Source organism: Microbacterium sp. CFBP9023, from assembly GCF_034045055.1.
GTDB lineage: Bacteria > Actinomycetota > Actinomycetes > Actinomycetales > Microbacteriaceae > Microbacterium.
The window spans coordinates 1,643,644-1,700,878 of sequence record NZ_JAXCWI010000001.1 but is presented as its reverse complement, the minus strand read 5'-3'; the positions used below and the strand labels follow the sequence as shown (position 1 = coordinate 1,700,878).

Below are 57,235 nucleotides of genomic sequence, written 5' to 3'. Positions count from 1 at the left end.
GGGTGCACCTCTCCGTCGCCCAGTCTTGCTCAAGTCCAACGTCGAGTCACGGGGTGGTTGTTCCGCGACGCGCCGTCGGGCGCGTTGCGACCTGAGTTGTGAACGTCCGGTCAGGCACCCCGAGGCGCCACCCGAGGAGCGAGCACCGCCGCGGCGAGCGCGATGATCCCCGCGAAAGCGAACACCGCGACGAACGGGTCGCCCACCCCCGCGATGCCGGTGAACAGCACCCCGGCGATCGCGAGCGCGAGCGCGCTGCCGAACGAGTCGGCGACGGTCATCGCCGAGCTGTTGAAGCCCTGGTTCTCGGGTGCCGACATCTCGAGCGTCAGCGCGCTGGTCCGTGGGCTCATGAGCCCCATGCCCGCACCGGCGACGATCCAGGCGACGATGATCACGGCGACCGGCGCGGCGAGCACCGCGGCGACGAGCGCCAGCAGGACGCCTGCGACGACCAAGACCGTGCCGACCCGCACGGCCACCGCACTCGAGAGCCGGACGCCCAAGCGTCCCTGAAGGGTGGCGGCCGCCGACCACGCCAGCGCCCCGCCGGTGAGGGAGAGCCCCGCGATGGTCGGCGACACCGCGTAGCGGTCGGTCAGCAGGTAGGGGATGTAGACCTGAGCGCCGAAGAATCCGGCGGCGGCGAGCCCTCGCACGAGGAGCACGGAGGGAAGGCCGCGCCGGGCGCGGAGGGTTCCCGCGGGCAACAGCGCACGAACCGCGACGAGCGCCACGACGACCGCGACGGCCGCGAGAACAGGACCCGCTCCCGGCACATCGCCCACCAGATTCAGCGCGAGCACGGCGACCGCCGCGAGCACCGACCATCCGATCCGCCCGAAGGCCCATGGCGTCGTCGCATCGCCGTCGCCGTCGCCGTCGCCGGAGAGGCCCCGGAGCGCGGGGACGACCATGAGCAGCGCCGGCACCACGAGGAACACGACGCCGAGGAAGACCCAGTGCCAGCTCCACAGTTCGGTGACGGCACCCGCCACGGTCGGCCCGATGAGCGAGGGCACGACCCAGGCTGCGGCGAACCCCGCGAAGATCGCCGGATGCAGCTCGCGTGGATACACGCGGGCGACGACCACATAGAGCGCCACCATGAGGCCGCCGTTGCCGAGCCCCTGTGCGAAGCGTCCCGCGACGAGCACCTCCATGCTCGGCGCGAGTCCGGCGACGACCAGACCGAGGACGAACAGCGCCACCGACGCGTAGAGGGGGGCAACAGGTCCGCGGCGATCCGCCCAGTTGCCCGCGACCGCCATGCCGATCACACCGGTCGCGAGCGGACCCGCGAACGCGAGGGCGTAGAGGCGCTCGCCGGCGAGGTCGGCGCTCACCGCCGGCATGACCGTCGTGACGGCCAGGGACTCGAACGCTCCGAGGAACACGAGCGCGCACGCGCCGATCGTGATCCATGCGTAGGTGCCGCTCAGGATGCCGGTGCGGGCGTTGGCGGTCGGAACCGCACCCGTGTCGATAGTCATAGGCTCGACCGTAAAACCTCAACAATGGTTGAGGTCAAGCCGCGAACGGCGGGCGCGTCAGCGAACCGGCAGGATGTGCGTCGGCGCCGGGGCCTGCGCGAGGTGGCGGATGCCGAGCGGCGCGCCCGTGCGCTCGTCGAGGTCGATCAGCGCGACGGTGTCGGAGCGCTGCCCCGCGACCAGCAGCTTGCCCTCGTGCACGACGTGATGACGCGGCCAGTCCACGCCCGAGTCGGCGAGGGCGATCGACTCGAGAGCCTCGCCTCCCCCGCGCACACGGAGCGCGGCGATCGTGTTGCTGCCACGCAGGGCCGTGTAGAGGAACTGCGCGTCACGGCTGCGGGCGAGTTCGGCGGGGAAGTCCACGCCGATCTCGGCGATCGGGCTCGCGAGCACCGACGACACGACAGCCCACGTGCCGTCGCGCCCGGCGCCGAGAGTGAACACCTCGCACGAGTACTCGGTCACCACGTGCAGGTGGCCGCTGGGGTGCACGACCATATGCCGGGGGCCGGTGCCGACGGGCAGCACGACCTCGTGATCGAGCACCAGTCCTCCCCCGGTGGGTCGCCAGATCCGCACCAGGTCGAAGCCGAGATCGGTGGTCGCGATGCGTCCGTCGGCGAGGAAGGCTGCCGAGTGCGCGTGCGATGCGCGCTCCTCGCCCGACGCGGTGAGCTCGCTGGGATACGGATCGGATGCCGCGGCCGCGACTCCCGCCGGAGGCGCCGCCTCGAGCGGCTCGCCGAGGAGAGCGGCACGCAGCTCGGCTGCCTTGTTCACGGCATCCGGCACCAGGCGGCCCTGCGCGTCGATGCCGATGCGGACGACCCGGCCGTCGCCGTAGCAGCTCGCGACGAGGAACGATCCGCTCGACGAGACCGCCACGTGGCAGACGCCGTCGCCCGCGGCGACCGGCTCACCGAGCGGCTTCAGCGTCGAGTCGCCGCTGCGCGCGAACGCCTGCACTCCGGCATCCCCTTCGAGCGCCGCGTAGACGACGTCGAGCGACGGATGCTGCGCCAACCACGACGGGGAGGGGGTCTGCGTGACCGCTCCCCGATACTCGAGTGCGGTGGGCGCGCTCTCGTCGCCCGCGAGCAGGCCGATGCCGTCGGCCGAGCCGTCCATCGCGGGTCCGTACCCGCCGAGCCAGAACCGGGTCATGTCAGCCTCAGTCGAGCAGGTCGTGACGCACGATGACCTGGTCGCGCTCGGGGCCGACGCCGATGACGGAGATGCGCGTGTTGCTCATGCCCTCGAGCGCGATGACGTAGTCCTGCGCGTTCTTCGGCAGGTCGTCGAACGTGCGTGCCGTCGAGATGTCCTCGCTCCACCCCGGGAAGTACTCGAGGATCGGCGTCGCGTGGTGGAAGTCGGTCTGGTTGACCGGCACCTCGTCGAAGCGCCGACCGTCGACGTCGTATGCGACGCAGACGGGGATCTGCTCGAGTCCGGTGAGGATGTCGAGCTTGGTGAGGACGAGATCGGTGATGCCGTTCACACGCGTCGCGTAGCGGGTGATCGGGGCGTCGTACCAGCCGACCCGGCGCGGACGGCCCGTGGTGGTGCCGAACTCGAAGCCGCGTGACCGCAGCCACTCGCCCTGCTCGTCGAACAGCTCGGTGGGGAACGGACCGGAGCCGACACGGGTCGTGTAGGCCTTCACGATGCCGACGATGCGGTCGAGCGCTCCGGGGCCGACGCCCGATCCGGTGGACGCGCCGCCCGCCGTGGCCGACGACGACGTGACGAACGGGTAGGTGCCGTGGTCGACGTCGAGCATGGTGGCCTGACCGCCCTCGAACACGACCACCTCGTCGCGGCGCAGGGCCTCGTCGAGCAGGTATCCCGTGTCGGCGACCATCGGCCGCAGGCGCTCGGCGTACGAGAGCAGGTCGTCGACGACCTCGTCGGCGGTGATCGCGCGACGGTTGAAGATCTTCACCAGCAGGTGGTTCTTCTGGTCGAGGGCGCCTTCGACCTTCTGGCGCAGGATGTTCTCGTCGAAGAGGTCCTGCACGCGGATGCCGACGCGGTTGATCTTGTCGGCGTAGGCCGGGCCGATGCCACGGCCGGTCGTGCCGATCATGCGCTTGCCGAGGAAGCGCTCGGTGACCTTGTCGAGAGTGCGGTGGTACTGGGTGATGATGTGCGCGTTGGCGCTCACCTTCAGACGGGAGACGTCGATGCCGCGGCCGCCGAGCGCCTCGAGCTCGCTGAAGAGCACCTCGAGGTCGATCACAACGCCGTTGCCGATCACCGGCGTGACGCCCGGCGACAGGATGCCGGACGGCAGCAGGTGCAGTGCGTACTTCTCATTGCCGACCACGACGGTGTGGCCCGCGTTGTTGCCGCCGTTGAACTTGACGACCCAGTCGGTGCGCTCGCCGAGCAGGTCGGTGGCCTTGCCCTTGCCCTCATCGCCCCACTGGACGCCGACGATAACGATTCCTGGCATGGGTATCCCCCTTGCTTTCGCCGGGTTTGCACCGGCTGATGAGCTGGCCCTCTTCGGGCGGCTCCATCCTATCGAAGGTCGTTCGCCGACCTTCCGGGCTGTGGGCGGCGAACGCTCTCGAACGGACTGCAGCGACCCGTGGCGGAAAACGAGCGGATGCTGTCGCTCGGGCGCATCGCCGATGTCGGTGACCGGTGCCAGGATCGAAGGATGCCGAAGACCGGTCGCGTGCGCCGCGACGACAGCCTGAACCCCGCGAAGCCCCGCCCACAGGGTCCGCTCGTGCTTGTCGCCGCACTGGTGACGGTGGTGCTGTGGGCCTCGGCGTTCATCGGCATCCGCGGCGCCGGTCCGCACTTCGACCCGGGCGCGCTGGCGCTGCTGCGCATGGCTGTAGGAAGCGCCGTGCTCGCGATCATCGCGGTGCGCCACGGCATCCGTCTTCCCGACCGGAGGAACTGGTGGCTCGTCGCGGTCTGGGGCGTCGGGTGGTTCTGCGTCTACAACCTGGCCCTCAATGCCGCCGAGCGCACGCTCGATGCGGGCACGGCCGCGATGGTGGTCAACCTCGCGCCGCTCATGGTGGTGGTCTTCAGCGGGCTCTTCCTGCGTGAAGGCTTTCCGAAGCCGCTGATCATCGGCGCGCCGATCGCCTTCCTCGGTGTCGTCCTGATCGGCATGAACTCGTCGACGAGCGAGGGTCCCGACATCACCGGGCTGCTGCTCGCGCTGCTCGCGGCCGTGATGTACGCCGGATGCACTCTGCTGCAGAAGCATCTGCTCAGCGCGGGGTCCGACGCGACCACGCTGACGTTCCTCGGCGCGGTGGCCGGCACGGTCGCGCTGCTCCCGTGGGCAGGCAGCCTGGTCGGAGCACTGCAGACGGCCCCGCTCGGCTCGACGCTGTGGGTGGTGTATCTCGGCATCTTCCCGACGGCGGTCGCGTTCACCACCTGGGCGTACGTCCTGCAGCGCAGCACGGCCGGCCAGACGTCGGCGACGACCTATGTCGTGCCCGCGATCGCGATCCTCATGTCGTGGGCCATCCTCGGTGAGGTGCCGACCCCGCTCATGTTCGTCGGCGGTGCACTGTGCCTGCTCGGGGTGCTCGTGACACGGATGAAGTGGGGACGCCGCGCCGCGTGACGTGACGGCATCGAGGTCTAGCGTCAACCGGCATACTGACCGATAAAGTGTGCGCGGAGGCGAAATGACGACCTGGTGGCCCTACGCCCGACTCGCAGCAGCAGCGCTCGGACTCGCGGCGATCATCGCCCAGCTCGCACGCAGCGTCGAGAACGCTCTCGCGGCCACCACCGAGTGGGGCCAGCACCTGCCGACGGTCGCGGCGAACTTCCTCAGCTTCTTCACGATCCTGTCGAACCTGCTCGCGGCCATCGTGCTGATCGTCGCCGCGGTCTGGGCGCTGCGCCACCGTCACGACGACGAGCGGGAGCCCGGCTGGCTCGCTGTCCTCCTCGTCTGCGTCAGCACGTACATGATCGTCACGGGCATCGTGTACAACACCCTGCTCCGCGGCGTCGAACTGCCCCAGGGCGTCACGGTCCCCTGGTCGAACGAGGTGCTGCACGTCGTCTTCCCGCTGTTCCTGCTGGTCGACCTGCTGTTCGCTCCGCGGCGGCGCGCGCTGCGCTGGCGTGCCGTGGCGATAGCGACGATCTTCCCCATCGTGTGGGTCATCTACACGATGATCCGGGCGAATCTCATCGTCGCCCCCGCCACCGGCGAGGCCTGGTGGTATCCGTACCCGTTCCTCAACCCCCACATCGTGCCGGGCGGCTATCTCGGGGTCGCCGGCTACATCGTCGGCATCGCCATCGCCATCATCGGCGTGGCCTGCGTGGTCGTCTGGGTGGGCCGCAAGCGCGGCGCCCCTCAGGACGTCGCCGACACGACGCACGCCGAGGAGTCCCCGCGCGCCCGAGGATGATGCGGCGAGAAGCCTGCCCCGAGGCGGAGCGGCTCACGCTGCGGCTATCGGGTTCCGCCCTCGGGCCTGAACGTCGCGAGCACCGGATCGCTCACGTGCTGAGGAGTCGTGGCCAGGGCCTCGCGCGGATCGAGGAGGCGAGTCGGAACACGGTCACCGCGAAGCTCCTCCCGCGTCGATGGTTCGAGTACGTAGAGACGAAGGGCGAGCCAGAGCAGTGTCCCGTCCACCCCCAGCGCTGCCGGGTCGATGTCAATCACGCCGCGCCTGCGTGAGAAAGGATGACGCCACCGTTCCCGATAGCTCTGGGCGTCAGGACGAACACCCACCTTCAGAACCATCGAGTTGTTCATGCCGACGCCGAGGTCGATGCTCTGGATGTCGTCCCAGTGCACTTCGGCATCCAGGTGGAAGGTCGCGGATCCGAGTCCGCGGGGATGCAGGAACAGTCGCCGAGGCTGCCGCAGTGAGATCAGGTGACTGACGACAGGACCCAGCAGCAGCACGGCGACCAGTGCCCAGATGATGCGCCACACACCGCTGACGGTCGCCGCCACGACCGCGAAGGTCGACGCGGCGGCGAGCGCCGCGACCAGCGTCATCGCGGGCACGAGCTTCGATCCGGGGAGGAGGATCCCCCCGGGGACGCTCGCACTCGCCCGACTGATGTCCTCCGCGCTGACGCGCCGGCGAGAGAGCGTGGTGAGCCAGAGTGTCACCGCGATCACCCACCACAGCGAAGGGACAGCGATGAGCACGCCGATCATGGATCGCATGGACCCGGTGTCGTGCAGGTACGCCCAGGCGCAAGCAGAGGTAGCGACGGCCGCGAGGATCACGTTCAGCACGACGACGGCCACCCACAACGGTCGTCCGATCGAGTACTCGAGCGCACTGCGCGGCATCGTTCTGGGCTGCTTCATCGTTCCCGCATCATCCGAAGATCGAGTTCTCAGCTAAGCACGCGTCCGTCGCTCCGCCGATATACGCGTCGAGCCGGATCAGATCCCATGATGTCGAGTCACGGATGCCGTCCCCCTGCGTGCCCCGCCGCCGCGCCCTCCGCGCCGGGGCCGGAGCCGCGCCGGCCGATGCGGTTACGCTGGTCGACGGGGGGTCGTCGACGCGTCCCCCGTGGGAACGAGGAGACACACCGATGAACGAGCCCTACGCGCCCGGCCCCTCCGCAGGTTCGACGCCGCCGCCTCCGCCTGCGCCCTCCGCCCAGGCCGCCGCGCCGGCTCCTCCCGCTCCCGCGACCCGCGCCGAATCGTCGGCGCCCGCGGCCCCCGCGGCCTCCCCGTCGGCGAGCAGGAAGTCCGAAGCGCCGACGGACGCCGAGCTCCAGCGCGCGAGCGCCGTGCTGAAGACCGTGTCCGACGCATACTCGGCCAAGATGGTCGGCCAGGAGCGTCTGCGCATGAGCCTGCTGATCTCGCTGATCGCGGGCGGGCACATCCTGCTCGAGAGCGTTCCGGGTCTGGCGAAGACCACCGCGGCCAGCACCCTCGCCGACACCGTGAGGGCGCAGTTCAAGCGCATCCAGTGCACCCCCGACCTGCTGCCCAGCGACATCACGGGCAACCAGATCTACGACGCGGCGACCGGGTCGTTCCGCACCGTGCTCGGACCGGTGCACGCGAACTTCGTGCTGCTCGACGAGATCAACCGCTCGAGCGCCAAGACCCAGAGCGCCATGCTCGAGGCCATGCAGGAGCACCAGACCACGATCGGCGGCGAGGTCCACCACCTGCCCAAGCCGTTCCTGGTGATCGCGACGCAGAACCCGATCGAGCAGGAGGGCACCTACGAGCTGCCCGAGGCGCAGATGGACCGCTTCCTGCTCAAGGAGATCGTCGAGTACCCGAGTCCCGCCGAGGAGTTCGAGATCCTCGGCCGCATCGACTCGGGAGTGCTCGATCCCGACCGTCACGTCTCGAGCGCCATCAGCCTCGACGACGTGCACATGCTCCAGGACGTCGCGAGCCGCATCTACGTCGACCCCGCGATCCGCAACTACATCGTCTCGATCGCCTACGTCACGCGGAACCCCGCCCCGTACATCGGCGAGGAGCGCGCGCGCTTCATCAAGTACGGCGCGAGCCCGCGTGCGAGCATCGCGTTCCTCCAGGCGTCGCGGGCGCTGGCGCTGCTCAACGGCCGCGGCCACGTGATCCCCGAGGACATCCGCTCGCTGCGCCACCTCGTGCTGCGTCACCGCGTGCTGCTGACGTTCGAGGCCGACGCCGAGGGCATCCGCAGCGAGGAGATCATCGACCAGATCTTCGCGTCCGTCCCCACGCCCTGACCCGCCATGGCCAGCCTGATCGCCCAGGTGAAGAGCAAGCTCTTCATCCACTCGTCGCGCAAGTCGCTGCACGCGCTCGACGGCGCCTACGCGTCGCTGCTGCACGGCCGCAGCCTCGACTTCGAGGACCTGCGCAAGTACGAGTACGGCGATCAGGTGCGCGACATCGACTGGCGCGCGACGGCTCGACTGGGCACTCCTCTGGTCAAGCGGCACCGTGCGATGCGGATGCACACGGTCCTCTTCGTGGTCGACACCGGCCGCTCGATGGGCGCGCTCGCGCACGACGAGAAGTCGAAGAAGGACCTCGCGATCCTCGCCACCGGCGTGCTCGGCGTGCTGGCGCTGCGGCACGGCGACGACTTCTCACTGGTCTACGGCGACTCCGACCGCATCCGCCGCCGCGCGCCGGGCCGCAGCGAGGGCGCACTGGAACACGCGCTGCGCACGATCGACCGGTCGATCGACACGAGCAGGGCAGCCAGCGACCGCGACGCGCTGCTGTCATACGTCACGCGCACGATCTCTCGCCGCATGATCGTCGTCGTCATCACCGACGAGGCTCCGGTCACGACGGAGACCGAACGGATGCTGCGCCGACTGCGCGTGCAGCACGACGTCCTGTGGCTGACCGTGAGCGACGCCGATCCGGTGCTCGACCACGCGACGGCCACCATCCGCAGCGATGTCGACAGCATGTGGGAGGTGCCGGACTTCGTGCAGGGCGACCCCGACATCATCCGCGAGCTCGCCGCGCAGACCGAGGCCGACGCGGCACGACTCGCTGAGCTGCTCAAGCGCATGGAGATCAGCCACAGCGTGCTAGCGGGTCAGGACGACGCCGTCTCGCAGCTGCTCCAGCTGCTGAATCGGAGGTCGAATGCCCGACTCTGATGAGCTGTACCCGCCTTTCCAATACGGCTGGGGCTGGATCCTGGTCGCATTCGGCATCCTCCTGCTGCTGATCGCGGCAGCATGGGTGGTCGTGGCGCTCACCAGGCCGCGGCGTGACCTCACGCTGTCGCGCGACGCCCAGGGACCGACCCTGCTCACCACCGACGTGCTGTCGCAGCTGCGGGTCGAGTACTTCGACCGGATCCAGCGCATCGAAGACGACTACCGCGCCCGCACCCTGTCCGCCCGCAACGCGAACCTCGAGCTCAGCCGCGTCGTGCGCACCTTCGTGAACGAATACAGCGGACTCGAGGCCCCGGTGCTCGCGCTCGACGACCTCGTCTCTCGAGGGGTCCATCCCGCGCTCGTCGACGCCATGGGTCGCCACTACTACCCCAGCATCTTCCGGCCCGGTCCCGCGATCGACCCGATCGCCGGCGCCGAGGCGGCCCGAACGGTGGTGCGCACATGGCACTAGCGAACGGGTGGCTCATCCTCGTCGCCGTGGCCGTCGTCGTCATCGCGATAGCGCTCGGAATCGTCATCGGGCTGCGCAGCGGTGCGAAGACCGAGGCCCACGAGCGCGCCCGCGTCGCCCGAGCCGAGCGCCTGCGCGCGCTGCCGACTTTCCGCCAGGCGTTGAACCGCCGCGTGCTCGCACTGTCGAGCATCCTGCTCATCGGCGTGATCGCGACCCTCGCGGCCGGGGTCGTCTCCGCCCGGCCGATGGCGTCGCAGACCGTCCAGCCCGTCAACACGAGCCGCGACATCATGCTCTGCCTCGACGTCTCGGGGTCGATGAGCGAGGTCGACGTCGAGGTGCTCACGGTCTTCGAGGAACTGCTCGAGGACTTCGAGGGTGAACGCATCGGCCTCACGATCTTCAACAGCTCTCCCGTGCAGATCTTCCCCCTGACCGATGACTACGAGTTCATCCGCAGCCACCTGCAGAGCATCCGCGAGAGCTTCGAGTTCACCGAATCGGTCCCCGAGCACTGGGTCGGCACGCTCAACGGCAACGGCGCCTCGCTGATCGGCGACGGCCTCGCGGCATGCGCGATGGCGTTCGACCACCCCGACGACGAGCGGTCGCGCTCGATCATCTTCGCGACCGACAACGAGGTCAACGGCGCCTCGATCGTGACGCTCGACGAGGCCGCCGCGTATGCCGCATCGAACGGCGTGCGCGTCTTCGCACTCAACCCGGTGCAGGGCAAGGACGCCGACGTCAGCGCCGAGCTCACGAAGGCCGCCGAGGCCACGGGCGGACAGGCGTACGGCCTGCGGGACACCACCACCGTGAGCGACATCGTCACGCAGGTGCAGGAGCAGGAGGCGTCCGCGCTGAAGGGTCAGGCGCAGGTCGTCTGGACAGACGCGCCGAACCTCTGGATCGTCGTGCTGATGATCTCGATGCTCTCGTTCATCGTCGTGCTGTGGAGGGTGAGACTGTGATCTTCCAGCCCGTGCTGAACGTCTTCCTCCTCGCTCTGCTCTGCGCGCCGGTGGCCGCTCTCGCCGTGATGGCGCTGGTCAGGGCGACCGGCCGCGGACGGGCGCTCTGGGCCATGCGGCTCGTCATGCTGCTCGCCTGCTTCGTCATGCTCCTGCGCCCGGGGATCCCCGGCGGTGCCACCGAGACCCTCGCGACCGACACCGACATCGTGCTCGTCGTCGACACCACCGCGAGCATCGTCGCCGAGGACTGGGACGGCGACAAGCCTCGCCTCGACGGCGTCCGCGCCGACGTGCAGGCGATCGTCGACGAGTACCCCGGTGCGCGGTTCGCGCTGATCACGTTCGACGCCACGGCCGATCTCCGCATGCCGCTCACCACCGACACCACCGCGCTCGTCTCGTCTCTCGAGGTGCTGCGCCCCGAGGTGACGAGCCAGTCGCGCGGCAGCTCCATCGGCATCGCGAACCAGCTGCTCTCGGACACCCTGTCGAACGCGGCCGAGTCGTCGCCCGATCGCTCGCGCATGGTGTTCTACTTCGGAGACGGCGAGCAGACGGTCTCGTCGGCCCCCGAGCCGTTCGACGGGAGCGCCGAGCTCACCGACGCCGGCGCCGTGCTCGGGTACGGCACCGCGGAGGGCGGACCGATGAAGCTCACCACGGGCGGCGTGGACGGTTCGTCGAGCGAGTACATCGAGTACGAGGGGGCGAACGCACTGTCGGTGATCGACGAGGGGAACCTCGAGGCGATCGCCTCGGATCTCGCAGTCGAGTACCAGCACCGGACCGCGGATGCCGCACTCACCCTGCCCGAGGCGCCCTCGACCACCACCACCTACGCGGAGTCCGGAACCGTGGGCAACGTGACCGAGCTCTACTGGGTCGCCGCCCTCGTGATCGTGGCGCTGCTCGGCGTGGAGCTCACGAGGGCGAGCATGCTCGTGGCCCGACTGCGTCTGCTGCGAGCGCCGTCGACATCGCCGCGACGCCGGACGACCGACGGAGGTGCCGCATGACAGATCTGTCTGCACGCGCCGGCGGGACGCCGTCCGACAGCCCTGAGGACCTGAGGGCGTCGGCCGCCGCCGCGCTGCTGGCCTCGAATCGTCGCCGTCGCCGCATCCGACGGTGGATCGCGATCGGCACGCTTCCGCTGACGCTGGCCGCACTGCTGTTCGTCGGCAAGATCCTCAGCATGTACGCATTCGCGCACCAGTCGATCACCGCGTACGTGGCCGATGACTATGCCGGATCAGAGGCGTCGGCCCGCGGGCAGGAGTTCCTCAACTGGTTCGAGCCCTTCAAGGCGCCGTTCAACGTCGGCACCGCGCTGGCGGGCGCCGAGAAGCTGCCGGATGCTCGGGCGAAGCTCGAGGAATCACTCGACCTCGCGACCGGCCTCGAGGTGTGCACGGTGCGCATCAACCTCGCTCTCGTCCTCGAGCGCATGGGCGACGCCGCCCGCGCCGAGGGCGACGGCGCGGGGGCCGCGGAGTTCTACGGCGACGCGCTCACCATCACGACCGAGATGCCCGAGGAGTGCAACAGCGACGAGGCGCAGGAGCAGTCGTCCGATCCCGACCGCGACGTGCAGCAGAGCAGGGAAGACCTCGAGGACCGCCTCAAGCAGAAGCAGCAGAACGAGCAGCCGCCGCCGGAGGAGGAGCAGGAGCAGGAGCCGCAGCCCTCCGACGAGAAGCTCGAAGAGCTCGAGGACAAGCTCGAGCAGGGCACGCAGGAGCGCGATCAGCAGCAGGGCGACGACGGCGGAGGCTCGGGAACGGACAAGCCATGGTGATGGATCACGAGAAGCAGCGGGCCCGCTACGTCGCCGGCACGGAGGGTGCGCCGCCCGTGCCGCCGCCCGGTGGCTATCGCAACGCCCGCCGCCAGGCCGGGCCGGTCGTGCAGCATCCCGGCGCTCCGGCGATGTCGGGCACGGCGACCGCAGCCGAGGTCGCCTCCGCCGAGAAGAAGCCGGCGAACGCACTCGGCTGGATCGCACTCATCGCCGGCATCCTGTTCGCCCTGATCCTCCTCATCATGCTCGCGATCGGAGCGACCGACGCGGTCTACGGCGTGACGATGCTGACCCTGCAGCTCGTCGTCGTCGCCGTCATGATCGGCGCGCTGTTCACCGCCCGAGGACGCACGCTGGCCGCCGTCGCCCTCGCCGTCACGCTGATCTTCAACGTCGCCACCGTGGGCGGCATCGGTGCACTGCAGACGTCGGCCTCGGGCAGCTACGACGGCATGAAGACCGACGAGCAGAAGCACGAAGAGGCCTACCCGGGCATCAAGGGCACCGACCCGCAGGACGCTCTCACCCAGCAGTCGCTCGAAGAGGTGAAGGCCGAGGCGGACAGCCTGTTCGCCGACATCCGCGAGCGCATCACCGCCGAGTACGGATACGACTGGGTGCAGGTCGGCGACGAGGATCTGCGTCCGGAGCGCAACGGCTACGGCGGCGAATCGATGCTCATCGAGTACACCTCCGCCGGCTGGGCCACCACCGAGCCGATCCAGGACTACAGCCTCAAGCTCGAGGTCATGTCGACGATCGACTCGGTCGTCGCCGAGCACGGTCTGCCCACGCTGTACTCGTTCAACGGGGAGTACTCGGGGATCGACCCGTCGATGATCGCGAAGCTCTACGGCAGCGAAGACCCGCGCGAGCAGCACACGTGGGAGTACTACACCGAGAACTACCCCGATCCGATGAGGTTCTACGCGAACATCTTCGACCTCTCGAACGACCCGTCGGGCGACTTCCTGACGACGCGCGAGGCGCAGAACGCCCGCACCGGCGAGCCCCTCGAGGGGCTGCAGATGGTGGTCATCGCGAGCGCCGTGCTCAGCGATGCGGACCGAGCCGAGTTCGAGCAGAAGCTGCAGGAGTACCCCGGGTTCTGAGCCCTGCCGGCTCTACCACCCCGCTGACCGCGGTCGCGCTCGTCTTATCTCTCGCGACGCCCGGATCAGCTCGCGAGCGAGAGCCCCGCGGCGAGCGCGAAGCCCAGCACGGTCGCGAGTCCGGTCACCTGCTTGGCCTTCTGCTGCGCGTCGGGCACCATCGAGTCGACGAGCATCACGAGCAGCGCGCCTGCCGCGAAGCCGCTCGCGCCGGCCCGGAAGTCGTCGCCAGTGCTGCTCGCCACCGCGAATCCGGCGACGGTCGCCAGCGCGCAGATGACCGAGATGCCGGCCCACAGCAGCAGCACGCGCGACTTCGCCATGCCGCCCTTCAGCAGGTCGGCGGCCGAGCCGATCGACTCGGGCAGGTTCGAGACCACGATCGCCACGACGAGCGCGATGCTCACCGGTTCTCCGGAGGCCAGTCCGATTCCCAGCACGAGCTGCTCGGGGATGCCGTCGAGCAGTGCTCCGAGCGCGAGCGGGACGCCCGCTCCCCGTTCCTGGGACTTCGCGGCTCGCGCATCGAGGATCCGGTCGGCGATGAAGTACGCGAGCGCGCCAGCGACCACGCCGACGATGAGAGGGATGGGGCCTGCGAGGTCCAGCCCCTCCTCCCACAGCTCGAAGGCGATGGAGGCCATCAGGGCACCGGCTCCGAAGCCGAGCACGATGCCCAGCCAGCGCGGCGGCCAGGTGCGCAGCAGAGCGAGAACAGCGCCGACGATGAGGGGCGACGCCGCGACGACGCCCCACAGGATCGCTCCACCCATGCCGTCCTCCTTCACGGACACTCTGCCACCGTCGGGGCCGATCGTGCAGAAGCGGAGAGCTAGGCCCGCGCGCGTCGGGCCGCGTCGCCTCAGTCGACCGCGACGCGATGGATGCCGAGGTCGGTGCGCCCGGGAAGCAGGTCCGATCGCAGCGCCCGGGTGCCGTGGTAGTCGCCATCGCGCAGCCGACGGTACGGGCGGCTCGGAGATTCGAACGCCACTCCGGAGAGCCTCTCGATCAGCCGTGCGCTCTCGCGATCGACGCGCTCCGCGTCCAACCCGTCAGCGTCGTGGACGACGTGCAGGTCGAGCGGCTCGATGCCCGTGTACCAGAGGGTGCCGTGGGTCAGCGGGAACAGCAGCGAGTCCAGATCCCCGCTGATGCCCCGTTCTCCGATCGAGCGCTCGTCCTCCCCCGCCGTCACGATCACGAGGGCACGGCGCCCGGCGAGCGGGCCCTCTCCGTATCGCAGCGGCAGACCGGTCTCGGCATCCGACGGGCCGTAGGCGAAGCCGTTGGTGAGCACCCGGTCGAGCCAGCCTTTGAGGATCGCCGGCGGTCCGTACCACCACAGCGGGAACTGGAGCACGACGAGGTCGGCGGCCGCGAGCTTGCGCTGCTCCTCGGCGACGTCCGGCGGCAGCTGGCCCGCGGCGTACGCCTCGCCCATCAGGTCGACGACGCTGCCCTCACGCCCCCGGGGCTCGCCCAGATCCGGCGTTGCGAGAACCGGATCGAAGCCCTGAGAGTACAGGTCGGTGATCTCGACATCGTGGTCGCGCGCGAGGGCGTCGACCCCATCTCGGAACAGTCGCGCGTTGAACGAGCTCGATCGGGGGTGGGCATAGATCCAGTGGACGGTCGGGCGCGATGCTGACACGGGTGTCCTTCCTTCAGCGGGCATCGATGGCCCGGTTCTCGGCAGTGCTCACCGGCGAGCGTCTCCACAGCGGCAGGAGCGCGGCGGCGACGACCGCGACGGTCGCGACCAGCAGGGCGACGAGGAAGCCGCGAGAGCCGACAATCGACGCGATCGTGCCGAGCACCGCGATGCCGAGACCGCCGCCGAGGGCGAACCCGACCTCCTGGATCGCCCCCACCTGACCGGCGTCGTCCTCCGTCGTGACGTCGAAGAGCGTGGTGGCGGCGAGCGTCGCCGCGACCCCGAACCCCGCGCCGACGAGCACCAGAGGGATCACGACCAGCTCGACGCCCGTCGACAGCCACGCGAGTCCCGCCCCCTGCACCACCAGGGCGAGCACGGTGAGCGTCGGCGAAGTCAACCACCGCAGGAACAGGGGTGCGAGCACCCCGCCGAGGGCGATCGCCACCGCCTGCGGCAGGATCGCGATACCGGCTTCGGCCGCGCTGAATCCCCGCGCATCCTGCAGGTGGAGGCTCACCAGGAGCACGGATGCCGTCGACACCCCGCTGCTCGCCAGGATGCGCACGATCGCAGGGCTGAAGCCGGGCACGCCGAACAGCCGCATGTCGATGAGAGGTTCGGCGAGGGCACGCTGGCGGCGGATGAAGAAGACGAGCGTCACGACGGCCACGACACCTGCGATGCCGGCGGCGACGGGAGCGGCGAGCACCTCGTGCAGGGCGAAGACGAGAGACCCGAGAGCGACGATCGACGTCACGATGCTGAGGATGTCCCACGACGGGCGACGGGAGCTGCGCGAATCCGGCACGAGCCAGATCGCGAGCACCCCGGCGACGACGGCGAGCGGCACGCTTCCGAGCAGCAGCCAGCGCCACCCCGGCCCCTCGGTCACCAGCCCGCCGAGCACGGGTCCGAGCGCGCTGCCGGCACCGAACGTCGCGGTCCACAGCCCGTAGGCGAGCACGCGCTGCCGTGCGTGATAGTGCGCCCCGATCGTCGCGACGACGCCCGCCACGACGAACGCCTCGGCGACGCCGAGGAGCGCCCGGACGACGATGAGCAGCATCCCGTCCTGAGCGAATCCGCCGACGAGGTTGAGCACCGCGAAGCCGGCGAGACCCGCGAGCACGATCCGCTTGCGACCGAACGCGTCTCCGATCCTGGCGGCGATGATCAGGGTCGCCGCCAGCGACAGCGCGTACACGTCGACGAGCCACAGCGCGCCGCTGTCGGACAGGACGAGATCGCCGCGGATCGCGGGCAGCGCGGTCGACATGCTGCTGATCGCGAGAGCCCCGATCAGGATGCCGAGAAGCAGCGGGATCATGGCGAGCCACGGATGCAGGGTCGTGCGCGGTCGAGCGGATGCCGTGGGAATCGGGAAGGTCACCGCATCAGTCTCCCGGTCTGAGTACACTTCAGACAAGTACTGTCATTCCGGGTAGATAGTGACCGAATGGATACCATGACGACCAGGAGGCGGAGCCGATGAGGGAGAAGACCGAGCGGATCGTCCGGGAGTGGGGCGACGCGTGCGACGCGGAGATCTCGATCGCCGTCCTCGGCGGGGCCTGGAAGCCCAGCATCCTCAGCCTCCTCGATGAGCATGAGGTGCTGCGTTTCGGCGAGCTCAGCCGGCTTCTCGACGAGCCCACAGCCCGCGTGCTCACCCGTCAGCTGCGCGAGCTGGAGGATGACGGCCTGATCCTCCGCACGGTCTACCGGCAGGTGCCTCCCAAGGTCGAATACCGCCTCAGCGACCTCGGGCGCGGATCGATGCCGCTCGTCGAGGCGCTCACGAGCTGGGGTGCCGGCTACGCCGCGCATCAGCGACGCGAGCTGGCGCGGCTCGACTCCGAGCCCGAGGCACTCGACGCCGGCGTCGCCCGCTGACGGCCGACGCCGTCCGAAACAGCCGACACGCCGCCGATAGACTGGGAAGCATGTCCAAGGTCCTCCAGTCACTTCCCGTCGGCGAGCGCGTCGGCATCGCCTTCTCCGGAGGACTCGACACCTCCGTCGCCGTCGCGTGGATGCGCGACAAGGGCGCCGTCCCCTACACGTACACCGGTGATCTCGGTCAGTACGACGAAGACGACATCGAGTCGATCCCCGGCCGTGCCCTCGAGTACGGCGCCGAGGCCTCGCGCCTGGTCGACTGCAAGACCGCGCTGGTCGAAGAGGGCCTGGTGGCGCTCGCCTGCGGCGCCTTCCACATCCGCTCCGGCGGCCGCACCTACTTCAACACCACTCCCCTCGGCCGCGCCGTCACCGGCACGCTGCTGGTGCGCGCCATGAAGGAGGACGGCGTCGACATCTGGGGCGACGGCTCGACCTACAAGGGCAACGACATCGAGCGGTTCTACCGCTACGGCCTGCTCGCCAACCCGCGTCTGCGCGTGTACAAGCCGTGGCTGGATGCCGACTTCGTCACCGAGCTCGGCGGCCGCAAGGAGATGAGCGAGTGGCTCGTCGCCCACGACTTCCCCTACCGCGATTCGGTCGAGAAGGCGTACTCGACCGACGCCAACATCTGGGGCGCCACGCATGAGGCGAAGACGCTCGAGCACCTCGACGTCTCGCTCGAGACCGTCGACCCCATCATGGGCGTGAAGTTCTGGGACCCCTCGGTCGCGATCGAGACCGAGGACGTCTCCGTCACGTTCGAGGCCGGCCGCCCCGTCGCACTCAACGGCGTCGAGTACACCGACCCGGTGGCCCTGGTGCAGGAGGCCAACACGATCGGCGGACGCCACGGCCTCGGCATGAGCGACCAGATCGAGAACCGCATCATCGAGGCGAAGTCGCGCGGCATCTACGAGGCCCCGGCCATGGCGCTGCTCTTCATCGCCTACGAGCGCCTCGTCAACGGCATCCTGAACGAGGACACCCTCGCGACCTACCACGAGCAGGGTCGCCGCCTCGGCCGACTGATGTACGAGGGCCGCTGGCTCGAGCCGCAGTCGCTCATGCTGCGCGAGTCCATCCAGCGCTGGGTCGGCCTCACGATCTCGGGCACCGTGACGATCCGCCTGCGCCGCGGTGACGACTGGACGATCCTCGACACCACCTCGCCGAACCTGTCGTACGGCCCCGAGAAGCTCTCGATGGAGCGCGTCGGCGACGCCGCCTTCGGCCCGGTCGACCGCATCGGCCAGCTCACCATGCGCAACCTCGACATCGCCGACTCGCGCGCACGCCTCGAGCAGTACGCGGGCCTCGGCCTCGTGGGCGGCGCGACCGGCGAGCTCGTCGGTCGCGTCACCGCCGGCGAGTCCGGCGAGATCACGGGTTCCGTCGAAGAGGTCGACGAGAACTTCGCCGACGCGGTCGACACCGCATCCGAGGGCGCTGCCTTCGACTCCGGCACCGACTGACGTCAAGGGTTCTGCAGAAGGGGGCGGATGCTGCGGCATCCGCCCCCTTTTCTGTCTGTGCCCGCCGCTCGCCGTTCACGATTCAGCATGAGCGCCGGGATTCGGGTCCGCATGGTGCTGATTGCGGCTTTAAGCGCCCATCCGTGCTGAGTTGTGAACGGCCCACCGTTCAGACCCTGAGAGTCCCCCGAGTTATCTTGCACACGGCTGTGCACAATACGTAGAATAGGGGCATGACAACCCGTGCTCCCCGTCGCGACTCCGTCGAGAACCGCGCCGGAATCCTCGACGCGGCCCGCGCCACCCTCGCCACCGACCCCCGGGCGTCGATCGACGTCATCGCGCGCAGCGCCGGCCTCTCCCGCCGCACGCTCTACGGCCACTTCGACGACCGAGAGGCTCTGATCCGCGAGCTGATCTCGGTCGGAGCGCAGCGCTTCAACGCGATCGCCGAATCCGTCACCGACGCCGACTCACGCATCGCGCTGGCCCGCCTCGCCGCACGACTCTGGCAGGAGGCCGCGCACGTTCAGGTCGCAGCCGCGCTCGCCCTCGACGAAGCCCACGTGCAGCACACCGCAGACGCCCTGGCCCCGCTGCGCCGCACCGTCGCCGCCCTCGCGCGTCGCGGGCAGGAAGACGGCAGCTTCCGCACAGACCTCTCTGCCCCGACCCTCGCCCGCCTCATCGAAGAGGTCGCCCGCACGGTCGTCTCGCGCACGGACGCATCGAGCACCGGGGCAGCCGATCTCGCGGTTCGCACTCTGCTCAGCATCGCCGGACTCTCGTGGCGCGAGGCCGACGAGCTGTTGAGCGCGCACCCGGACATCGTCGAATCACAGGAGGTCAGCGCATGAGGGTCACCCTGCACGACGTGAGCAAGGGGCGCGGTGGTCAGGCGCTGCCGACGACGAGCCTCGAGTTCCACAGCGGAGCCGTGCGCTTCGCCCTCGCCGAGACCGAGCAGCGCCCGACGGTGCTGGGCCTCATCGCCAGCGGTCGGATGCGGCCGGACACCGGGCGCGTGACGATCGACGGCGACGCGGACAACCGCGCGCTGCGCCGCACGATCGCGCTCGTCGACGCCCCCGACGTGAGCGATCCCCACGCCGACATCACCCTCGCGGGCGTCGTCGGCGAAGAGCTCATGTTCGCCGGCGTCGGCGCCACCCCTCTGCACGCACGGCGCTGGCTGAATCAACTCGGCTTCGGCGAGCTCGCCGGCGTGGCGATCGGCAACGTCGATCCCGCCGCACGGGTGCGCATCCTCTGCGAACTCGCGATCCTCCGCACGGGCACCGAAGGAATCGTGCTCGTCTCGCCCGACCGTCACGGCGGCAGCCCGGACGGCTGGTGGCGGATCGCGTCGGAGTTCGCCGACCGCGGGTACGCGATGCTCGTCGTCATCGGCGGATCCGCCGCGGTCGCCCTCGAGCGCATGCACGAACTCGAGGCGATCAACGCGTCCGGACCGGTCGAGCCGCTCGTGCTCGACCTGCCCGGCGGCTCTGAACCCGAGCCTGAGCCAGACTCCGAGGCCGAGCCCGAGCCGGTGCCCGAACCGGATCCCGAGCCCGACCCTGAGCCAGAGCCCGAGGCGGAAGACCCGGACGAGCGCCCCGCGACACCGCATGCCGACGCCGAGCACGCGGATGCTCTCGGCTCTCCCCCGGCCGACGACGAAGACCCACCCGCAGAACGTGAGCCGAACACGACAGAGAACGGAGGCGAGCGATGAAGGTTCCCGCCATGATCGCCGCCGAGCTGCGGCGCCTCACCGCGAGCAGGATGGGCGTGATCGCCCTGATCGCGCTGGTCTGCGTGCCCATCCTCTACGGCGGCCTGTACCTCTGGGCCAACCAGGACCCGTACGCGAAGTTCCCGGAGGTCCCCGTCGCGCTGGTCGTCGATGACAGCGGAGCCCCCGAGCCCACCACGGGAACGGATGCCGCCACCGGCGAGACCGTGAACTACGGCGAGGACGTCGCCGACAACCTCATCGACGGCAACGCCTTCGACTGGCAGCGGATGTCGGCAGACGAGGCCGCCGACGCATTGCGGGAGGGAACGGTCGACTTCACCGTCACGATCCCCGCCGACTTCTCGTCGGCCTTGACCTCGGCCGCGGGCGACGACCCCCACCAGGCGCGCATCGAGCTCGAGACCAACGACGCGAACAACTACCTCGCGTCGTCGATGGGCACGCAGGCGGTGGAGAAGATCCGCAGCTCGGTCGCCGAGATGGTGGGCAGCGAGGCCGCAGAGCGCCTGCTCACCGGCCTCAGCGAGGTGCGCGACAACCTCGTGACCGCGGTCGACGGAGCGACCCAGCTCGCCGACGGCGCCGACACCGCCGCCACCGGCAGTGCGACGCTCGCAGACGGAACCTCTCAGCTCGCCGCGGGCACGTCGCAGCTCGCGGGCGGCGCGTCCGAGCTCGCCGGTGGTGCGGCGACGCTGGCGTCGGGGGCTCAGCAGGTCAGTGACGGCAACCGGCAGCTGGCCGACGTCGCGGACCGGGCCGGATCGGCTGTGCAGCAGGCGACGGATGCTCTGCCCCAGGCGCGCGACGACATCGCCACCGTGCTCACGGATCAGGGCCTGACGCCGGAGCAGATCGATCGGGTCCTCACGACCCTCGATCCCCTCGCGACACGACTCCAGGAGGGCAACTCGACCGTGCAGAACGCGGTCGACAAGGTCGACCAGCTTGCCGCAGGAGCGGACTCGGTGGCATCCGGCGCCTCGCAGCTCGCCGGCGGCGCGCAGACCCTGGCCAGCGGCGCGCAGACCGTCGCCACCGGCGCGGCGGCCGCGAACGACGGCGCGGCCCAACTGCGCGACGGGCTCGGCACCCTCGCGTCAGGCACGGCCGAGTTGCGCGACGGGCTCTCGGACGGTGTGCAGCAGATCCCCGTCTCGACGCCGGAGCTCCGCACGCTGCAGGCCGACACGATCGCCGACCCGGTCAAGGTCTCGAGCGACAAGGTCGCCTCCGCCGAGGACTACGGCGCCGGTCTCGCACCGTTCTTCGCCGCACTGTCGGCCTGGATCGGCATCTACGCCCTGTTCCTCATCGTGAAGCCGATCTCCCGCCGCGCGGTCACGGCGCTGCACTCTCCGATCCGAGTGACGCTCGCCGGGTGGCTCACCCCGGCGATGCTCGGCGCGGTGCAGATGCTGGGGCTCATGGGCATCCTGGCGATCACCCTGGGCTTCACGTTCAACAACCCCATCGGCACCTTGGGCGTGATGATCTTCGCGTCGGCGACCTTCGCGGCGATCATCCTCGCCCTCAACGTCTGGCTCGGTTCCGTGGGGCAGTTCCTCGGACTCGTGCTCATGGTTCTGCAGCTCGTCACCGCGGGCGGCACGTTCCCCTGGCAGACCCTCCCCGCCCCGCTGGCCGCGCTCCATCACGTGCTGCCGCTCGGCTACGTCGTCGACGCCATGCGGCAGCTGATGTACGGCGGCAGCCTCGGCCGGGCGGGCTGGGATCTGGTGGTGCTGGGCATCTGGCTGGTCGGCGCGCTGCTGCTCGCCGCCATCGGAGTGACGCGCATGACGCACCGGCGCACGCTGCGCGACCTGCAGCCGAGCCTGATCGGCTGACACTGAGGGCGGGGGCGAGAACACCCCCGCCCGCGAATGCTTTATGGGTAGTATTCCGGAAGCGTCTGTTGAGACGCGCTCTGGGACTCTCTGGGACTGAGTTCCGCCATGCCACCCGAAAGAGTTCTCGAAGATGACAACCCATTCGACCGAGATCGTCGACCCGTCGCGCCCTTCCCTGGGTGCTCGCATCGGCCGCATCGTGTTCCTCGTCGTCGCTGCGATCGTGGTGGTCGCCGTCGCCGGCGCCTTCTTCGTGACCTGGACCATCCAGCGCTCGTTCCCGCAGACCGACGGCACCCTGTCGCTCGACGGGCTGCAGGCCGAGGTCACGGTGCAGCGCGACGCCAGCGGCATCCCGACCATCACCGCCGACTCATCGCACGATCTCTTCTACGCCCAGGGCTTCGTGCACGCGCAGGACCGATTCTTCGAGATGGACTTCCGCCGGCACGTCACGGCGGGACGCGTGGCCGAGATGTTCGGCGAATCGCAGGCCGGGACCGATGCCTTCCTCCGCACGCTCGGCTGGCGCAAGGTCGCCGAGGCCGAGGTCGAGGCGATGGACGACGTCACCCGCGGCTACTACGAGGCCTACGCCGACGGCGTCAACGCCTACCTCTCCTCCCGCTCGGGCGCCGAGCTGTCGCTCGAATATGCCGTTCTCGGAATACAGAACCCGGAGTACGCGCCGGAGCCCTGGGAAGCCGCCGATTCGGTGGCGTGGCTCAAGGCGATGGCCTGGGATCTCCGCGGCAACGTCGAAGACGAGGTCGAGCGCTCGCTCCTGGCCGCACAGCTGGCGGAGACCTCCGACGCCGCCGGGATCACCACGACGCTCGACGAGCTGTACCCGCCGTATCCGTTCGAGGATCACCCCGTCATCGTCCCCGAGATCTCGACCGCCCCGATCACCGAGGCCGGTGCCGAGCCCGCCGCGTTCACGACCGATGAGAACGACGGCGAGATGCAGCAGGCGGCGACGACGATCCAGTGGCAGGAGGCGTCGGACGTGATCGAGGCGGCGAGTCTGCTCGTCGGGGATGTCGGCGAGGGCATCGGATCGAACTCGTGGGTCGTGTCCGGGGACCTCACCGACACCGGCATGCCGCTGCTCGCCAACGACCCGCACCTGGGCGCATCACTCCCCTCGGTCTGGTACCAGGTGCAGCTCCGGTGCAGCGAGGTCACCGACGACTGCCCGTTCGACATGGGCGGTTTCTCGTTCTCGGGTCTCCCCGGCATCGTGATCGGCCACAACCAGCAGGTCACCTGGGGCTTCACCAACCTGACCACCGACGTCACCGACCTCTACGTCGAGCGGATCGAGGGCGACCAGTACTGGCGCGACGGCGCGCTGGTGCCGATCGACGAGACCACCGAGACGATCGCGGTGGCCGGGGGCGACGACATCGATCTCACGATCCGGTCGACCGTGCACGGACCGATCATCTCGGGTCTCACCGACGACTTCACCGCGATCGCCGACGACCCTGAGCCGGGCCTCGCCGCCGGCGGTGCCACAGGTCCGGCGCCCACCGGCACCGCGTCGGAGGGAGCCGAGTACGCGGTCAGCCTGCGCTGGACGGCGCTCGACCCCGGCACGGCCGCGACCGCGATCTTCGCTCTGTCGACCGCCCAGGACTTCGAGGAGTTCCGCGCGGCGGCCGCGCTGTTCGATGTGCCGGCACAGAACCTCATCTATGCGGACGTCGAAGGCAACATCGGCTATCAGACCCCCGGACGCCTCCCCGTGCGCGGGGCCGGCGACGGATGGATGCCGCAGCCCGGCTGGGACAGCAGCTACGACTGGACCGGATTCATCCCGTTCGACGAACTGCCGGTGTCATACAACCCGGCATCCGGGTACATCGTGACCGCGAACAACGCGATCGTCACCGACGACTACCCCTACTTCCTCTCACGGGACTGGGACTACGGCTACAGGGCCGATCGCATCGCGCACCTGATCGAGCGACGCGCCGCCGCCGCACCGCTCACCGCCCAGGACATGCGGGAGATCCAGATGGACAGCGAGATGTGGATCGGCAAGCGACTCGCAACGGAGATGGAGGATGTGGAGGTGACGGGTGCGGGGACTGCAGATGCCGTGGCGCTGCTGCGCTCGTGGGACGCACAGAACGACGCGGGGTCGGCCGCGGCCGCCTACGCGAACGTCCTCTGGTCGAACCTCGTGCAGAACCTGTTCGCCGAACGCGACCAGCCCCTGCCGATCGACGGCCAGGGTCGACTCTTCACCGTCGTCGCGGATCTTCTCGACGACCCCTCCGACCCGCTCTGGACCAACCCGAGCATCGATGTCGCGGGCATGGACGAGATGCTCGCCCTGTCGGCCGAGGAAGCGTACGACGAGCTCTCCGCGGTTCAGGGCGACGTCGTCACCGCATGGAGGTGGGGCGACCTGCACGCGATCACCCTCACGAGCGACACCCTCGGGTCCTCCGGCATCGCCCCGATCGAAGCCCTCTTCAACCGCGGCCCCTACGCCGTCAGCGGCGGCGCGTCCGTGGTCAACGCCACCGGCTGGGAGCTCGGCACGTCGTACGCCACGACCACCGTGCCGTCGATGCGGATGGTCGTCGACCTCTCCGATCTCGACGCCTCGACCTGGATCCACCTCACCGGCGCATCCGGACACGCGTTCGACGAGCACTACGTCGATCAGACGTCCGACTGGGCGGCGGGGATTCAGCGGCCGTGGGCGTTCACCGACGGGGCGGTCGATGCGGCGACGCGTCACACTCTGGTGCTGGCGCCGGCCGGTTAGCCCGGGGCGGCTCTGCGGGCTCAGGCGGGAGCAGGCGTGGCGGATGCTGCGGCGCGGCGTGCGATGAGCCAGATGCCGATCGCTGCGGCGAGGAAGATCGCGGCGAGGATCACCCAGCCCACGAAGCCGAAGGTGATCGCGGTGGCGTTCACGACGATCGGCGACGCCAGGGCTCCGAGCGAGAAGCCCATGCCGAACACGCCCTGGTAGGCGCCCGCTCGCACAGGATCGGCGAGCTCGAAGCTGAGACCCCAGGCTCCGGCCTGCGACAGGATCTCGGCGAACGTGTGCGCGATCATGCCGACGATGAGGATGACGATCGCCGCCCATGCCGGAAGCCCCGCGGCGAGCGCGTAGATCAGGCAGGCGGAGACCATCAGCCAGCCGGCGATCATCGTCACCCTGCCGGCGATCCGCAGGTCGTGCGTGCCACGGGAGGCACGCACCTGGAACAGCACGACCAGCGCGGTGTTGACGATCAGGAGCACTGCGAACGTGGCATCCGGGGCATTCGTGTACTCGCTGATCCACAGCGGCACCCCGAGTTCCGCGACTCCGAACTGCATGCCGAAGATCGCCGAGAGCGCGCTCAGCAGCAGGTACCTCGGGTCCCGCCACGGTGAGCGGCGGTTCCAGTCCCTGCGCTCGGCGGATGCCGCGGCCGTGGCGTGCGTGTCGATGGATCCCGTCTCGGTCAGCTGAGCCGCGGCCCGGTTGCGCGGCGGCGCGTCGACGGCCGATGTCAGCCGCAGGAGGGAGAGCGAGCCGAGCGCGCAGACGGCGCCCGCGCAGGCGATCACGACGCGGTAGGCCTCGGGTGTGCCGAGAGCCAGAGCGATCGCGCCGAATCCGGAGCCTGCCGCGATCGCGAGGTTCGTGACCGTGCGCAGCACCGCACGCGCGTGCACCCGCCGGTCCGGCGCGAAGCCCCGGGCGATGATCGCGGAACGAGCGGAATACCCCAGCGAGTCGAAGAAGCCCGAGAGGCTGGCGAGGACGAGCGCCGACACGAAGTCTCCGACGAACGCGTATGCGGCGAGCAGTACGCCACCTGCCATCTCGAAGCCGAAGGCGAGGCGTCGGGCGCTCCACCGGTCGGCGAGCCAGCCGCCGAGGAGCGACCCGACCACCCCGCATCCGCTCGACACGGCGAGCACCACCGCAGCGTGCGCGGGCGAGAGGCCGATGATCTGCGTGAAGAACAGCACGGTGACCGCGAGGAAGACGCCGCGGCCGATGCGTGAGACGGCCGTCGCGGCGACGAGCGCGCGCAGCACCGGATCGCGCAGCCCGTCGGCGATGCGCGCGATGACACCCTTGGTCGAGCCTGAGGTCTCGCCCTCCGACTCGATCTGATCGGGATCGGGGTTCGGCGAAGACACCCTTCATCCTCGCACGACGCAGGCTCGCCCCTCGTCGCACACCGGCACACGGCGTGCGTGGATCCCGGTTCGTCGCAGGGGTCCCACTCGGTTAGCGTTGAGGTGTGGTCTCCAGCTATCTCGCCCCGAAGGGCACCCCCGTCACGCTGCTCGAGTTCGAGCACGCCGGCGCGACGCTGATCGCGGAGACCTTCGGCGAAGGACCGCACACCTTCCTCCTGCTGCACGGCATCGGCATGGGACGCAGCGTCTACCTCGACGTCGTACAGCGGCTGAAAGGCCGGGTGATCGCACTCGACCTGCCCGGTTTCGGCGAAGCACCCGAGCCCGCTCGCACCTTCACCATGGAGCGTCACGCCGACCTCGTCGCCGCGTACCTCCGTCATGCCGACGAGGGCCCCGTCGTCGTCATCGGACACTCGATGGGCAGTCAGATCGCCGCGGAGCTCGCCGCCCGGCATCCCTCCCTCGTCGAGGGCGTCGTGCTCGCCGGTCCGACCGTCAACAAGGCCGCACGGAACGTCGCAGCGCAGGCGAGCTATCTCCTCACGGACCTGGTCGGCGAGCGCCCGCTCGTGATCTGGCGAGGTGCCCGCGAATATCTGCGCGGCGGCCCCCACCTCATCCGCAAGATCCGGGCGACCATCGTGCACGAGCCGGAGAAGGCGTTCGCGCGCATCGATCAGCCTGTGCTGGTGCTGCGCGGGGAAGACGACCCGCTCGCTCCGATGACCTGGTGCCAGGAGATCATCGACGAGATCCCGGGTGCCGATCTGCAGGTCATCCCGGATCACGGCCACGGCACGTTGATCAGCGACTCCGAGCCGGCCGCGCGCCTGATCCAGAGCTTCGCCGACGGCCTCTGACCCGTGCTCCGCACTTTTCCGTTCACAACTCAGCATGAACGCATGTGAGCCCCGTGATTCCGCTACTCGACCGCCGCTCCGCGGCGATTCCTGCTGAATTGTGAACGACGTGCGTCTACGAACCTCGGTCCGAGTGCAGCGATGACCTGCTCGAGAGCCTGCCTCACAGACGCCTGGTCACCGAAAATGTCTTTCGCAAGGGGCCGGACGGTCACGAAGCCGAGTCGGGCCGCGGCGATATCGCGCTCGCGATCCTGCATCTGCTTCTCCCACCCCTCGTGGAACTCCTTGCTGTCGCACTCGATGATCAACCAGCCGTCCACCACGAAGTCGACGTACCCGACGCCTTCGAGGTACACCTGGGTCTCATAGGCGACGCCCATCGTCCGGAGCAGCAACCGCATGAATGTCTCTGAGCCCGAGCCCGCCGACGGGTCGACCAGTGCGAGCAGCGGGCGGGATCGGGCGGGTAGAGCAGCGAACATCGCGACCAGATCGTCGCGGGTCAGGAGTCCGTGATGAAGCACACTGTCCAAGGTGGCAAGCGCCTCGCGCGGAGCCTGGCAGAGCACGGAGTGCGCGACGGCATCGATCAACGGAGCCGCATGAAGGCTCTCGCGAACGCTGGTCAGCGCCTTCCAATGGAGCACGACCTTTCCGTCCCTCGCCACACGTAGACGAGACGAACCCGGAGTCACGAGCACATGGAGCTCTCGGCAACGGAACACGAAGACACCGAGAAGGGCGAGGAGAGACAAGCATGAGACCCGCCCGCCGATGCGGACAGCCTCGACGATGTCCCGGTGCGTCGACGGCAGCGCATATCGATCGCGGCGCACGTGCTGGAGTTCTCCTCGGGCCACTGACTCGGCGATGAGACGCCCCGTGAGCCCTCGGTGCACCAGATCCGATCGACTGAAGACCGTGCGCGAATAGGTGTCTTTCGCGCGCTGAACGACCGTCTTCTGCTTATTTCCCATCGCAGAAGTGTGCAGACAAGGGACGGTGTCGATGTGCGTCGTCCAAGCAACAGTGGATGACCTGCACGGAACAGGGTTCCGTGTAGGAGAAGAAGCAATGACCGGTGTCGTTCACTACTCAGCATGGATCTCGTAACGAGCAGCCCTGAAGCCCCTTCGGCCCCACCGGCACAGGCTCATGCTGAATTGTGAACCGCAAGCGGCCCCGCACCGGCGTAAGACGTGCGTGGCGTCCGTCTCAGCGCAGCTGCGGGCGTGCGATCAGCCGGCGGCCGGCGGGGTCTGCTTCGACTCGGCGAGCTCGTCGACGACCAGGCTGCGCTCGTCGGTGGTGCCGTTGCGATATGCCTGCCGCCCGACGATGTGCGCGGACAGCGGCGCGGTGGCGAACTGCATGAGCACGACCGGGGCGACGAGCGCGAGCCCGAACAGGATTCCGCCGACCGTGCGCTGAGACAGCGCGATCGCGAGGCAGATGAGGATGAGGCCGAGCACCTGCGGTTTGGTCGCGGCGTGCAGCCGCGACGGCACGTCGCGGAATCGCAGCAGCCCGACCGCCGCCGACAGGCAGAGGATCGCGCCGAGCAGGATCAGCACGAGCACCGCGACGTCGATGACCACGTCGGGAATGGCGAGACCGAACACGTTCATGGTGTCGTGTTGTCCCTTCTGGCCACGAATCGGGCGACCGAGATCGAGCCGAAGACGCCGACCGCGGCGATGATCAGCATCACCGGGATGTTGCGGGTGTGGCCGTTGATGGCCATCTCGGCGCCGAGCACGCACATGACCTCGGTGAGCAGCACGTCGGAGGCCACCGCCCGGTCGAGGATCGAGGGCCCCCGCACGATGCGGATGATCGTCAGGATGGCGGCGACGCCGAAGACGACCATGATCGCGAGCATCAGCACATTCATCGGGCACCTCCGCCGGCGCGCGCCGCACGTTCGTCGGCCTTGAGGGCACGGTACTGCGCCGGGGCTCCGAGCGCACGCACGACCCGTCGCTCCCAGCGCAGCACGCCTTCGCGCTGCTTCTCGACATCGGCCATGCTGCGCACCCCGATCACGTGCAGATACAGCACCTGCCGGTCGCGATCGGCCTCGACGACGAGCGACCCGGGAACCAGCGACGACACCACGGACACGTGCGTCATCATCAGGTCGTCGGCGTAGCGCAGAGGAACGGCGATGATCGCGGCGCCGGGCTGATGCCGAAAGTCGAACACCTGCAGGGTGACCGCGACAGCGCCGCGGAGCACGGCGAAGAGGAACTGCACGATGAGCAACGCGGCGAACCAGATGTTGATGCGTCCGGAGAGCTCGACGGTGGGCAGCCGGAAGACACGGGTGACGAACACCGCGATGACCAGGCCCGAGACGAACGCCAGCACCGTGAACTGCCCCCACAGCAGCATCCAGAGCACGACGAGCCATGCCAGGAACGGCAGCTGCACGCGGATGTCCCGCCAGAAGTGGCGGCCGGTCTCGGTGGGGCTCATCCTTCCACCTCGTCTTCCAGCTGCACGAGGGTGACGGGGTCGAGCAGCGCCGCACCGATGCGGTCGCACAGGGCATACAGCGGGCCCGCGAACACGGTGAGCGCGATCGTCACCCCGACCATCCCGGCGGTCGCGATGGTCATGATCCGGGGGATGCGGCGGCGCTCCTGCTGCTCATCCGCGGCCGGGGCGTTGCCGAGGTACGAGATGCGCCCCTCGGTCTCGGTCGAGTCGTCCTCCTCGCGCCAGAACGCGAGGTTCCATGCTCGCATCAGCGCGTAGAGCGTGAGCAGCGAGGTGACGATGCCGCCGAAGATCAGCACGAGCATCAGCGGCGTTCCCACGGATGCTGCCGCTTCGAACAGCGCGAACTTTCCGATGAAGCCGGAGAACGGCGGCAGTCCGCCGAGGTTGATCGCGGGGATGAAGTAGAGCACCGCGATCACGGGCGCGACCTTGAGCAGTCCCTTCACGCGCAGGATGGACGTGCTTCCCGCCCTGCGCTCGATGAGACCGACCGCGAGGAACAGCGTCGTCTGCACGATGATGTGGTGGACGATGTAGTAGACCGTCGCGCCGATCGCCGCGGGGGTCGCTATCGCGAGGCCGAAGATCATGTAGCCGACGTGGCTCACCAGCGTGAACGACAGGATTCGTTTGAGCTCGGCCTGTGCGACAGCGCCGAGCACGCCCACGATCATGGTCGCCAACGCGATGATCAGGAGCACCGTGTCGATGCTGTTCTCGGCGAACAGCTGCGTCTCGGTGCGGATCAGCGCGTAGACGCCGACCTTGGTCAGCAATCCCGCGAACACCGCTGTGACGGGCGCCGGTGCCGTCGGGTACGAGTCGGGCAGCCAGAACGACACCGGGAAGATCGCGGCCTTGATGCCGAAGGCGATCACCAGCATGAGGTGCAGCACGAGCTGCGTCTCCTGCGGGAGCTCGGTCATGCGCTCGGCGATCTGGGCCATGTTCACGGTGCCGAGGGCACCGTAGATCATCGCGATCGAAGCGAGGAACAGGATCGACGAGACCAGGGAGACGACGATGTAGACGGCACCCGTGCGGATGCGGGACTCGGTGCTCCCGAGCGTTATCAGCACGTACGACGCCACGAGCAGGATCTCGAATCCGACGTACAGGTTGAAGAGGTCGCCCGCGATGAAGGCGTTGAAGATGCCGGCCGCGAGGATCAGGTACGACGGGTTGAAGATCGAGATCGGCGTCTCGTCGGTGCCGTCCGCGGCACCCTGACCGATCGAGAAGAGCAGGACCGCGAGCAGCACGATGCTCGAGATGAGCACGAGGAGCGCCGCGAGCCTGTCGACGTAGAGCACGATGCCGAAGGGCACCGGCCACCCGCCGACCGAGACCGCGAGCGGCTCGCCCGCATCGACGACGACCAGCAGCACGGCCGCGATGACCGAGACGATCGCGAGCGTGGCCACCGTGACGAAGGCCTGGAGGCGCGGATTGCGGCCGAAGATCAGGGTCACGGCGGCGCCGAGCAGCGGCAGGGCGACGAGCAAGGGGACGAGGGCGCTCATCGGCGGTCCTCCCCATCGTCGGTGTGCTCGGGTGCGCTGTCATCGGATGCCGTGTCAGCCGCCGTATCTCGAGCGGCGTCCGCCGCATCGGTCTCGTGGGCGTCCGACGCGTGCGTGTCGGCATCCGTCCGGAAAGCCGACGAGTGCGTCGAGTCCTCGGCGTCGTCGTCGGGCGGTGCCGACTCCCCGTCGAGGACGGCCGCGCCTGGACCGGCATCCACATCGGGATCCTGGTCGGACGCCGCGGACACAGCTCGAGGCGGGGTGGGCCGGTCGGTCGGAGCGTCGTCGTTGATCGCGGCGTGGTCGCGCATGTGCAGCACGGTGATCGGCGACGTCTGCACGCCGACGAAGTCCGTGGTCGCCTCGTCGTCCGCCGCGTCGGCCTCGTCGTCCATGAGGTCTTCGTCGGCATCGGTGCGCTCGCGGAGTGCGATGTCGGCCTCGTCGTCCTCGACGGTGTCGGCCTGACCCAGCTGCCACGAGCGGTAGATGAGGGCGAGGAGGAATGCCGAGACGGCGAACGTGATGACGATGGCGGTCAGGGTGAGCGCCTGGGGCAGCGGGTCGCTGAGCTCGCCCTCGGTTCCGAAGAAGGGCGCGTTGCCGGGCACTCCCATGACGATGAGGAGCAGCAGGTTCGTCGCGTTGCCGAGCAGCAGGAAGCCGATCAGCACGCGGGTGAGACTGCGCTCGAGCATCGCGTAGACGCCGCAGGCGAAGAGCACGGCCATGATCACGATCAGGGTGAGGGAGACATCCATCAGAGGGTCACCCCTCGCTCGCGGAACTCCTGCGCCTGACGGTCGACCTCGGCACCGAGGCTGCGCAGCACGTCGAGCACGAGGCCGATCACGACCAGGTACACACCGACATCGAAGATGGTCGAGGTGACGAACTCCATGTGGCCGATGCCGGGGATCTCCCACTCCCAGAAGTTGCTGGTGAGCGGCGCCAAGCCGAAGAACAGCGGCACGACCGCCGTGCCGACGGCGAGGATCAGACCGGCACCGAGCAGTCGCCCGGCATCCGTGGGTGCGGCAGCGCCCAGCTCCCAACGTCCACCGGCGACGTAGCGCATGACGAGCGCCATGCCCGCGACGAGACCTCCGGCGAAGCCTCCGCCTGGCAGGTTGTGGCCGGAGAAGAGCAGGAAGATCGACACGACGATGATCGTGTGGAAGAGGATGCGGACGATGACCTCGAGCAGGATCGACCTGTTCTCGGGCTTCATCTTCGGGCCGCCGACGAGCCAGGCGCGGGGGCTGCTCTCGTTCTCGTCGGTCTGGAAGCGCACGCCCTCGGTCGTCTCGACGAGCGGGCGGCTGAGCGTGCGACGGCGGCGCGCCTTGGGCAGCGTCTTCGTCGCGGAGAGCATGTCGGCGCGGTGCGTGACGAACACGAGAGACGCGACACCCGTGGCGGCGAGCACGAGCACCGACAGCTCGCCCATCGTGTCCCAGCCGCGCAGGTCGACCAGGGCGACGTTCACGACGTTCTTGCCGTGACCGATCTCGTACGCGAGCTTCGGGAATGCGGCGGAGATCGGATCCGCGACGCGGGACTGGGTCGCCACGATCGCGACCAGCGCCATCGTGAGCCCGACCCCGACACCGAGCAGGGCACGGGGAATGCGCCCGACAGAGGCGTTGTGCTCGCCCATCCGCGCGGGCAGGCGACGCAGCACCAGTGCGAAGGTGACCATCGTCACGGTCTCGACGAGGATCTGCGTGAGCGCGAGGTCGGGGGCGCCGCTGGTCGCGAACAGCACGACCATCCCGAGGCCGGTGATCGACACGAGCACGACGCCCGTGTATCTCTTCTGCGCGCGCACGGCCATGACGCCCGCGGCGGCCATCATCGGCGCGACCACGAGCTGCGTGGGCGTGTGCCAGGCCGAGAGCTGGAAGCGATCGATGTCGCTGGCGACGAGCGCCGTGATCTCGGCGGCGACGAACACCACGAAGATGGTGCCGACGTAGACCGGCAGAGAGCCGCGCTGGGTGAGCGTCGTGCTCAGCACCGAGAGTCGGTCGATACCGCGCATGACCAGGTAGTAGACGTCTGCGGCAGTGAAGCGGATCAGTCGCGCCTTGCGGTCCCATCCGGTGCGCAGCGTGAGGAGGAAGACCGCGGCGCCGAGCAGGATCGACAGGATCGAGATGCCGAGCGCCGGCTCGAGACCGTGCCAGAGCGCGAGGTGCCCGGGTCCTTCCGCGGCGACCCCCTCCGCATCGAGGCCCGGGGTGGCTGTGAGCGCGTATCCCTGGAGCGCGACGTCGAGAGCCGGTGCTCCGATCCCGGCGGCGAGCGTGAGCCCGGCGAGGATGATCGGCGCCGAGAGGAATCCGACGGGCGGGTCGGGCCAGGCGGTGTCGGGGAGGCGATCGCCCGCCGCATCGCGCTTGGTCCAGAAGGCACCCCAGAGGAAGCGGATGCCATATGCCGCCGTGAGCATGGACCCCAGGCTGACGCCGATGATCGCGACGAGCCCCCAGGGCGAGCCGTGCAGTGCGTCGTCCAGGAGCGCCGTGAGGGTCGACTCCTTCGCCACGAATCCGAGGGTCGGTGCGATGCCGGCCATTGATGCGATGGAGATGAATGCCGCTGTCGCCATGACGGGAGCCTGACGCCCGACGCCACTCAGCTCGGTGATGTCTCGCGTCGACAGCTGACGGTCGATCACTCCGACGATCAGGAACAGCGCCGACTTGAACAGCGCGTGCGCGATCACGAGTGCGAGACCGGCCAGCGCGCTCGCCTGGGTGCCGTAGCCGATCACGACCGAGAAGAAGCCCAGCTGGCTGACGGTGCCGAACGCGAGGATGCGCTTGAGGTCGGTCTCGCGCAGCGCCTGGATGCCGCCGATCAGCATCGTCAGGATGCCCAGCGAGATGATGATCGGCCGCCACGGACCGGTGAAGGCGAAGATCGGGGCGAAGCGCGCGATCAGGTAGATACCCGCCTTGACCATCGCCGCGGCGTGCAGGTAGGCGCTCACGGGAGTGGGCGCCGCCATCGCACCGGGCAGCCAGAAGTGGAAGGGGAAGATCGCGGACTTGCTGATCGCGCCGACGAGGAGCATCACGACGGCGGCGTCGACGATGGCGCCTGTGGGTGCGATCTCGAGGATCTCGCGGATGCTCGAGGTACCCGCGTCGACCACGAGCAGCACGACTCCGACGAACATCACGAGCCCGCCGAGAGTGGTGACCAGGAGCGCCTGCAGTGCTGCTCGTCGGCTGGCGGCGCGGCGTCGGTAGTGCCCGATGAGGAGGTACGAGAGGATGCTCGTCACCTCCCAGAACATCACGAGCATGACGAGGTCGTCGGTCAGGACGAGGCCGTACATCGCACCCGCGAACCCGAGCAGCACGCCCGCGAACTGGCCGATGCCGGCGGAGTCGTCATGGAAGTACCAACGGCAGTACAGCAGCACGAGAGCACCGACGCCGGTGACGATGAGCGTCAGCACCCAGCCGAGCACGTCCATGTTCATGGACAGATTCAGTCCGAGCTGCGGGATCCACGCGACCGAGACGAAGGGCGTCGGTCCGTCGAGCACCTGAGGGGTGAGGACGAGGGCGTGGATGAATGCCGCGGCGGGAATGAGAGCCGCGATGGCGAATGCCTGGGATCCCAGCCAGCGCACCAGAACGGGCATCAGGATCGACCCGAGGAGGAACACGGCGAGGAGCGTCAGCATATACGCGGCTCCTCAAAGCTCGTCGGCCGGGGGCGGCGCAGGCGGGCGGGCGGGTGTCGATATCGAGTTTACCTTGATATTCCGCGCTTCAGGGTCGATCATGTCGGCGCCCGACCATGCAAATGGTCGGTTTCCCCCGGATTTTCGGACAATTTGCGCGATCTCGCACGCAGAATCAGCTCATTCGGATGCGTTCTCAGCCTGCCGAGCGAGCGCCGGACCGAGACGGTCGTACGAGTTCGCGATGTGCATCCTCATCGCCGCGGCGGCGGCTTCGGGGTCGCGTCGGCGCAGCGCGTCGAGGATGCTCTCGTGCTCGCTCACAGTGTCGTCTTCGAAGTCGTGGCGGAAGTTCAGCCGGTAGAGGTGCATGTGCGCACGCAGCCGCACGATGGCCTCCGACAGCAGCGGACTCTGCGCACTCTCCGCGATCAGGTGATGGAAGTGCAGATCCTCGTCGATGAACCGCCGATAGTTGCGGAAGCGCTCGTCCTCATCGGGTGCCGACGCTGTACGCATCGTCACCACGGACTCCGCCAGCTCGATCTCGGTCTCGTGGTCGAGGTGCGACGATGCACGCCGCGCCGCCTCCGGCTCCAGCAGCTCGCGCATGTCGTACAGATCGCGCAGGCCCGCCGCGTCGAGCAGAGGAGCTGCGACATAGCCCTTCAGCGCCCGCTTCGCGACGAGCCCTTCGGACTCGAGCCGCGTCAGCGCCTCGCGCACGGGCGTCGGAGACACGTCGAGGTCGCGGGCGACCGCGTCGATGTTGACCTTGGCGCCCGGTTCGATGACCTGGTCCATGAGCAGGCCGAGCACCGCGTCGTACACGTCGTCGACGAGCGCGCGCCGTGCCGGAAGCGGCCTCGGTCCGCGTGCCTCGTCGTCGCCGAACATGAGTCTCATCGTAGGGGGTGCCCTTCGTCGGCGATCAGACCGCGATCACGCAGATCGTCCCAGACCGCCTCGGCGACCGGGCGTGCGACGAGACGGCTGTTGCGCGCGACCTGCTCCGCGCTGGCACCGCCCATCACCACCGCGCCCACGGCGGGATGCGTCAGCGGATACTGTGCGGCCAGCTCGGGGAGTGTGGTGCCATGATGCCGGGCGACCCGGGCGATCGCCTGAGCCCGGGCGAGCACCGAGCGGTCCGCGGGGCCGTAGTCGAACGTGGCATCGCGAGCGGGAGCATCCGTCGCGAGGATTCCCGAGTTGAAGACGGCGGCGGCCAGCACCGTCACCGCACGCTCCCGGGCGATCGGGAGCAGGTCATCGGCGGCCGACTGGTCGAGCAGCGTCCAGCGCCCGGCGACCATCATGACGTCGGCATCCGTCTCCTGCACGAACCGCGTGAGCATGCCGCTCTGATTCATGCCGGCACCGAACGAGCGGATGACGCCCTGGTCCCGCAGCTCGCTCAGGGCGGGGAAGGCACCCTCGAGCGCCTCGCGCTCGTGCTCATCGGGATCGTGCACCAGAGCGATGTCGATGCGGTCGAGTCCGAGGCGCTCGAGCGACTGCTCGACCGAGCGCAGCACGCCGTCGCGGGAGTAGTCGCGCACGCGCCGATGATCCGCCGGCACGTCGAACAGGTTGTCGAGGTCCGAGCGGCCCTCGGCATCCTGCGGAACCAGCAGGCGTCCGACCTTGGTCGAGACGATGTACTCCTCACGCGGGAGCTCGCGCAGGCTCTCGCCGAGGCGTCGCTCGGCGAGGCCGAGACCGTAGTGCGGCGCGACATCGAAGTACCGCACGCCGCCCTCCCACGCGGCCGGCACGATCCGCGGCCACTCCCGGTCGTCCAGCGCCCGGTACAGATTGCCGAGCGCGGCAGCCCCATAGGCGACAGGCGGGGCGAGAAGCCCTCCGCGTCCGATCGCGACGGGCTTCGCTGCGGTGGAGGCAGGCGCACTCATGACACGATCAGCCGGCCCAGGGCGTCATCGTTCCAGGGGATGCCGAGGCCCGCCTGCGTCGGCGCCCACCCGCGACCGTTCTCGATGCGGATCTCGCCCGTCGTGACCGCTCGCAGCTGCGGGATGTGCTCGAGGTACAGCGCGTTGGGGATCGCGCAGACGAGGGAGACGTGGAGCTCCATGAGGAAGTGCGGCGCGACGGGGGCGTTGAAGGACTCGGCCAGATGCGCGATCTTGAGCCACGGAGTGATCCCGCCGACCCGGGCGACGTCGGCCTGCACGATCGACGCGCCGCCACGCTGCAGGTGCTCGCGGAAGTGACCGAGCGAGTACATGCTCTCGCCGACCGCGATCGGCACCGACGTCGAGCGCGCCAGAAGACGATGCCCCTCGATGTCCTCCGCAGGCAGGGGCTCTTCGAACCAGAAGACGTCGACCTGCTCGAACAGCCGGGCTCGACGCACGGCTTCGGCGACCGTGAACGACTGGTTCGCGTCGACCATGATGTCCATGCCGGGTCCGACCGCGTCGCGCACGGCACGCAGTCGCTCGAGGTCCTGGTGCCCTCGCGGCATGCCGACCTTGATCTTCACGCCGCCCATGCCGCGCTCTTTGGCGGCGACCGCATGGGCGACGAGCTCGTCGGTGCGGAAGTGCAGCCATCCGCCCTCCGTGTCGTACACGGGCACGGAGGGCGACGCGCCTCCGGCGGCGACCCAGAGCGGGAGTCCGGCGCGACGGGTCTTCGCATCCCAGACCGCGGTGTCGACCGCGGCGAGCGCGAGTGCCGTGATCGGCCCGACCGTGGTGGCGCGAGTGATGCCGAAGAGTGCGAGCCACAGCGCTTCGGGACGCTCGGCCTCGAGCCCGATCAGAGCGGGCAGCAGCGTCTCGCGCAGCATGCTGAGCACCGCCCCGCCGCCGGTGCCGATCGTGTAGCTGTAGCCGATGCCCTCGGTGCCGTCGGCGGTGCGCAGCCGCACGAAGATGGTCTCCTGCTTGACGAACGTCTGCAGGGCATCCGTGCGCTCGGTCTCCACGGGCAGGTCACACAGCTGCGCTTCCGCGTGCACGATGCGGCTGCCGGCCGTCGCGTCCGCGACGACCTCCCGCACGGGCTTCGTGGTGTGGTGTGTCGTGGTCATCAGCGTCCTCCGAGTCCGCCCAGGGTGACCCCCTTGATGAGCTGCCGTTGCAGCAGCAGCACGAGGATCAACGAGGGGATGACGGCCAGTGTCGATGCGGCCATGAGCAGCGACCACTGCGTGCCGAACTGACCGGTGAACATGCCGAGCCCGAGGGGCACGGTGGCCATGTCCTGCGTGTTGATGATGATCAGCGGCCACAGGTACGAGTTCCAATAGCCGATGAACGAGAACACCGCGAGCACGCTGAGCGGGGCGACCAGCTGCGGCAGCAGCACCGACCACAGGGTGCGCAGTCGCGAGGCGCCGTCGATCAGTGCCGCCTCCTCGTACTCCATGGGGATGGTGAGGAAGAACTGCCGCATCAGGAACGTGCCGAACGCGGTGAAGGCGAACGGGATGATGAGGGCCGCGTAGCTGTCGTTCCATCCCCAGCTGTTGATCATGATGAAGAGCGGGACGACGAGCACCTCCTGCGGCAGCACGAGCGTGAGCACGAACAGCAGGAAGAGCTTGTCGCGGTACTTGAACCGCAGTCGAGAGAAGGCGTAGGCCGAGAGCACGGCGACGATCACCGAGAGGGCGGCGCCGAGGATCGCGACGAACAGGCCGTTGAGGATGAAGCGTCCGAACGGCACGACGGTCCACGCCTCGACGAAGTTCGCCCAGCGGATCTCCGATCCGAAGATCTGCGGGGTGGCGGTGAAGACCTCGTTCTCGGGCTTGAGCGCCGTGAGGAACATCCAGATGAAGGGGAACGCGAAGATCAGCGCGACCACGGCGATGGCCGCGGTGTTGAGCCACTCCTTGAGCGACTCACGGCGCTGTCGCGCACGACGGGGCAGGCTCACGACGTCACTCATAGTTCACCCACCTGCGCTGGCCGACGAACTGCAGGGCCGTGATGAGCATCACGACGAGGAAGAGGATCCACGCGAGAGCGGATGCATAGCCGAGCCGATCGAAGACGAATCCGTTGCGGTACAGGTACAGCACGAAGGTGTTGGTGCTCTCTCCCGGCCCGCCCTGCGTGAGGAAGAGCGGCTGCACGAACACCTGGAACGCGCCGATCATCGTCATCGTGGAGCAGAAGAACAGCGACGGCGAGAGCAGCGGGAGGATGATGAAGCGCAGTCGCTGCCACGCCGAGGTGCCGTCGATGCGAGAGGCCTCGAGCAGTTCCTTCGGGATGGCGCTGAGTCCGGCCGACAGGACGATCACGTTGTAGCCGAACGACTGCCATACCGACATCGCGATGACCGAGGGCAGCGCCCACGCCGAGTCCGACAGCCAGTTCGGTCCGTCGATGCCGACGGTCGCGAGCATCGAGTTGACGAGACCGTCCTGCGAGAGCAGGAGTCGCCACACCAGCGCGTTGGCCACCATGGGCGTGATCACGGGGAGGAAGAAGATGACCCGCCACGCCCCGGCCGCCTTCATGCGCGTGCTGAGCCACAGCGAGATGGTGAGGGCGACGACCAGATTCAGCGCCGTGTACACGATCGCGAAGATCAGGGTGTTGCCGAGCACCGTGTAGAACGTCGGGTCGCGGAACAGCTTGACGTAGTTCTCGAAGCCGATGAAGTCGGGGCTGCCGAACAGCTTCCAGTCGAACAGGCTGATGAAGGCCGACCCGAACAGCGGAGTGAGGATGAAGAGGACGAACCCGATCATCCCGGGTGCGAGGAAGGCCACCGCCACCCAGGCTTGGCCGCGCCGTCGCGGGGGGCGGGGAACCCGCGGGGCGGGAGCGCCGAAGGGCACTCCCGCCGCGCCGGGCATGGGAGAGGAGGCCGTGGCCTCTCTCCGCTCGCTCATGATCGCCATCCGCTCAGCCCGCGACCGAGTTCTGGATGGTCTCCATGATCTCCTCCGCCGTCAGCTCACCCCGGTAGCCCTGCACTCCGTACTGGGTCATCAGGGTCTCGACCTGGTTCCAGGTCGGGGTGGTGCGCTGCGGGGTCGCATCGGCCAGCAGAGCCTCGACGACCTCGGCCGCACCCTCGGTCTTGCCCTCAACCCAGGCCGGAAGCGCCTCGATGCGCGCCGGAACGATGCCGCGCGCCTCGGCCTGCTTCTCCTGCACGGACACCGAGGTCAGTGCCTCGATCGCCGCGAACGCCTCGTCCGGGCGGTCGCAGTTGGCCGCGATGCCGAAGCCCGAACCCGCCGTCATCGCGGCGGCCTCGCCGCTGGTCGACGGGACGATCGTGACGCCGAGCGTGAAGTCGGCGGCGTCGGCGAAGCTGCCGTACATCCACGGACCTTCGATCAGCATCGGCACCTCGCCCGAGGTGAAGGCCTGCTGCGAGACCTCCGAGCCGTCCGCCGCCTCGGGGGCCTTGGCGACCTGCTCGACCGACACCAGGTCGAAGAAGCTCTGGATCTGGTCGACGAAGTCGGGGTTCGTGAGGTCGAGCTCGCCGTCCTCGGTCACGGCCGGAACGCCGTCGGCGAGCGACCAGGCGTTCGGGATGAAGATGCCGGGTGCGAGCGCCAGGCCCTTCTTGTCGCCGTCGGTCAGCGCCTTCGCATCCGCGATGAACTGATCGCGCGTGTACTCGGTGCCGGGCAGTTCGAGACCCGCGGCCTCGAACGCCTCGACGTTGTAGAACAGCACGATCGGCTCGGCGTCGTAGGGGATCGCCCTGATCGTGCCGTCGACCGTCATGCCGCTGAGCATGGATGCGTCGATGTTCTCGATGTCGAAGTCGGACTTCTCGATCAGGTCGTCGAGCGGCATCAGCAGGTCGCCGAGCTCCTGCGCGCGGGCCGCCTGCGTGGTCAGCAGGCAGGGCGGGTTCGAGCCGCTGAGGCGGGTCTTCACCTTGGTCCAGTAGTCCGAGAAGCTGGGCCCCTCGACGGTGATGTCGAGGTCGGGATCCTCGGCCTGGGCGCCGTCGATGAAGTCAGCCCACTGCGCCTGATCGCCCTCGCTGGCGGCCCACGTGTAGAGCACGAGAGGGCCGCCGGCGTCGCCGCCTCCTCCTCCTCCCGAGCCGCTGGCACAGCCGGCGAGGGTGAGAGCGGTGAGGCCCGCGACGCCTGTCAGGATGAGACGCTTCGCGCGTCGGGATGAGAGTGCATTCATTCTGTCTGCCTCCTTCATTGGATGCTGATTCGATGCGATGGGTGAGGGGGTGCTGCTCGGGGGTTCGGGTCGTGCTCGGGTCACTCGGAGAAGTCGATGGCGACGACGTCGATCAGGGCGCCGCTCGGCGCGGGGGCGACGATGCGCAGCTCGCCCAGGTCGTCGCCGGCGATCGAGGCCTCGTGCACCTCGAAGCTCGCGTCATGCTGCAGCTCGAGATCGTCGGCCAGGCGGTGCACCCGGGTGATGCGACGCACGGGCAGGCCCCGCACGATGATCTCGTCGACCGGCACCGCGGTCAGATGCAGGTAGAGGCGTCCGGCGCGCGCGGTCGTCGGCCCGTGGAAGTCGATGCCGACGGTGGGCTCGACACCGATCACGGACTCGGCGTGCGCGTGCATCCATTCCGCGAACTCGCCCAGCCGCTCCTGTTCGACCGCCGGCAGCGCACCGTCGGGACCGGGCCCCACGTTGAGCAGCAGATTGCCGCCGCGGGCGACGACGTCGATGAGGGTGACGAGGAGCGACCGCGCGGACTTCTCGTTGTCCGGCCCCGTGCGCCATGCCCAGTGATCGCCGATCGTGAGGCACAGCTCCCAGGGACCGGTCGGCGGGGTGAGCGGGAAGCCCTGCTCGGGGGTGCGGTAGTCGCCCTGGCCGGGCAGGCGGTCGTTGATGACGACATCGGGCTGCAGCTCCTTGATCAGGCGGCGCAGTGCCGGCGCCGTCCACTCGACGGCGGAGCGCTCCCAGTCGCCGTCGAACCAGAGCAGATCGATCTGCCCGTAGTTCGTGAGGAGCTCGGTCAGCTGCGCCCGGACGTAGTCGAGGTAGCGCGACCACTCCTCCGGACTCGACCGCCGGTGCCGATCGGTCGCGTCGGGGGTGTCGGCGAACTCGGCGAGGCCCGCGGCGGGCCAGTGCTCGAGCTTGTACGGCCGGTCCTCATCGCGGAATGCCGGATAGTCGGGGTGGTTCCAGTCGGGGAGGCTGTAGTAGATGCCGACCTTCAGACCCTCGGCGCGCACGGCGTCGACGAACTCACGGGTGATGTCGCGACCGAAGGGGCCGTGCTGCACGCCGAAGTCGGACTCCTCGGTGAAGAACATGTTGTATCCGGCATGGTGACGTGCCGTGAAGACGAGGTAGGTGGCTCCCGCTTCGCGGGCACGACGCGCGAGATCTGCGGCATCCCAGTTCACGGGGTCGAACGTCGGAGCCGTCGCCTGGTACTCGGCCACGGTCACGGCGTCTTCCACGGCATCCTCACCCGGGATGATCGATCGTCCGACGAGGGGCCAGGAGATCTCGATGCCCTGCTGCGATGCCTGGTCCCAGTGCACGAAAAGGCCGAAGCCTGCGCCGCTGAACCACTCCCCGCCGGGGATGCGCTCTGTGGGGCGTCGGAAGCGTGCGTCTGTCATCGAACCTCTCCTTTGAGTCCAAGATTTCCTATAGGATACGTGATAGACGAAACCGTTCACAAGGGTGTGATGAAAGGTGCCTACCGATGGCGATGTTCGAAACCGATCCTGTTCGTCCCGAGGCCTACCGCGAGTTCGAGCGACCGCTTCCCGAGTGGTTCCGCGGCGCCGCACTGGGGATCTTCGTGCACTGGGGGCCGTACTCGGTTCCCGCCTGGGCAGAGCCCACCGGTGAGCTCGGCGCCGTGCCACGGGACGAGTGGTACGCCCACAATCCCTATGCCGAGTGGTACGCCAACACCATGCGCATCGAGGGCTCGCCGACCCACCGGCATCACGAGGAGGTCTACGGCGGGGCTCCTTATGACGACTTCCTCGATGCCTGGAAGGCCGAGGAGTTCGACGCCGACGAGGTGCTCGCCGTGGTCGCGGCGACGGGCGCACGGTACTTCATCCCCACGACCAAGCACCACGACGGCGTCACGCTCTGGGACGCACCGGGAACGGATGGGCGCAACACCGTCGCCCGTGGCCCTGGGCAGGACCTCATCGGAGCCTTCGCCGACGCGACGCGCGCGGCCGGCCTCCGCTTCGGCGTGTATTACTCGGGCGGTCTCGACTGGCACTTCTCCGACCTGCCGCCCATCGACCATGACGGCGCCCCCGCCCCCGATGACCTCGCCTACGCGGAATATGCGCACGACCACGTCATCGACCTGATCGACCGCTATCGTCCCGACATCCTCTGGGGCGACATCCGGTGGCCGGCTGCGGGAATCGAGCCGGCGCCGAAGAGCATCGCCCACGCCTTCCAGACGTTCTACGCGCAGGTTCCCGAGGGCGTCGTCAACGATCGCTGGGGCGAGTCCCACTGGGACTTCCGCACCAGCGAGTACGTGCACGGCACCGCAGTCGAGGTCGGCGAGGCGTGGGAGAACACCCGGGGGATCGGGCTCTCGTTCGGCCACAACCGCAGGGAGACGAGCGAGCACCTGCTGTCGGCGCACGAGGCCGTGCTTCTGCTCGTCGACGTGGTCTCACGGGGCGGCAACCTGCTGCTCAACATCGGCCTCGAGGCGTCCGGCCGCATCCCCGATCTGCAGCGACAGACCCTCGAGGGCATCGGCCACTGGAACAGGCAGTACGGGCACGCCGTGTTCGGTGCGCGACCGGAAGAGCGGATGCCGGCGTCCGACGACCCCTGGCTGCGCTGGACACGCACGGATGACGCGGTGCACGCGGTCGTCGACCGGAACGGACACGTCGAGCTCCCCGATCCGCACGACATGCTCGACGAGAGCAGCGCACGGATCGGCGAGCATCCGGTGACCGCAGAACGCGTCGATGGTGTCATCCTGGTCGAGGTGGCGGACGCGACGACCCCGGTCGCGATCTCGTTCCAGCCCAGGGACTGACGGAAGGACCCTCTCATGCGCATCGCTCTGCACTCCGAGATCCGCGACGGCGCGGTCGACGACTACCGCACGAACCACGCCCGCATCCCGGATGCTCTCGCCGAGACCTTCGCGCGCATCGGCATCCACGACTGGACGATCTGGAGGTCGGGCCGGCGCCTGTTCCACCTGGTCGACTGCGATGACTGGGATGCCGCGGTCGCCGCGCTCGAGGACGATCCGGCCGACCACGCCTGGCAGGCCGACATCGGTCGCTTCGTCGAGCTCTTCCGCGACGAAGACGGCGCCGAGGGCACCGCTCCCCTGGAGCAGGTCTGGGATCTGAGGTCACAGGTCTCCTGACCGCCCCGCTGCCCGGGTCTGCCGCGGGCTCGTGGCAGAGTAGCCCCGTGACTCGGACGTGGGTGCGCGAGCTGGCCGGCTGGATGTGCGCTGCCGCCGTGTCGATCGTCACCGCATCCGTGGTCGCGTCGTCAGCCCGGTCCGACCTGCTCTTCCGAGACGGCGATTCACTGGTCGTCGCGATGCTCGCGCGGTCGCTGCTGTCGGGAGAATCGCTCGACTGGGCGATGTCGAGCGTGCTGTTCCTGCCCGAGACCGCGGCGTTCACCGCGATCGACGCCGCCGTGCCTGCGACGGTGAACGGCCTCTTCGCGATCAGCGCGGTCGTCAATCTCCTCGCCCTCTATGGAGCCATCCGGCTCGTCGCCGGCCGCGGCCGCGCGGGCTCTGCGCCCGTCACCTGGTCCGTCGTCGCGCTCGGGGTGTTCGGCATGCTCGCGATGACCGATGTCTCGGCGTCGCGAGAGGCGCTCGACCTCGCATCCCTGCAGCTGACGACCACCTACTACTCGGCGACCGTGATCGGCGTCGTCATCACGGTCGGCATCGTTCGGCGCGTGATCGACGACGGCCGCCTCAGAGCCTCGCCGTCGATCGCTCTCGGCGCCGTCGCGCTCTTATCGGCTCTCTCGAACCCGCTGTACGCGGTGTGGGCGACCCTCCTCCTCGCGATCATCCTGGCATCGCCGCCGTGTCGCCGTCGCGGCGTGCGCAGATCCTCGCCCTCATCGCGGTGCTGCTCGCCGGCACCACCGCGGGCTTCCTGGCTCGTATTCCGTTCGCGGCATGGATCGCGAACACCGGCGTCGGCTACGCGCAGCCCGACCACTGGCACGAGTCGGTCGGCTATTACGCACGGCTCATCGCCGAACGCGGTCAGAGCCTCCCCGGGCTGATCGGGCTGCTGGTCACCGTCGCCCTCATCGTCTTCGCCGTCGTGAGAACGGCGCAACAGGGCGACCCGGGAACCCGTCTCGTCGCCGCGATGGCCTGGGCGGCACCGATCGTCGTCGTCGTCGGGGCGATCGCGCTGGGCACGCATGCCGCGCGCTACCTGCAGCCTCTCGTCTTCGCTCCGGTGCTCGTGCTCGTCGCGTCACCTCGCGCGATTCGCCTCCCCGCCCGCCTGCGTCGTTCGACCGCTGCCATCGTCGGCGTGGTGCTTCTCGTCGTCGGCGGCCTCAGCATCCCGCGCCTGGCGGACGCGGCCGCCCGGCCGGACCCCGATCTCGCGTGCGTGACGGACTGGGTCGACGCCTCCGGTCGCACGGGCGCCGGACAGTTCTGGACCGTTCGTCTGCCCGCACTGCATGTCGCAGACCTCTCGCGCCTCGTCCAGGTCGATCATCAGCTCAACGGCTACGCGTGGCTGGTCAACCGCACGGACTTCGCAGTCGGCGAGGTGTCCTTCCTCGTCGAGGATTCGCAGACCGTGCCGTGGGATCTTCCGCAGGCGGTGCAGCCTGAGCGTGTGGTCGAGTGCGGCCGGTACTCGATCCTGGACTTCGGCAGTCAGACCCTGCCCCTGGGACCGCAGCGCAGCTGAGCCAGACCGCAGCGACCCGGTCAGCGAGCCGGTGCCGCGGTGGTCGTTCCCTCGCGGAACCGACACGTGAGGTGCAGGGTCTGGCCGGGTTCTCCCCGGAGCATCCGCGCGACCTGCTCCCCTGCGGCGCGCCCCTTCTCGACCGCCGGCTGCACGCTGGTCGTGAGCACGAGGTCGCCGAGCCCATCGGCGGCGATCCCGTCGAAACCCGCGACCGACAGGTCTTCGGGCACGCGCAGTCCCAGCTCCTCCGCGGCGCGGATGATGCCGACGGCGATCAGATCGCTCTGAGCGAGGATCGCCGTGGGCCGCGTCTCGGCATCCGCCAGCAGATGCCGTCCGGCGAGGAGCCCCTCGTCGATGAAGCTGCCTCCGGCCGAGATCGCGGGCGCGTCGGGAAAGATCTCGCGCATGCCGGCGAGGCGATCGATGGTCACATCCACCGTCGCCGCGTCGATTCGCTCCTGAGTGACCGGTCCCCGCTCGCGACGGGTGTCGAGCGGCAGCGTGACGAGTGCGACGTCGCGGTGCCCGAGGTCGCGCAGGTGACGAGCGACGTCCGCGGCCGCCGCAGAGTTGTCGAGCAGGATCTTCGGGATGCCCTCTCCCGCGTCGCCCTCGATCACGACGACCGGCAGGCCTCGGCTGCGCACGATGTCGAGCGACGCCTTGGCGCGCCCCGAGCACCCGATCAGCACGACCGCATCGACGGGTGCGTTCGAGAGAGACGACTCGTCGTCGCCCGGCTCGTCGCGCATCAGCAGTATGCCGGCACTGAGCTCGGCCATCCCATCGGTCAGGCCGTCCATCATGGCGGTGGTCACCGGGTCGAGGAACGCCGCACGCAGGTGGCCCTCGAGCACGACCGCGACGATGCCGCTGCGTCCTCGACGCAGCGATGCGGCGCGCGGGTCGGGACCGGCATACCCGAGGGCCGCCGCTGCGGCGAGCACCCGCTCGCGCGTGGCCGGTGCGACGTTGGCCTTGCCGCTGAAGACGACGGATGCCGTCGACGTGGCAACTCCCGCCTCGCGTGCGACATCGGCGATCGTCGCTCGGCGCGGGCTGTCGTGGCTCGTCATACTCCGAGGATAGCTCCCCGACTTCCCGATCATCGAATCGATTCGATATGCTGATCCGCATGGACACGGCTCTCTCCCGATCGCAGTACGTGCGCTGGCGCACCGCGATCTTCGCGATCTTCCTCGCCAGCGGTCTCTCGATCGCGACCTGGGCGTCCCGTGTCCCCGACATCAAGCTCGCCCTCGAGGTCGACAAGGCTCAGGTGGGCATGCTGCTGCTCGGCGCGGGCATCGCCTCGATCATCGGCATCTCGACCAGCCCCGCGATCATGGCACGCACCGGCGCGCGCCTCGGCATGATGGTGTCGATCTTCACCTTCGCCTCGGGTGTGGCCCTCATCGGCATCGGCGCCAACGTCCTCGGCTCGTACTCCGTGGTGCTGATCGGTCTCGTGCTGTTCGGACTCGGCAACGGCTGCGTCGACGTCATGATGAACGTCGAGGCCACCGCGATCGAGCAGCACTCGGGCAAGACGATCCTGCCCCTCTTCCACGCCTTCTTCAGCTTCGGCACCGTGATCGGCGCCGGGCTGGGGGCGCTTGCCGCACAGCTGCACATCGACGTCTTCACCCATACGCTCGTGATCGCCGTCGCGATCGCCGCCATCGGCATCGCCAGCATCGCGAACGTGCCGCGACGCGAAGAGGCGCTCGACCCCGCGGCAGACGACGCAGAGAAGCCGCACTGGCGGGAACGGATGCACGTCGCGATGTCCGCCTGGCGCGAACCGCGCACCTATGCGATCGGCGTCGTCATGCTCGGCATGTCGTTCGCAGAGGGCGGTGCCAACGACTGGCTCGCCCTCGGCGTCGCCGAAGACCACGGAGGCGGTACCGCACTGGGCGCCGCCGCGCTCGCGACGTTCTCGGTCGCGATGACCGTCGTCCGCGTCTTCGGAGGCCCCCTGGTCGACAGGTTCGGCCGCGTCGCCGTGCTGCGCATCCTCGCGGTTGCCGCCGCATCCGGCATCCTGCTCTTCATCCTCGCCCCCAGCCTTCCTCTCGTCTTCGTGGGCGCAGCGCTGTGGGGCGTCGGCGCTTCTCTCGGCTTCCCGCTCGGTATGTCCGCCGCCGCAGACGACCCCGCCAAGGCGGCCGCGCGAGTGAGCGCAGCCGCGACGATCGGCTACATCTCGTTCCTGGGCGGCCCGCCCGTGCTCGGCTTCATCAGCGAGCACATCGGACTGCTCAACACGCTCTACATCCTCGTCGGCCTGGTCGTGTTGTCCGGCCTGTTCTCGGGTGCCGCGCGCCCGCTCCGCAAGGACGAGATGTCGACGCCGCCGGTCACCGCGAAGTCAGCCTCGTAGATCAGCGGGCGACGACCAGACGCGGCGCCGGGCCTTCGAGTCGGGCGATGGCGATCTTCACCTCTCCGAGCTCGACGTCCACCTTCTCGAACCTCGCATCCATGCGCTGCTCGACCTTCTCGAACCGCGCATCCATGCGCTGCTCGAACTTCTCGAACCGCGCATCCATACGCTGCTCGAACATCTCGAACCGCGTATCCGTGCGCGTGATCATCCATCCGAAGCCTGCGGCAAGCCCCAGCAGCGTGGTCGCGACGGTCACGATCATGGTCACGAGCTCTATCGACACCGTCATCTCCTCATCCTCGACCTGTCCGCCCAGAATGTCAGGATCCAGTCCGATGGAATCGACGACGGGAGTCGATCCGCCGCAGATGTGGAAACTTCGGCGCTGATGCTGACATCAGCAGAACGAGTCGACCCGACGAAGTAGGCTCGACGGGTGCGTCTCGTCATCGCCCGCTGCTCCGTGGACTACACGGGCCGCCTCAATGCCCACCTCCCGCTCGCCACGCGTCTGCTCGTGCACAAGGGAGACGGGAGTCTGCTCGTGCACTCCGACGGCGGCAGCTACAAGCCGCTGAACTGGATGAGCCCGCCGTGCTCCCTGGCGGTCGAGGAACCCGGCGAGGAGGAGTCCATCGCCGGCGTCACCGAAGTATGGCGAGTGACGCACAAGAAGACCGGCGACGCGCTCCGGGTGCAGATCTACGAGATCCTGCACGACACCAACCACGACCTCGGCGTCGACCCCGGTCTGCAGAAGGACGGCGTCGAAGCCGATCTGCAGCGCCTGCTCGCCGAGCAGGTCGAGCGCATCTCCGACGGCGCGACCCTGGTGCGCCGCGAGTACCCGACCGCGATCGGTCCCGTCGACCTGCTCGTGAGGGATGCCGCCGGCGCGGCGATCGCTGTCGAGATCAAGCGGCGCGGAGACATCGACGGCGTCGAGCAGCTCACCCGCTATCTCGAGCTGCTGGGCCGCGACCCGCACCTCGCGCCGGTGCAGGGCGTGTTCGCCGCGCAGGAGATCAAGCCGCAGGCGCGGGTGCTCGCCGAGGACCGCGGCATCCGCTGCCTCGTGCTCGACTACGACGACATGAAGGGCATCGAGTCCGGCATCCCCCGCCTGTTCTGAGGCCACCTGCACAGATGTCCACCGCGGTCGGTCGCGTCGTGCACTGCCCATAGGCTGGAAGGTATGGCTTCTTCCCCCTATTCGTGCGTGCTCTGGGACGTCGACGGCACGATCGCCGACGCGTCGGTCGGCATCCTGCGCCGTCTGAACGTCGCCCTCACGCACTTCGGTCACCCTGCTCCCACGCGCGAACAGCTCGTGCACTGGATCGGGCCGCCCATGTTCGAGTCGTTTCAGGCGCAGGCGGCGATGACCCCCGAGCAGGCGACCGAGGCGGTCACCTTCTATCGGACACTCGGCAAGGCCGACGGATACACGACCGATGTCGCGACCTACCCGGGCGTGCCCGAGATCATCCGCGATCTGCACGCGGCAGGGGTGCCTCAGGCGACCGCCAGCTCGAAGCCCGAGATCCAGGTCGATGCGATCGTCGACTTCTTCGAACTGCGCCGGTACTTCCTGACGACGGTGGGTGCGACGCCCGACGAGGCGACGCTCGCGTCGAAGACCGACATCGTCGCCGAGGCGCTGCGCCGTCTGGCCGAGCGCGGGGCAGACATCTCACGCCCCGTGCTGGTCGGCGATCGCCACCACGACGTCGAGGGCGGCAACGCCAACGGCGTGCCGGTGATCTTCGTCGAGTGGGGCTTCAGCGACACGCACGAAGGCGATGAGGCCGCGTTCCGCGCCGCATCGACCGACGAACTGCGCGCGCTGCTGCTGCACTGACCTCGGCCGACCGGGGGCCCACTCGGCCGGGGTGATCCGGCCGGAAAGCACAGAACTCCCCGCCGGGGGTCGCAACGAGTGCAGACCTCCGGTCGGGGAGTTCTATGACGTCCGCTCTCAGAGCGGACGGATGTTCTCAGCCTGCAGGCCCTTGGGGCCCTGCGCCACGTCGAACTCGACTCGCTGGTTCTCTTCAAGAGAGCGGTAGCCGGATGACTCGATGGCGGAGTAGTGCGCGAAAACGTCAGCGCCGCCGTCGTCGGGGGAGATGAAGCCGAAGCCCTTCTCCGAGTTGAACCACTTAACCGTGCCCTGGGTGCTCATGTACTGCCTGTTCTGCTGGAAAGAAGCCGACGCAGGATGCCCCGACGTGCTCCACGCTAGTGGAGCACGCGCTGAGCGGAAGTCCTGATGTCAGCCCGTAACCCAAATGTTGCATGAGCGGTCGTCCTCGGTCACATGACAGGGCAGATGGAGACCCTCAGAAAATGGTGTGGCCCTCACCGCGGGGGGAGCGATGAGGGCCGAAGACGACCGGAGGGTGCGTCAGATTCCAGCCTAACCCCTCGCGCCTGCTTTTGTCCCCCATTTGGGGGACAGATTCGAAATTTGTGAGATGGAGACAAACGACAGCGGCCCTCTCGAGCAGTCCGTTGGGGACAGAACTACTCGAGAGGGCCCAATCGCATGCACGGATCGCCTTTGCCTCTGGGGAAGGCAGCCCGTCTCTGGGGAAGACGGAGACGATCAATCCCCTGTGCATGCACCTTCACCCTAGGGGAGTCCGTTCGATCCCGCCAAGGGGGGTTGACGATCGTCGTCATCGGTGGCAATGACGGGACGGACTGCGCGAGTAGCCTGGTGCGGTGACCATGCTGAACAAGGACATGACCCTGTGCATCTCGCTGTCTGCACGCCCGAGCAACAACGGCACGCGATTCCACAACTTCCTCTACGAGGAGCTGGGCCTGAACTGGATCTACAAGGCCTTCGCTCCGACCGACCTGGGCCACGCGATCGCCGGCGTGCGCGGTCTCGGCATCCGCGGGTGCGCGATCTCGATGCCGTTCAAGGAAGACGTCATCGCGCTCGTCGACCGCATGGACCCTTCAGCGACGGCGATCGACTCGGTGAACACGATCGTGAACGATGACGGGGTGCTCACCGCATACAACACGGACTACAGCGCGATCGCCCAGCTGATCGAGCGCAACTCGCTCGACCCTGCATCATCGGTGCTGCTGCGGGGCTCAGGCGGGATGGCCAAGGCCACCGCCGCCGCCTTCCGTGACGCCGGATTCAGCCGCGTCACGATCGCGGCCCGCAACGAAGAGCGCGGTCGAGGGCTGGCCGATCTCTACGGCTTCGCCTGGACGGGCGATGCGGATGCCGCCACCGCCGACATCATCGTGAACATCACGCCGATCGGCATGGCGGGAGGCGCGGACGAGCACGCGCTGTCGTTCACCGAGGAGCAGATCGCGGCGGCATCCGTCGTGTTCGACGTCGTCGCCCTGCCGGCGGAGACGCCTCTGATCTCCGCCGGGCGCGCGGCCGGGAAGGCCGTCATCACGGGCGCCGAGGTGGCGACCCTGCAGGCCCTCGAGCAGTTCGTGCTGTACACCGGCATCCGCCCCTCCACCGCTCAGGTGCAGGCGGCCGAGGAGTTCATGCGGGCGCAGTGACCCCTGCGCCCGCAATTCGCCCCGAGGACCTCAGCCGTTGAACGCGGCGGGGTGGGGGCCGGTGCGACCGTCGCGCTCGAGGCGGTCGACCGCGGCCAGCTCGTCGTCGGCGAGCTCGAACCCGAACACGTCGAGGTTCTCGGCGATGCGAGCGGGGGTCACCGACTTGGGGATCACGATGCGTCCCTGCTGCAGGTGCCAACGCAGCACGATCTGGGCCGGCGTCCGCTCGTGCCGCTCGGCGATCTCGACGACCGAGCGATCGGAGAGCACGGCGCCCTGGGCGAGCGGGCTCCATGCTTCGGTGAGGATCCCCCGCTGAGCGTTCGCCTCGGCGACCGCTCGGTTCTGCAGCGCCGGGTGGAGCTCGACCTGGTTGACGGCGGGCACGACGCGACCCTCTGAGGCGATGCGCGCGAGGTGCTCGGGTTCGAAGTTCGAGACGCCGATGGCTCGTACGCGCCCGTCCGCGTAGAGGCTCTCGAGCGCACGCCAAGTCTCGGGGTACGTCGCCAGAGCGGGCGCCGGCCAGTGGATCAGGTACAGGTCGAGGTGATCGAGGCCGAGCCGTTCGAGGGACGCGTCGTATGCGCGCAGGGCGGCGTCGTATCCGTGGTCGGAGATCCATGCCTTCGACGTCACGAACAGCTCGTCGCGAGGGATGCCCGACTCGGCGATCGCACGCCCGACGCCGGCCTCGTTGCCGTAGATCGCCGCGGTGTCGATGCTGCGGTACCCGGCGTCGAGGGCGGCAGCGACGGCGGCCGTGGTCTCGGCATCCGGTACCTGGAACACCCCGTATCCGAGCTGCCGCATCTCGATGCCGTTGTTCAGGGTGAGTGTGGGGACGGTGGGAGCGTTCATGCTCGTGCTTCTTTCTCTCTCTGCGAATCGGGTGGTCACGCGGCGACGGTCTGCAGCGTGCCGGTGGGGGCGGGCGACGGCTTCCTGGCTGCGACCACGGCGATCACCATGACGACCAGAGCGGATGCGGTGATCGCGGCCCCGATCCAGATGGGCGAGGTGTAGCCGAGTCCGGCGGCGATGCCGAGGCCGCCCGCCCACGCGCCGAGGGCGTTGCCGACGTTGAAGGCGCCGATGTTGGCGCCGGAGGCGAGGGTCGGTGCACCGCCGGCGTAGTGCATGATGCGGCTCTGGAGCCCCGGAACCGTGCCGAATCCGAACGCGCCCATCAGAACGAGGATCGCGATGGTCACGGGCTGCGACCAGGCGAAGAAGCCGAACAGCACGAGCACGACGACCAGAGCCGCGATGAAGATCAGCAGCGTGCGGTCGATCGATCGGTCGGCCAGGCGTCCGCCGATCCAGTTGCCCGCGACGAGCCCGGCGCCGAAGAGCACGAGCAGCCACGGCACCGTGGTGTCTGCGAAGCCCGTGACCCCGGTGAGCGTGTAGGCGATGTAGGTGAAGGCGCCGAACATGCCGCCGAAGGCGAGCGCGGTGACGATGAGCGACAGCCACACCTGTCCCGACCGGAAGGCCCCGAGCTCGCTGCGCAGACTCACCTGCTGGCCTGCTGTCTTCGGTGCCGTGACCAGCAGAGCGATGCCCGCGAAGGCGACGATGCCGATGGCGGAGATGACCCAGAACGTCGACCGCCAGCCGAACTGCTGCCCGAGGAAGGTTCCGAACGGAACACCGAACACGTTCGCCGCTGTGAGACCGGTGAACATGATCGCGATCGCCCGCGCCTTCTTCTCGGGGGCGACGAGGTCGGCGGCGACGACGGATCCGATGCCGAAGAACGCTCCATGGCACAGCGCCGCGACGATGCGTCCGATCATGGCGGTCGTGTAGTCGGGGGCGAGGGCGGTGATCGCATTGCCGACGATGAACAGCACGACGAGGCCGAGCAGCACCGGTTTGCGGGGCAGCCGGGTCGTTGCGGCGGTGAGGCCGAGTGCACCGACGACCACGCTGAGCGCGTAGCCCGAGATGAGCCAGCCGGCCGTGGCCTCGGTGACCCCGAAGTCCGCGGCGACGTCGGGGAGGAGCCCCATGATCACGAACTCGGTGAGTCCGATCCCGAAGGCGCCGATGGCGAGTGCGATGAGTCCGAGTGGCATGGGTGTGCTCCGTGGTCCTCTGCTAAAGTAGTTGCAGACGCGGGATATTGCGTCACGAGGGATAATCATTGCACACGCAACTATCCCGCTCAAGCAACTACTTCGGAGGTCACTGTGGGCATCTCAGACGACGCTGTCGAGATCCGGGCACGCGGCTGGCGAACGCTCGCCGCTCTGCACGGGATCATCGAGGCCGACCTCGAGAAGGCACTGGGTGCATCCGTCGGCCTGTCCGTCGTCGAGTACACGGTGCTCGACGCCCTCAGCAGGCAGGACGGCTGGCACATGCGCATGCAGCAGCTCGCCCGCGCGACCGCGCTGAGCCCGAGCGCCACGACGCGTCTCGTGACACGGCTCGAAGACCGCGGGCTGCTCACCCGCATCCTCTGCGCCGACGACCGTCGGGGCATCTACACCGAGCTCACCCCGGCCGGCCTGGCGCTCTACGAGAACGCGCATCCGATCCACGACGAGACCCTCGAGCGTGCTCTCGGCGAGGCGGTCACGCAGCCCGAGCTGGCCCCCGTCGTGCACGCGCTTCAGTCTGTGACCGCCGAGGCCTGAGTCAGGCGAGCGAGCTCACGCGCTCGCGCGCGAGACCGTCACCTGGATGCTCTTCATCAGCGGCTGGTCGCTCTGGACGCTGAAGTCCTTGCGACCGATCAGCACGTTCATCTCCGGCATGTACCCGGCGGCGCTGCCGCGCGGCAGGTCGTACGGCACCGCGCGGAACGCCTTCAGCATCCGTGTCGAACCGTCTTTCGACGTCGACACGATGTCGACCAGATCGCCCTCGACGAGGCCGCGATCGCGCATGTCGTCCTCATGCAGGAAGACGAGCTCGCGCAGGTTCTTGACGCCTCGGTACCGGTCGTCGTTGGAGTAGATCGTGGTGTTCCACTGGTCGTGCGAGCGCACCGTCTGCAGCACGAGGGTGTCGGCGGACTCGGGGATGACGTTCGGCAGTGGAGCCAGGGAGAATTCGGCACGGCCCGACGGCGTCTCGAACACGCGGTCCCTGGCGGGCTGAGGAATGCGGAACCCGTGCCGGTCGCGGATCAGGTCGTTGAAGCCCTCGAACCCCGGCAGCACCTTCGCCATCACATCGCGGATGTTGTCGTAGTCGCCGACGTACCAATCCCAGGGCGTCGCCGTGTGCGGCAGGGTCGCCTTCGCGATGCCGGCGATGATCGCCGGCTCCGACCTCAGATAGGCGGATGCCGGCTGCTTGCGTCCCCTCGAGAGGTGCACCATGCTCATCGCATCCTCGACGGTGACGCCCTGCGGGCCCTGCGCCTGCTGGTCACGCTCGGTGCGGCCGAGACACGGCAGGATCAGGGCCTTCTCGCCATGCACGAGATGGCTGCGGTTCAGCTTCGTGCTCACCTGCACCGTCAGGCGGCACTTCTCGAGCCCCTGCGCGGTGAACGGGGTGTCGGGCGCAGCGAGCACGAAGTTGCCGCCCATGCCGACGAACACCTTCACGCGCCGGTCATGCATCGCCTCGATCGTGCGGACGGTGTCGAGCCCCGGATGCCGCGGCGGCTCGATGCGACAGACCTCCGCGAGGCGGTCGAGCCACGCCTCCGTCGGCCGGTGATCGATGCCGCACGTGCGGTTGCCCTGCACGTTGCTGTGTCCGCGGATCGGCGACGGGCCCGCCCCCTTGCGGCCGATGTGGCCGCGCAGGAGCAGCAGATTGACGATCTCGCGCACCGTGTCGACGCCGTGCTCGTGCTGACTCACGCCGAGGCACCAGCTGATGATCGTGCGCTCCGAGGCCAGATAGACCGCAGCGGCGGCGCGGATCCGCTCTTCCGTGAGGCCGGACTGAACGACGAGATCTGCCCAGCTCGTGGCGTCGACCAGTGCGCGGTACTCGTCGATGCCGTTCGTCAGAGTGCTGAGGAATTCGCTGTCCAGCACCGACGGGTCGGTGGCGGCGGCTTCGAAGACGACCTTCGACATGCCGCGGATCAGCGCCAGATCGCCCCCCGGGCGCACCTGCAGGTTCATGGTGCTCGTGTCCGTCGCCGCGAAGCGCGCCATGTCGACGAAGTCGTGCGGCACGATCGTCCGGGTCGCCCCGGCCTCGACGAGCGGGTTGACGTGCACGACCTGCGCGCCGCGCTTCACGGCATCCGAGAGCGCGGTGAGCATGCGGGGGGCATTGGATGCCGCGTTGACGCCGAGCACGAAGAGGGCGTCGCAGTCGTCCCAGTCGTGCATGTCGACAGTGCCCTTGCCGGTCGCGATCGACGCCTTGAGCGCGCGTCCGGAGGCCTCGTGGCACATGTTCGAGCAGTCGGGCAGGTTGTTGGTGCCGTACTCGCGCACCATCAGCTGATACAGGAAGGTCGCCTCGTTGCTCAGACGCCCCGAGGTGTAGAACGCGGCCTCGTCGGGACTGTCGAGCGCCTGCAGCTCGTCGCCGACGAGCGCGAAGGCGTCGTCCCACGAGATCGGCACGTAGTGATCGGAGGCGGCGTCGTAGACCATCGGCTCGGTGAGACGCCCCTGGTCCTCCAGGTCGAAATCGGGCCACGTCGCGAGCTCGGTGACCGAATGCTCGGCGAAGAACCGGCGGTCGACGCGCTTGCGCGTCATCTCCCACGTGACGTGCTTGATGCCGTTCTCGCAGATGTCGAGCTTCAGATTGCCCGGGTCGTCCGGCCACGCGCATCCGGGGCAGTCGTAGCCCGAGACGGGGTGGTTCATCTGCAGCATCGCGAGCGGTCCGGCGATGGGCTCTCGCTGATCCAGCACCACCCGCCCCACCGACACGGCGGCTCCCCACCCGGCGGCCGGATGCCGGTACGGCTTGCGCGACCACGGTCGATCGGTGCGAGGGCCGTATCCGCCCTGACGCGGCTCGGCGGGCATCAGCCCGAACGCGGTGCCGATGGGTCCCTGGCTATCGAGCATGGCGTGCCCCTTCTTCGGCGTGCGCAGACGGTGCGAGCCCGTCGAGGCGCACCCGATGCGCGTGCGTATAGATGTTCATCGAACGCCCTCGGACGAACCCGATGAGCGTCACCCCGGCCTCCTCGGCGAGCTCGGCGGCGAGAGACGAGGGGGCCGAGACGGCACTGAGCAGGGGGATGCCGGCCATCGCGGCCTTCTGCACCAGTTCGAAGCTCGCCCTGCCCGAGACCTGGAGGATCTGCCGACGCAGGGGAAGCCGGTCGTTCAGCAGCGCCCACCCCACCACCTTGTCGACGGCGTTGTGACGCCCGACGTCTTCGCGCAGCACGAGCAGTTCACCCGAGTCGGCGTCGAACAGCGCGGCGGCGTGCAGACCACCGGTCTTGTCGAACGCCGCCTGCTCGGCGCGCAGCCGATCAGGGAACGACGCGATCTGCTCGGCCCCGACCTGGACATCGTCGACGGACACCGGATGCCGCGACACCGTGCGGACGGCGTCG

At 68.8% G+C, this 57,235-nt stretch carries 52 protein-coding genes and 1 pseudogene (1 of these 53 cut by a window edge); 24 read left to right on the top strand and 29 right to left on the bottom strand.

Going from position 1 to position 57,235, the window contains the following annotated elements:
- Positions 1–110: 110 nt before the first annotated feature.
- Genes SOM10_RS08300 through SOM10_RS08290 form a run of 3 tightly spaced genes read right to left on the bottom strand, consistent with a single transcriptional unit; the run spans position 111 to position 3,954 of the window.
- Complete coding sequence (locus tag SOM10_RS08300; RefSeq protein ID WP_320489456.1) at positions 111–1,493, bottom strand: MFS transporter; 1,383 nt, start codon at positions 1,491–1,493, stop codon at positions 111–113.
- 57 nt (positions 1,494–1,550) lie between these two features.
- The gene (locus SOM10_RS08295; protein ID WP_320489454.1) at positions 1,551–2,660 is read right to left on the bottom strand and encodes a lactonase family protein; all 1,110 of its coding nucleotides are present in this window, start codon (positions 2,658–2,660) and stop codon (positions 1,551–1,553) included.
- A 7-nt stretch (positions 2,661–2,667) separates the two neighbouring features.
- A complete protein-coding gene (locus SOM10_RS08290) occupies positions 2,668–3,954 on the bottom strand; it encodes an adenylosuccinate synthase (protein ID WP_320489453.1) in 1,287 nt (428 codons plus the stop codon).
- A gap of 210 nt (positions 3,955–4,164) precedes the next feature.
- Here SOM10_RS08290 and SOM10_RS08285 point away from each other — a divergent pair, with 210 nt between their 5' ends.
- Positions 4,165–5,100: a DMT family transporter gene (locus SOM10_RS08285; RefSeq protein ID WP_320489451.1), complete on the top strand. Its 936-nt coding sequence runs from the start codon at positions 4,165–4,167 to the stop codon at positions 5,098–5,100.
- A 64-nt stretch (positions 5,101–5,164) separates the two neighbouring features.
- The gene (locus tag SOM10_RS08280; protein ID WP_320489450.1) at positions 5,165–5,905 is read left to right on the top strand and encodes a Pr6Pr family membrane protein; all 741 of its coding nucleotides are present in this window, start codon (positions 5,165–5,167) and stop codon (positions 5,903–5,905) included.
- 44 nt (positions 5,906–5,949) lie between these two features.
- Here SOM10_RS08280 and SOM10_RS08275 read toward each other — a convergent pair whose 3' ends face one another.
- On the bottom strand, positions 5,950–6,828 hold the full coding sequence (locus SOM10_RS08275; protein WP_320489448.1) for a hypothetical protein: 879 nt from the start codon (positions 6,826–6,828) through the stop codon (positions 5,950–5,952).
- A 233-nt stretch (positions 6,829–7,061) separates the two neighbouring features.
- Between SOM10_RS08275 and SOM10_RS08270 the strand changes: the two genes are divergently transcribed.
- From SOM10_RS08270 to SOM10_RS08240, 7 genes are read left to right on the top strand one after another with little or no spacing between them, the layout of a single operon-like run.
- The gene (locus SOM10_RS08270) at positions 7,062–8,213 is read left to right on the top strand and encodes an AAA family ATPase (RefSeq protein WP_222839069.1); all 1,152 of its coding nucleotides are present in this window, start codon (positions 7,062–7,064) and stop codon (positions 8,211–8,213) included.
- Positions 8,214–8,219: 6 nt separating this feature from the next.
- A complete protein-coding gene (locus tag SOM10_RS08265) occupies positions 8,220–9,107 on the top strand; it encodes a DUF58 domain-containing protein (protein WP_053098331.1) in 888 nt (295 codons plus the stop codon).
- On the top strand, positions 9,094–9,585 hold the full coding sequence (locus SOM10_RS08260; RefSeq protein WP_053098330.1) for a hypothetical protein: 492 nt from the start codon (positions 9,094–9,096) through the stop codon (positions 9,583–9,585). The genes SOM10_RS08265 and SOM10_RS08260 overlap by 14 nt, the downstream gene beginning before the upstream one ends.
- Positions 9,576–10,562, top strand: a complete 987-nt coding sequence (locus SOM10_RS08255; RefSeq protein ID WP_320489444.1) for a vWA domain-containing protein — start codon at positions 9,576–9,578, stop codon at positions 10,560–10,562. Before SOM10_RS08260 ends, SOM10_RS08255 begins: the two co-directional genes overlap by 10 nt.
- The gene (locus SOM10_RS08250; protein ID WP_320489441.1) at positions 10,559–11,581 is read left to right on the top strand and encodes a VWA domain-containing protein; all 1,023 of its coding nucleotides are present in this window, start codon (positions 10,559–10,561) and stop codon (positions 11,579–11,581) included. Before SOM10_RS08255 ends, SOM10_RS08250 begins: the two co-directional genes overlap by 4 nt.
- On the top strand, positions 11,578–12,363 hold the full coding sequence (locus SOM10_RS08245) for a hypothetical protein (protein WP_320489440.1): 786 nt from the start codon (positions 11,578–11,580) through the stop codon (positions 12,361–12,363). Before SOM10_RS08250 ends, SOM10_RS08245 begins: the two co-directional genes overlap by 4 nt.
- The gene (locus tag SOM10_RS08240) at positions 12,357–13,478 is read left to right on the top strand and encodes a hypothetical protein (RefSeq protein ID WP_320489439.1); all 1,122 of its coding nucleotides are present in this window, start codon (positions 12,357–12,359) and stop codon (positions 13,476–13,478) included. The genes SOM10_RS08245 and SOM10_RS08240 overlap by 7 nt, the downstream gene beginning before the upstream one ends.
- 65 nt (positions 13,479–13,543) lie before the next feature.
- On the opposite strand, the gene SOM10_RS08235 is transcribed toward SOM10_RS08240, so the two are convergent.
- The 3 genes from SOM10_RS08235 to SOM10_RS08225 form a co-directional block, all read right to left on the bottom strand.
- On the bottom strand, positions 13,544–14,251 hold the full coding sequence (locus tag SOM10_RS08235) for a ZIP family metal transporter (RefSeq protein ID WP_320489437.1): 708 nt from the start codon (positions 14,249–14,251) through the stop codon (positions 13,544–13,546).
- Between the two features lie 89 nt (positions 14,252–14,340).
- Complete coding sequence (locus tag SOM10_RS08230; RefSeq protein ID WP_320489435.1) at positions 14,341–15,132, bottom strand: NAD(P)H-dependent oxidoreductase; 792 nt, start codon at positions 15,130–15,132, stop codon at positions 14,341–14,343.
- A 13-nt stretch (positions 15,133–15,145) separates the two neighbouring features.
- Positions 15,146–16,528, bottom strand: a complete 1,383-nt coding sequence (locus SOM10_RS08225) for an MFS transporter (RefSeq protein ID WP_320489434.1) — start codon at positions 16,526–16,528, stop codon at positions 15,146–15,148.
- A gap of 98 nt (positions 16,529–16,626) precedes the next feature.
- Between SOM10_RS08225 and SOM10_RS08220 the strand changes: the two genes are divergently transcribed.
- The 6 genes from SOM10_RS08220 (at position 16,627) to SOM10_RS08195 (ending at position 24,915) form a co-directional block, all read left to right on the top strand.
- Positions 16,627–17,031, top strand: a complete 405-nt coding sequence (locus SOM10_RS08220) for a helix-turn-helix domain-containing protein (RefSeq protein ID WP_320489432.1) — start codon at positions 16,627–16,629, stop codon at positions 17,029–17,031.
- A 50-nt stretch (positions 17,032–17,081) separates the two neighbouring features.
- Positions 17,082–18,515 carry an argininosuccinate synthase gene (gene argG, locus SOM10_RS08215; protein ID WP_056275848.1) on the top strand — a complete coding sequence of 478 codons (1,434 nt, stop codon included), beginning with the start codon at positions 17,082–17,084 and terminating at the stop codon, positions 18,513–18,515.
- A 233-nt stretch (positions 18,516–18,748) separates the two neighbouring features.
- On the top strand, positions 18,749–19,372 hold the full coding sequence (locus SOM10_RS08210; RefSeq protein ID WP_053098320.1) for a TetR/AcrR family transcriptional regulator: 624 nt from the start codon (positions 18,749–18,751) through the stop codon (positions 19,370–19,372).
- Positions 19,369–20,253 carry a hypothetical protein gene (locus tag SOM10_RS08205; protein ID WP_320489429.1) on the top strand — a complete coding sequence of 295 codons (885 nt, stop codon included), beginning with the start codon at positions 19,369–19,371 and terminating at the stop codon, positions 20,251–20,253. The genes SOM10_RS08210 and SOM10_RS08205 overlap by 4 nt, the downstream gene beginning before the upstream one ends.
- Positions 20,250–22,127, top strand: coding sequence for a YhgE/Pip domain-containing protein (locus tag SOM10_RS08200; RefSeq protein WP_320489428.1), 1,878 nt, complete (start codon positions 20,250–20,252; stop codon positions 22,125–22,127). Before SOM10_RS08205 ends, SOM10_RS08200 begins: the two co-directional genes overlap by 4 nt.
- A 133-nt stretch (positions 22,128–22,260) precedes the next feature.
- Complete coding sequence (locus SOM10_RS08195; protein ID WP_320489426.1) at positions 22,261–24,915, top strand: penicillin acylase family protein; 2,655 nt, start codon at positions 22,261–22,263, stop codon at positions 24,913–24,915.
- 20 nt (positions 24,916–24,935) lie between these two features.
- Here SOM10_RS08195 and SOM10_RS08190 read toward each other — a convergent pair whose 3' ends face one another.
- Positions 24,936–26,297, bottom strand: a complete 1,362-nt coding sequence (locus tag SOM10_RS08190) for an MFS transporter (protein WP_315985256.1) — start codon at positions 26,295–26,297, stop codon at positions 24,936–24,938.
- Between the two features lie 104 nt (positions 26,298–26,401).
- Between SOM10_RS08190 and SOM10_RS08185 the strand changes: the two genes are divergently transcribed.
- Positions 26,402–27,163 carry an alpha/beta fold hydrolase gene (locus SOM10_RS08185; RefSeq protein ID WP_072590437.1) on the top strand — a complete coding sequence of 254 codons (762 nt, stop codon included), beginning with the start codon at positions 26,402–26,404 and terminating at the stop codon, positions 27,161–27,163.
- A 62-nt stretch (positions 27,164–27,225) separates the two neighbouring features.
- On the opposite strand, the gene SOM10_RS08180 is transcribed toward SOM10_RS08185, so the two are convergent.
- The 14 genes and pseudogenes from SOM10_RS08180 to SOM10_RS08115 form a co-directional block, all read right to left on the bottom strand.
- Positions 27,226–28,143: a hypothetical protein gene (locus tag SOM10_RS08180; RefSeq protein ID WP_320489423.1), complete on the bottom strand. Its 918-nt coding sequence runs from the start codon at positions 28,141–28,143 to the stop codon at positions 27,226–27,228.
- 261 nt (positions 28,144–28,404) lie between these two features.
- Positions 28,405–28,794, bottom strand: a complete 390-nt coding sequence (gene mnhG / locus SOM10_RS08175) for a monovalent cation/H(+) antiporter subunit G (protein WP_053098314.1) — start codon at positions 28,792–28,794, stop codon at positions 28,405–28,407.
- On the bottom strand, positions 28,791–29,060 hold the full coding sequence (locus SOM10_RS08170) for a monovalent cation/H+ antiporter complex subunit F (protein WP_053098313.1): 270 nt from the start codon (positions 29,058–29,060) through the stop codon (positions 28,791–28,793). The genes mnhG and SOM10_RS08170 overlap by 4 nt, the downstream gene beginning before the upstream one ends.
- Positions 29,057–29,644, bottom strand: coding sequence for a Na+/H+ antiporter subunit E (locus tag SOM10_RS08165; protein ID WP_053098312.1), 588 nt, complete (start codon positions 29,642–29,644; stop codon positions 29,057–29,059). The genes SOM10_RS08170 and SOM10_RS08165 overlap by 4 nt, the downstream gene beginning before the upstream one ends.
- Positions 29,641–31,194, bottom strand: a complete 1,554-nt coding sequence (locus SOM10_RS08160) for a Na+/H+ antiporter subunit D (RefSeq protein WP_056275836.1) — start codon at positions 31,192–31,194, stop codon at positions 29,641–29,643. The genes SOM10_RS08165 and SOM10_RS08160 overlap by 4 nt, the downstream gene beginning before the upstream one ends.
- Positions 31,195–31,457: 263 nt before the next feature.
- Positions 31,458–31,958 (bottom strand): annotated as a pseudogene (locus SOM10_RS08155) (Na(+)/H(+) antiporter subunit C); the annotation flags it as partial.
- Positions 31,958–34,900 (bottom strand): Na+/H+ antiporter subunit A, encoded by a 2,943-nt coding sequence (locus SOM10_RS08150; protein WP_072590435.1) that lies wholly within the window; start codon positions 34,898–34,900, stop codon positions 31,958–31,960. The gene SOM10_RS08150 and the pseudogene SOM10_RS08155, both read right to left, overlap by 1 nt.
- Before the next feature lie 180 nt (positions 34,901–35,080).
- Positions 35,081–35,797, bottom strand: coding sequence for a GntR family transcriptional regulator (locus tag SOM10_RS08145; protein ID WP_320489419.1), 717 nt, complete (start codon positions 35,795–35,797; stop codon positions 35,081–35,083).
- Positions 35,798–35,802: 5 nt separating this feature from the next.
- On the bottom strand, positions 35,803–36,816 hold the full coding sequence (locus SOM10_RS08140; protein WP_320489417.1) for an aldo/keto reductase: 1,014 nt from the start codon (positions 36,814–36,816) through the stop codon (positions 35,803–35,805).
- Positions 36,813–37,961, bottom strand: coding sequence for a mandelate racemase/muconate lactonizing enzyme family protein (locus tag SOM10_RS08135; RefSeq protein WP_320489416.1), 1,149 nt, complete (start codon positions 37,959–37,961; stop codon positions 36,813–36,815). Before SOM10_RS08135 ends, SOM10_RS08140 begins: the two co-directional genes overlap by 4 nt.
- Entirely contained in the window at positions 37,961–38,824 is an 864-nt protein-coding gene (locus tag SOM10_RS08130) for a carbohydrate ABC transporter permease (RefSeq protein ID WP_187249122.1), read from the bottom strand. The genes SOM10_RS08135 and SOM10_RS08130 overlap by 1 nt, the downstream gene beginning before the upstream one ends.
- Positions 38,817–39,779 (bottom strand): carbohydrate ABC transporter permease, encoded by a 963-nt coding sequence (locus SOM10_RS08125; protein ID WP_320489414.1) that lies wholly within the window; start codon positions 39,777–39,779, stop codon positions 38,817–38,819. The genes SOM10_RS08130 and SOM10_RS08125 overlap by 8 nt, the downstream gene beginning before the upstream one ends.
- 13 nt (positions 39,780–39,792) lie before the next feature.
- On the bottom strand, positions 39,793–41,052 hold the full coding sequence (locus SOM10_RS08120) for an ABC transporter substrate-binding protein (protein WP_320489412.1): 1,260 nt from the start codon (positions 41,050–41,052) through the stop codon (positions 39,793–39,795).
- 80 nt (positions 41,053–41,132) lie between these two features.
- Entirely contained in the window at positions 41,133–42,476 is a 1,344-nt protein-coding gene (locus tag SOM10_RS08115; RefSeq protein ID WP_187249123.1) for an alpha-L-fucosidase, read from the bottom strand.
- A gap of 86 nt (positions 42,477–42,562) precedes the next feature.
- On the opposite strand from SOM10_RS08115, the gene SOM10_RS08110 reads away from it, so the two are divergent.
- From SOM10_RS08110 to SOM10_RS08100, 3 genes are all read left to right on the top strand, one after another.
- Positions 42,563–43,891 (top strand): alpha-L-fucosidase, encoded by a 1,329-nt coding sequence (locus tag SOM10_RS08110; RefSeq protein WP_320489409.1) that lies wholly within the window; start codon positions 42,563–42,565, stop codon positions 43,889–43,891.
- A 15-nt stretch (positions 43,892–43,906) separates the two neighbouring features.
- On the top strand, positions 43,907–44,233 hold the full coding sequence (locus tag SOM10_RS08105; protein WP_053098302.1) for an L-rhamnose mutarotase: 327 nt from the start codon (positions 43,907–43,909) through the stop codon (positions 44,231–44,233).
- 691 nt (positions 44,234–44,924) lie between these two features.
- Positions 44,925–45,779, top strand: a complete 855-nt coding sequence (locus SOM10_RS08100) for a hypothetical protein (protein WP_320489408.1) — start codon at positions 44,925–44,927, stop codon at positions 45,777–45,779.
- Between the two features lie 20 nt (positions 45,780–45,799).
- Here SOM10_RS08100 and SOM10_RS08095 read toward each other — a convergent pair whose 3' ends face one another.
- On the bottom strand, positions 45,800–46,861 hold the full coding sequence (locus SOM10_RS08095) for a LacI family DNA-binding transcriptional regulator (protein ID WP_320489407.1): 1,062 nt from the start codon (positions 46,859–46,861) through the stop codon (positions 45,800–45,802).
- Positions 46,862–46,920: 59 nt separating this feature from the next.
- On the opposite strand from SOM10_RS08095, the gene SOM10_RS08090 reads away from it, so the two are divergent.
- Positions 46,921–48,171 (top strand): MFS transporter, encoded by a 1,251-nt coding sequence (locus SOM10_RS08090; protein WP_320489405.1) that lies wholly within the window; start codon positions 46,921–46,923, stop codon positions 48,169–48,171.
- Between the two features lies 1 nt (position 48,172).
- On the opposite strand, the gene SOM10_RS08085 is transcribed toward SOM10_RS08090, so the two are convergent.
- Entirely contained in the window at positions 48,173–48,466 is a 294-nt protein-coding gene (locus tag SOM10_RS08085) for a response regulator (protein WP_320489404.1), read from the bottom strand.
- 147 nt (positions 48,467–48,613) lie between these two features.
- Between SOM10_RS08085 and nucS the strand changes: the two genes are divergently transcribed.
- Both nucS and SOM10_RS08075 read left to right on the top strand, forming a co-directional pair.
- Positions 48,614–49,309 (top strand): endonuclease NucS, encoded by a 696-nt coding sequence (gene nucS, locus SOM10_RS08080; RefSeq protein ID WP_053098298.1) that lies wholly within the window; start codon positions 48,614–48,616, stop codon positions 49,307–49,309.
- Between the two features lie 63 nt (positions 49,310–49,372).
- Positions 49,373–50,038, top strand: coding sequence for an HAD hydrolase-like protein (locus SOM10_RS08075; RefSeq protein ID WP_320489403.1), 666 nt, complete (start codon positions 49,373–49,375; stop codon positions 50,036–50,038).
- A 117-nt stretch (positions 50,039–50,155) separates the two neighbouring features.
- On the opposite strand, the gene SOM10_RS08070 is transcribed toward SOM10_RS08075, so the two are convergent.
- The gene (locus tag SOM10_RS08070) at positions 50,156–50,362 is read right to left on the bottom strand and encodes a cold-shock protein (RefSeq protein WP_042540947.1); all 207 of its coding nucleotides are present in this window, start codon (positions 50,360–50,362) and stop codon (positions 50,156–50,158) included.
- Between the two features lie 542 nt (positions 50,363–50,904).
- Between SOM10_RS08070 and SOM10_RS08065 the strand changes: the two genes are divergently transcribed.
- Positions 50,905–51,723, top strand: coding sequence for a shikimate 5-dehydrogenase (locus SOM10_RS08065; protein ID WP_320489395.1), 819 nt, complete (start codon positions 50,905–50,907; stop codon positions 51,721–51,723).
- A gap of 30 nt (positions 51,724–51,753) precedes the next feature.
- Here SOM10_RS08065 and SOM10_RS08060 read toward each other — a convergent pair whose 3' ends face one another.
- A complete protein-coding gene (locus SOM10_RS08060; RefSeq protein WP_320489394.1) occupies positions 51,754–52,587 on the bottom strand; it encodes an aldo/keto reductase in 834 nt (277 codons plus the stop codon).
- Between the two features lie 35 nt (positions 52,588–52,622).
- The gene (locus SOM10_RS08055; RefSeq protein WP_320489393.1) at positions 52,623–53,810 is read right to left on the bottom strand and encodes an MFS transporter; all 1,188 of its coding nucleotides are present in this window, start codon (positions 53,808–53,810) and stop codon (positions 52,623–52,625) included.
- Between the two features lie 114 nt (positions 53,811–53,924).
- On the opposite strand from SOM10_RS08055, the gene SOM10_RS08050 reads away from it, so the two are divergent.
- A complete protein-coding gene (locus SOM10_RS08050) occupies positions 53,925–54,374 on the top strand; it encodes a MarR family winged helix-turn-helix transcriptional regulator (RefSeq protein ID WP_053098294.1) in 450 nt (149 codons plus the stop codon).
- A gap of 15 nt (positions 54,375–54,389) precedes the next feature.
- Here the strand turns inward: SOM10_RS08050 and SOM10_RS08045 are convergent, their stop codons facing one another.
- Positions 54,390–56,735 carry an FdhF/YdeP family oxidoreductase gene (locus SOM10_RS08045; RefSeq protein ID WP_320489391.1) on the bottom strand — a complete coding sequence of 782 codons (2,346 nt, stop codon included), beginning with the start codon at positions 56,733–56,735 and terminating at the stop codon, positions 54,390–54,392.
- Positions 56,725–57,235 carry the 3' portion of a formate dehydrogenase accessory sulfurtransferase FdhD gene (gene fdhD, locus SOM10_RS08040; RefSeq protein WP_295101246.1) on the bottom strand. It continues 374 nt past the right edge of the window, so the window shows 511 of its 885 coding nt (coding positions 375–885); its start codon lies beyond the right edge, outside the window; the stop codon is at positions 56,725–56,727. The genes SOM10_RS08045 and fdhD overlap by 11 nt, the downstream gene beginning before the upstream one ends.

Coding starts and splice junctions, on each gene's coding strand:
- SOM10_RS08090 (WP_320489405.1), top strand. CDS start 46,921: ATGGACACGGCTCTCTCCCGATCGCAGTACGTGCGCTGGCGCACCGCG.
- SOM10_RS08295 (WP_320489454.1), bottom strand. CDS start 2,660: ATGACCCGGTTCTGGCTCGGCGGGTACGGACCCGCGATGGACGGCTCG.
- SOM10_RS08130 (WP_187249122.1), bottom strand. CDS start 38,824: ATGAGTGACGTCGTGAGCCTGCCCCGTCGTGCGCGACAGCGCCGTGAG.
- SOM10_RS08275 (WP_320489448.1), bottom strand. CDS start 6,828: ATGAAGCAGCCCAGAACGATGCCGCGCAGTGCGCTCGAGTACTCGATC.
- SOM10_RS08150 (WP_072590435.1), bottom strand. CDS start 34,900: ATGCTGACGCTCCTCGCCGTGTTCCTCCTCGGGTCGATCCTGATGCCC.
- SOM10_RS08170 (WP_053098313.1), bottom strand. CDS start 29,060: ATGAATGTGCTGATGCTCGCGATCATGGTCGTCTTCGGCGTCGCCGCC.
- SOM10_RS08165 (WP_053098312.1), bottom strand. CDS start 29,644: ATGAGCCCCACCGAGACCGGCCGCCACTTCTGGCGGGACATCCGCGTG.
- SOM10_RS08220 (WP_320489432.1), top strand. CDS start 16,627: ATGAGGGAGAAGACCGAGCGGATCGTCCGGGAGTGGGGCGACGCGTGC.
- SOM10_RS08055 (WP_320489393.1), bottom strand. CDS start 53,810: ATGCCACTCGGACTCATCGCACTCGCCATCGGCGCCTTCGGGATCGGA.
- SOM10_RS08125 (WP_320489414.1), bottom strand. CDS start 39,779: ATGAGCGAGCGGAGAGAGGCCACGGCCTCCTCTCCCATGCCCGGCGCG.
- SOM10_RS08105 (WP_053098302.1), top strand. CDS start 43,907: ATGCGCATCGCTCTGCACTCCGAGATCCGCGACGGCGCGGTCGACGAC.
- SOM10_RS08235 (WP_320489437.1), bottom strand. CDS start 14,251: ATGGGTGGAGCGATCCTGTGGGGCGTCGTCGCGGCGTCGCCCCTCATC.
- SOM10_RS08045 (WP_320489391.1), bottom strand. CDS start 56,735: ATGCTCGATAGCCAGGGACCCATCGGCACCGCGTTCGGGCTGATGCCC.
- SOM10_RS08140 (WP_320489417.1), bottom strand. CDS start 36,816: ATGAGTGCGCCTGCCTCCACCGCAGCGAAGCCCGTCGCGATCGGACGC.
- SOM10_RS08110 (WP_320489409.1), top strand. CDS start 42,563: ATGGCGATGTTCGAAACCGATCCTGTTCGTCCCGAGGCCTACCGCGAG.
- SOM10_RS08120 (WP_320489412.1), bottom strand. CDS start 41,052: ATGAATGCACTCTCATCCCGACGCGCGAAGCGTCTCATCCTGACAGGC.
- SOM10_RS08240 (WP_320489439.1), top strand. CDS start 12,357: ATGGTGATGGATCACGAGAAGCAGCGGGCCCGCTACGTCGCCGGCACG.
- SOM10_RS08205 (WP_320489429.1), top strand. CDS start 19,369: ATGAGGGTCACCCTGCACGACGTGAGCAAGGGGCGCGGTGGTCAGGCG.
- SOM10_RS08115 (WP_187249123.1), bottom strand. CDS start 42,476: ATGACAGACGCACGCTTCCGACGCCCCACAGAGCGCATCCCCGGCGGG.
- SOM10_RS08265 (WP_053098331.1), top strand. CDS start 8,220: ATGGCCAGCCTGATCGCCCAGGTGAAGAGCAAGCTCTTCATCCACTCG.
- SOM10_RS08300 (WP_320489456.1), bottom strand. CDS start 1,493: ATGACTATCGACACGGGTGCGGTTCCGACCGCCAACGCCCGCACCGGC.
- SOM10_RS08095 (WP_320489407.1), bottom strand. CDS start 46,861: ATGACGAGCCACGACAGCCCGCGCCGAGCGACGATCGCCGATGTCGCA.
- SOM10_RS08200 (WP_320489428.1), top strand. CDS start 20,250: ATGAAGGTTCCCGCCATGATCGCCGCCGAGCTGCGGCGCCTCACCGCG.
- SOM10_RS08290 (WP_320489453.1), bottom strand. CDS start 3,954: ATGCCAGGAATCGTTATCGTCGGCGTCCAGTGGGGCGATGAGGGCAAG.
- SOM10_RS08255 (WP_320489444.1), top strand. CDS start 9,576: ATGGCACTAGCGAACGGGTGGCTCATCCTCGTCGCCGTGGCCGTCGTC.
- SOM10_RS08195 (WP_320489426.1), top strand. CDS start 22,261: ATGACAACCCATTCGACCGAGATCGTCGACCCGTCGCGCCCTTCCCTG.
- SOM10_RS08180 (WP_320489423.1), bottom strand. CDS start 28,143: ATGGGAAATAAGCAGAAGACGGTCGTTCAGCGCGCGAAAGACACCTAT.
- mnhG (WP_053098314.1), bottom strand. CDS start 28,794: ATGAACGTGTTCGGTCTCGCCATTCCCGACGTGGTCATCGACGTCGCG.
- SOM10_RS08285 (WP_320489451.1), top strand. CDS start 4,165: ATGCCGAAGACCGGTCGCGTGCGCCGCGACGACAGCCTGAACCCCGCG.
- argG (WP_056275848.1), top strand. CDS start 17,082: ATGTCCAAGGTCCTCCAGTCACTTCCCGTCGGCGAGCGCGTCGGCATC.
- SOM10_RS08270 (WP_222839069.1), top strand. CDS start 7,062: ATGAACGAGCCCTACGCGCCCGGCCCCTCCGCAGGTTCGACGCCGCCG.
- SOM10_RS08245 (WP_320489440.1), top strand. CDS start 11,578: ATGACAGATCTGTCTGCACGCGCCGGCGGGACGCCGTCCGACAGCCCT.
- SOM10_RS08135 (WP_320489416.1), bottom strand. CDS start 37,961: ATGACCACGACACACCACACCACGAAGCCCGTGCGGGAGGTCGTCGCG.
- SOM10_RS08075 (WP_320489403.1), top strand. CDS start 49,373: ATGGCTTCTTCCCCCTATTCGTGCGTGCTCTGGGACGTCGACGGCACG.
- SOM10_RS08280 (WP_320489450.1), top strand. CDS start 5,165: ATGACGACCTGGTGGCCCTACGCCCGACTCGCAGCAGCAGCGCTCGGA.
- SOM10_RS08085 (WP_320489404.1), bottom strand. CDS start 48,466: ATGACGGTGTCGATAGAGCTCGTGACCATGATCGTGACCGTCGCGACC.
- SOM10_RS08070 (WP_042540947.1), bottom strand. CDS start 50,362: ATGAGCACCCAGGGCACGGTTAAGTGGTTCAACTCGGAGAAGGGCTTC.
- SOM10_RS08210 (WP_053098320.1), top strand. CDS start 18,749: ATGACAACCCGTGCTCCCCGTCGCGACTCCGTCGAGAACCGCGCCGGA.
- SOM10_RS08260 (WP_053098330.1), top strand. CDS start 9,094: ATGCCCGACTCTGATGAGCTGTACCCGCCTTTCCAATACGGCTGGGGC.
- SOM10_RS08060 (WP_320489394.1), bottom strand. CDS start 52,587: ATGAACGCTCCCACCGTCCCCACACTCACCCTGAACAACGGCATCGAG.
- SOM10_RS08160 (WP_056275836.1), bottom strand. CDS start 31,194: ATGAGCGCCCTCGTCCCCTTGCTCGTCGCCCTGCCGCTGCTCGGCGCC.
- SOM10_RS08145 (WP_320489419.1), bottom strand. CDS start 35,797: ATGTTCGGCGACGACGAGGCACGCGGACCGAGGCCGCTTCCGGCACGG.